A 51,429-nucleotide genomic window follows, 5' to 3' on the forward strand; every position below is an offset into this window, starting at 1 on the left:
CACCGACGCCGTGCCCGCCACACCCGCGACCGCGCCGGCCGCGAGCGGGATCGCGACCTGTCCCAAGCGGTTGCCGGTCAAGCGGACCGCGAGGGCCGAGGCGCGGTCCGACGCCGAGACCAGTTGCACCACCCAGGTCATGGTCAGGGGCTGGCCGACACCCCAGAACATGCCGCAGATCGCGAGGAGCGCGCCGATCACCCACGGGTTCGGGACGAGCGGGATCAGCGCGACGGGGACGATCGTCGCGGCGGTCGCGGAGATCAGCAGCGCCCGCCGCGGGAACCGGCGCAACGCCCACGGCAACAGCGCGCGCGACGCGATCGACGCGATCGTGCGGGCGGTGAGCAGAGCCGACACGAGCAGCACGCCGAACCCGAATTCGGCGCCGAGCAGCGGCAGGTACACGACCACCAGATCCACGGCCGCGAGCACCACGAGACTCGACAGCATCGCCGGTTTCATGCCGGGGGTGCGCAGCATCGACAGCACCGACTGCGGTGCGTCGTCGGCGCCGCGGCGGCCGGACTCGGGAGGTTCACGCAGTCCGACGACGAACGGCAGCGCCACCGCGGAGATCGCGGTCATCACCAGCAGCGCCGGGGTGGTGTTCACGGCCGTCGGATCGTCCCCGCCCGCCGCGGCGATCGCCCCGGCGAGAGGTACGCCGGCGGCCTGCCCGACCGACACCCCGAGGGTGAGCCAGGCGAAGCCGCGGTCGAGGCGGTCCGGTGGCGACAGGATCGACACGAAGGCCTGTCCCGACACGGTGACCAGCAGCTGGCCCAGCCCGAGCACGACGTTGCCGACGCCGAGCACCGGCAGATTCGGGCTCAGCGCGATCACCGCGACACCGGCCGTCGTCAGGACGACACCGGAACGCAGGATGCCCGCAGCGTGGTGCCGATCCACCGCCCGTCCGAACTGGACGGCGGCGACGAGCGGCACGATCGCGTACAGCGCGGTGATCGCGCCGATGGTGGTGGCGTCCCCGCCGAGCGCCAGCACCCGATAGGACACCAGCACGCGGACGGATTGGAACGCGGCGTGCAGCAGCGCGGTCGCGGTGCACAGGTAGATCAGCCAGTGGCGGGATACGTACGACACGGATCAACCGGCCGTCACGGTACGACCGGCGAGCGGTGCCTGCAGCGGCAGTTCGAGGACGCCGGTCACGGCGATCTGGATGCACATGCGGTCCGCGGCCTCCGGCAGCGTTCCGCCCTCCAGCGCGACCGCGACCGCGCTGTCGGTTTCGGTGACGGTCGCGTCGACGCCGTAGCACTCGGGCGTACCGGTCTCGAAGTGCACGGCGATGCCGTCGCCCGCCGGCGACCACGACGTGATCTCCACAGGATGCGGGTCGAGCAGGTCGGCGCGTGCGGTGAACACGGTCGCGCCGGCGGGGGTCGGCGCCTGCGGCAGCGGCGGCGCGTCGGCGTCGCCGGCAGCGCACGCGGCAAGCGTCAGGGCGCAGGCGAGGATCGACGGCAGACGCATGGACCCCACGTTATGCGCCGATCATGCGAGCAGGAGGGCGACGAGGCCGATGGCGGGGATCGATGCGAGGGTCGTCACGAGCGCTGCGTCGCGGGCCAGAACCATCCCGCGGCCGTAGCGGCTCGCGTAGACGAACACGTTCTGCGCGGTCGGCAGGGTCGCGACCACGACGATCGCGAACAACTCGTGACCTTCCAGACCGAGCAGGTAGCGCGCCATCAGATACGCGAGCACCGGCTGCACACCGATCTTGAGGACCGAGGCGAGCGCGACGTCGCGACGCGGGCTCTGCCCCTTCTCGAGGACCTTCACCCCCTGCAGCGACAACCCGAACGCGAGCAGCGCCCCCGGGACGGACGCGCCGCCGAGCAGGTGGAACGGTTGCTGCACGGCGGCCGGCAGCGTCACCCCGGTGACCGCGACGATCAGGCCCGCTGCGCCGGCCAGCACGATCGGATTCTTGAACGGCGCGGTCACGGTCTCCATGCGGGACGCACCGGCCCGCATCGTCGACAGGTCCAGGATCGTGAGCGCGATCGGGGAGAACAGCACGATCTGGAACAGCAGCAGTGGCGCGACGAACGACGCGTCGCCGAGGACGAACACCGCGATCGGAATGCCCAGATTCGCGGAGTTCACGTACGACGCGGCGAGCGCCCCGATGGTGAGCTCCGGCAACGGGCGCCGCAGCCACAGCTTCGCGATCACCAGGTACAGCGCGGCAATCGCGAACGCGGTGGCGGCGGCGACGTACAGCGTGGGGGAGAAGATGACCGAAAGGTCGGAGGTGGCGAGTGCGTCGAACAGCAGCGCCGGGGTCGCGACGAAGAACACCAGGCGGCTGAGCACCACTTGCCCCTCGGGACCGAGCGTTCCGGTGCGGCCGAGGACGAATCCGATCGCGATGATCACGAAGATGACACTGAACCCCGCAACCACGCCAGACACGACGGCCGAGTCTAGAGATCAGACCCCGATGACCCGGGTCACACCCGGTATCCGCGCGGGTTTCAGCCCTTCACGCACAGAACCGTACGCAGGTGGGTGACCACCTCGACGAGGTTGTCCTGCGCGGCGATCACCTCGTTCAGGTCCTTGTAGGCGCCCGGGATCTCGTCGACCACACCGGCATCCTTGCGGCATTCGACCCCGGCGGTCTGGGCGCGCAGATCGTCGACGGTGAAGGTGCGCTTCGCGGCACCCCTGCTCATCCGGCGGCCTGCCCCGTGCGACGCCGAGTACAGCGACCGCGGGTTGCCGAGGCCGCGCACCACGTACGAGCCGGTCCCCATCGATCCGGGGATCAGCGCCAGGTCGCCGGACCCGGCCCGGATCGCGCCCTTGCGGGTGACGACGTACTCGACACCGTCGACGGTCTCGCTCCCGACGTAGTTGTGGTGAACGTTGATCTCGTCGGTGAACCGGACCTGCGGGAACGCCTCGGTCACCACGTCGCGGAACAGCGCGACCATCACCGCGCGGGACAGGGCCGCGTAGTCCTGGGCCCAGCGCAGATCGAACAGGTACGCATCCATCTCGGGGGCCCCTGCGAGAAAGTAGGCCAGGTCGCGGTCGGGAAGGTCGCGGTTGTGCGGCAGGTGCTTGGCGACACTGATGTGGCGTTCGGCCAGTTCCTTGCCGATGTTGCGCGACCCGGAGTGCAGCGTCAGCCAGACCGCGTCGTCGGCGTCGAGGCACAACTCGATGAAGTGGTTGCCGCCGCCGAGGGTGCCGACCGCGCACGGTGCCTTGGCCAGTGCCCGCGCAACCGGGGCGTGCAGTTCCTTCGACCGCTCCCACAGCCGGGCGGACCGGCTCTCGATCGTCCCGCCGAGCCGTCGGGTCTTGACCGGGCTCTTGTGGAGGGAGAATCCGACGGGGATGGCCTTCTCGATCGCCGCTCGCAGGGGACCGAGATCGCCGGGCAGGTCCGCCGCGGTCAGCGATGTCTTCACCGCGGCGACTCCGCAGCCGATGTCCACTCCGACCGCCGCCGGCGCCACGGCGTCGTGCATGGCGATGACCGAGCCGACGGTGGCGCCCTTGCCGAGGTGCACGTCGGGCATGACCGCGACAATGCGCACCGGGTCGAGCCGCGCGATGTTGCGCAGCTGGGCCAGTGCCTGCGGTTCAATCTCGTGTTCGTGCGCCCACAGCCGGACGATGGGCTGACCGCTCAGTGAGAGCGGGAACTCGGACATGACTGCTGCTTCCTCCTCGGTCGTCGGTGTTCCGCGACGGACCGTAGACGGCGCCCACTCCTATTGTCGTCCGATTTTTCGTGCCCGAGCCGGGGGCGAGTGTGCACAAATGGTTGTCGGATGCCGGTTTTTACAGCAACTTGTGCCCACTCGCGGAGCTGTCCACAGATCCCGAATCCGGGCTTCCCCGCGCTTCGGGTTGCGGGCACTCTCGACCTCATGGGGGAATTCGACGAACCGTTCTGCGGTACGGACGCGCTGGCCCGGCAATGCCTGACCCGCACCGGCTGCGGGGGATGCGGCGGCTGCACCGCAATGTCTACATCCATCCCGACGCCGAGGTGACGGCGCTGCGTCGTGCTCGCGCGGCGTTGCTGTGGGCGTCCGGGGACGGGGTGCTGGCCGGCCGGTCGGCCGCTGCCGTGCACGGCAGCAGGTGGATCGACCCTCGCATGCCCGCCGAGCTCATCCGGACCGGCAGTCGTCGCGGGACCGACGGAATCCTGGTGCACGGCGACGCGCTGGCCGAGGACGAGATCTGCACCGTCGACGCAATGACGGTGACGACGCCGGACCGGACCGCGTTCGATCTCGCCCGGTGGCTGCGACCGGCGCAGGCCGTAGAGCAGCTCGACGCGCTGTGCCGGGCCACCGGTCTGGACCCTGCGTGCATCCTGCGGGTAGCGGAGCGGTACGTCGGCGCACGTGGGCTGGAGCAGGTGCGCGCCGTCGTCCCCCTGGTGGACCCGGGAGCAGAGTCGCTCCCGGAGACACGAGTGAGACTTCTGCTGGTGAGCAACGGGCTGCCCGCGCCGCAGACGCAGCTTCCGATTCTCGACGAGAATCGCATCGTCGGCTGGGCCGACATGGGTTGGCGGGAGTGGCGCACGGTCGTCGAGTACGACGGCATCCACCACTGGACCGACGAACGGCAACGGACGAAGGACATCGAACGGTACGACGCGTTCGTGTCGCTGGGATGGTCGGTGGTCCGGGTGAATTCGGAGCAGCTCCGGACCCGCCCGAGGTCGATCGTGGAACGGGTCCGCAGGTGCCTGCGTGCGGCGGGTGCTCCGGTGTGAGTGTGCAGTTCTTGTTGCGAAAGCGCCCGGATATCGACGACAACTGCACACTCGTGCCCGGGTACGACGACGCCGCCCCGTCCGGATGTGGACGGGGCGGCGTCGGAATGCTGTTCCTACTTGCTGCTGACGTAGGGGAGCAGTGCCATCTCGCGGGCGTTCTTCACCGCGACGGCAACCTGACGCTGCTGCTGCGGGGTCAGGCCCGTGACGCGACGGCTGCGGATCTTGCCGCGGTCGGAGATGAACGTGCGGAGCAGGTTCACATCCTTGTAGTCGACGTGCTCGATCTTCGCTGCGAAGAGCGGGTTCTTCTTGGGGCGGCGGCTCTCCTGCGCGCGTGCCTTCTTGGACGGTCCTCGCCTGACTGCCATTCGGTGCTCCTCACCAGCTCGACTTGTGGACGCCGGGTAATTCCCCGCGGTGGGCGAGCTCGCGCACACGCACGCGTGAGAGCCCGAACTTTCGCAGGTGGCCGCGCGGGCGGCCGTCCGCAGCGTCTCGATTGCGCAATCTTACCGGACTCGCGTCCCGGGGCAGTCTCTGCAGTGCGGCCTGCGCGGCGCGGCGTTCGTCGTCGGTGCTCGACGGCCGCCTGATGACGTCCTTCAGTTCGGCGCGGCGCTGCGCGTAGCGGGCGACGACGAGCTTGCGTTGCTCGTTGCGAGCGATCTTCGATTTCTTGGCCACGCGCTATTTCTCCTCGCGGAAGTCGACGTGCCGGCGCAGCACCGGGTCGTACTTGCGCAGGACGAGACGGTCGGGGTCGTTACGGCGGTTCTTGCGGGTGACGTAGGTGTATCCGGTGCCGCCGGTGGAGCGGAGTTTGACGATGGGGCGGATCTCGTTGCGGGCCATCAGAGCCGCACTCCCCGTGCTCGCAGCCGGGCGACGACTGCGTCGATGCCGTCGCGGTCGATGGTCTTGATGCCCTTCGCGGAGACGGTGAGGGTGACGCGCCGGCCTTCCGAGGGCACGAAGTACGTCTTGCGCTGGATGTTCGGGTTCCAGCGGCGGTTCGTTCGGACGTGGGAGTGGGAGACGGTCTTCCCGAAGCCGGGAGCGCGTCCGGTGACCTGGCAGTGCGCCGACACGATGTGTCCTTCCTCGCCGACACGCTGAGCGTAACGACAATCATTTTCGACAAATGGCGTGGCCGACTGTACGCTGCCGTCCAGCTAATGACAATCGTTATCGAAAGGTGGATTCGGTGGACACCAGGACACCGCTGATCGTCGTGTCCGGCCTGCGCGGTCCGACCCACCGCGCCGCACGAGCACTGCTGCGGCCCGGCACCGTCGTCGTGCACCACGACCTCGATCACCTCGACGAAGGCGTCCTGCGGCGCACCCTCACGACCGTCGACAGCGAACAACTCGACGTTCTCGAACTCGCCCACGGCTGTGTCTCCTGCACCCTGCGCGAAGATCTCCTGCCGCTGCTGCGCCGCCTCCACACCCGCAGCACCGTCGACAGGATCGTCCTGCACCTCGATCCGCAGCTCGAACCCGAGGCGTTGTGCTGGGCCGTCGAACACGTCGTGGTCGCCGGGGTGGTCGGGCAGATCGACGGGCCGGCCGCCCGCGACGTGCGCGTCGAGGCCGTCGTGACCTGTATCGACGGGCGGACCTGGCTCGACGACGCCACCGGCGACGTCGACCTGCGGCCCGGCACCGACGACGACCGCACGGTCGCGCAGGTCGTCGTGGGCCAGGTCGAGTTCGCCGACGCACTCGTCGTCGCACCCGGCGCAGACGACCGGCAGCAGGCCCGGCTGCACGCCGTGCTCGCCCGCCTCGCACCCGGTGCGCCCATCGCGTGGACGGACCGGCCCGACGTCGAAGCCCTGCTCGCACAGGTCCCGGCGACCGCGCGTCGCGGGGACGTGGACGACGCACACGCCCCACTGCTGCGCGGGCAACCGTCGCTCGGGGAGGAGTGGGGAGTGCGACTCCTCCACTTCACCGCGGCCCGGCCGTTCCATCCGCAGCGGCTACACGAGGCGATCGACGTGCTCCTCGACGGGGTCGTACGGGCGCGAGGTCGCGCATGGGTTGCCACCCAACCGGGCAACGCGCTGCTGCTCGAGTCCGCCGGTGGCGGCCTGCGGGTCGCGCATGCCGGGCCATGGCTCGTGTCGATGACCCCGGACCAGCAGGAACGCGTGCCCGCGACGCGACGGGCCATGGGCGCGCTGCGCTGGGACGACACCTACGGCGACCGCGACAGCTCGCTCGTCGTCCTCGTTCACGACGCGGACCCCGACGAGATTCTGGGTGCGCTGCATGCGGCACTGCTCACGGATGTCGAGTTCGCCGACCCCGCGAGCTGGACCACCTGGGAAGACCCGTTCGGCGACTACCACCGGGACCCCTGCGAGGAACTCGCGATCGAGTACAGCGAGGACCTCGCGATCGAACCGGCAGCACAAAGGAAAGAAGGACAGGCATGAAAACCGGCCTCCACCCCGACTACCACCCGGTTGTGTTCCAGGACGCGAACACCGGATCGACGTTCCTGACGCGTTCGACGCTCACCTCGGACCGGACCGTCGAATGGTCCGACGGCAACACCTACCCGCTGGTGGTCGTCGACGTCACGAGCGAGTCGCACCCGTTCTGGACGGGAACCGCGCGGGTGCTCGACGCCGCGGGACGGGTCGAGAAGTTCGAACGCAAGTACGGCAAGCGGCAGCGCCGCGCCTGAGACGGAGGAAGACATGGCAGTTCCGAAGCGCCGGATGTCCCGGTCCAATACCCGCACCCGGCGGTCCCGGTGGAGCGCGCAGGCACCCGAGCTGGTCCCGGTCACCGTCGGCGGGGTGACCCACCGCGTGCCCCGACGGCTGGTGCGTGTGGTGGCCCGCGGCCTCCTCGATCCGCGCGACCTCTGACCGACCCCCGCGCCCCGGGTGACGGAACCCGCGTCGACCTGATCCCGGAGGTGCGGGGGAACGCGGATGGCATGGTTACCGGGTGCTTCTGAAAATCCTCGAGCTCGTGGGCATCGTGGCGTTCGCGATGTCGGGTGCGCTCGTCGGCGTCGTCAAGCGGCTCGACCTGTTCGGGGTGTTCCTGGTCGGGGTCTTCACGGCGGTCGGCGGCGGTATCGTCCGCGACTTGCTGCTCGACATCCATCCGCCGTCGTCGCTGAGCAACTGGCGGTACCTGGGAAGTGCGTTCGCCGCCTCGATCCTCGTGTTCTATATGCACACGGTGGTGTCGAAGCTGAACCGGGAGATCCTCGTGCTCGACGCGCTGGGTATGGGCCTGTTCGCGACGACCGGCGCGACCATCGCCATCGAAGCCGGCGCGCAACCCCTCGCGGCCGCGCTCATCGGCGCGACCTCCGCGATCGGTGGCGGCATCCTGCGCGACGTCCTGGTCAACGAGGTGCCGCTGCTGTTGCAGCGCGACCTCTACGCGATCCCGGCGCTGCTCGGCTCCGCGGTTCTCGTCGCGGCCCACGAGCTGGGCGTCGGACAGAACGTCGCGCTGGTGCTGGGCACCGTGCTCGCGACCGGCCTGCGACTGCTCGCACTGTGGCGCGGCTGGAGCCTGCCGCAGGCGCGGATGCCACGCGAGGACTGACACCTCTCAGCGAGTTCTCAGCCGGTTCGGGCCACACTGGTGGGCATGCGCATTCTGGTGGTCGACGACGATCGGGCAGTGCGGGAATCACTGCGTCGATCCCTCAGTTTCAACGGCTACACCGTCGACCTGGCCACCGACGGGCAGGACGCCCTCGATCAGGTCATGGCGAGCCGGCCCGACGCGATGGTGCTTGACGTGATGATGCCGCGCGTCGACGGGCTCGAGGTGTGCCGGCGACTGCGCAGCACCGGCGACGACCTGCCGATCCTCGTGCTCACCGCCCGGGACTCGGTGTCCGAGCGGGTCGCCGGTCTCGACGCGGGTGCCGACGACTACCTGCCGAAACCGTTCGCGCTCGAGGAACTGCTCGCGCGCCTGCGTGCGCTGCTGCGGCGTGCGGGGCCCGATCCGAGCCGCACCGCCGAGGAGACGCTGAGCTTCGAGGACCTGACGCTGAACCCGGAGACCCGCGAGGTCACCCGCGGCAACCGTTCGATCAGCCTGACCCGTACCGAGTTCGCCCTGATGGAGATGCTCATGGCGAACCCGCGCCGGGTTCTCACCCGCAGCCGCATCCTCGAGGAGGTGTGGGGCTACGACTTCCCGACCTCCGGCAACGCCCTCGAGGTGTACGTCGGGTATCTGCGTCGCAAGACGGAGGCCGAGGGCGAGCCGCGTCTGATCCACACGGTTCGCGGGGTCGGCTACGTCCTGCGCGAGACGCCGCCGTGATCGGGCGCGACGCCACCGTGATCTGCGACGGGCGGACGCGGTGAAGCGACCCATGCGCCCTCCGATGCTGCTGACCAGCTCGGTGCCCCTGCGTGTCCGGGTGACACTGCTCGCCGCGGGCGCGGTCGCGCTCGCGGTGGCCGTGACGTCCATCGCCGCGTACGCGGTCGTCGCGCGGGCGCTGTATTCGGACGTGGACCAGCAGTTGCAGGCCCGCGCGTCCGCGCTCGTCGAGTCCAGCACCCTCATCACTTACGACCCCCGCTACATCGGCGGCGCCAAGCTCTACAGTTCTGTCATCAGCGTCGCGCTGATCTACCCGGATCTCGGTCGTTACGTGCCGCCGGGTTCGACGGTGCCGATCGGCGAACCCGAACTCGCCGTCGCGGAAGGCAAGGCCGAATCGTCGCTGCGGACGGTGTCGCAGCAGCGGGTGCTCGCGCAGCGCATCCCCGACGGCAGCACCGTCGTCATCGCGCAACGCCTCGAACCGACCGTGCAGATCCTCAATCGCCTGGCCAGCGTGCTGTTCGTCGTCGGCGGTTGCGGGGTCGTGCTGGCCGCCGCCGGCGGCGCGACCGTGGGCCGTACCGGCCTGAGACCGGTCGCGCGGCTCACGGCCGCCGCCGAACGCGTCGCCCGCACCGACGACCTGCGACCCATCCGGGTGACCGGCCACGACGAACTCGCCCGCCTGACGGAGAGCTTCAACACGATGCTGCGGGCGCTGGCCGAGTCCCGGGAACGGCAGAGCCGTCTCGTCGCCGACGCCGGGCACGAACTGAAGACTCCGTTGACGTCGCTGCGCACCAACATGGAACTGCTCATCGCGGCGAGCCGGCCCGGGGCGCCGCAGCTTCCGGCCGAGGACATGGCCGAACTGCGTGAGGACGTGATCGCGCAGATCGAGGAACTGTCGACGCTGGTCGGCGACCTGGTGGACCTGGCCCGCGAGGACGCCCCGGAGACGGTGTTCGAGCCCGTCGACATCGCCGACGTCGTCGAACGCAGCCTCGAGCGGGCCCGGCGTCGCCGCACCGAGATCGACTTCACCGCGACCACCGAACCGTGGTTCGTGTACGGCGATCATGCGACCCTGTCGCGCGCGGTCCTCAATGTCCTCGACAATGCCGCGAAGTGGAGCCCGTCGGGCGCCGAGGTGCTCGTGGGGATGCGTCAGATCGGCACGGGCCTGATGGAACTGACCGTCGACGACGCCGGCCCAGGCATCCCCGAGGAGGAACGCGAGCTCGTGTTCGAGCGGTTCTACCGGGCGACCACGGCGCGTTCGATGCCCGGCTCCGGGCTGGGTCTCGCGATCGTGCGGCAGGTGGTGATGAAACACGGTGGCACGATCGCGGTGGACCGGTCCTCGCGCGGTGGTGCGCTGATCCGCATCGTGTTGCCGGGAGCCCCCGAACTGTCGGACGAGGTTCCCGACAGCTATTCCGCAGGGAACTGACAGCCAATTCCTTTGCGTGTTCTAAGTGACTTCTCAGCGATCGGGTCCAATCTGGAATATGTAGGAATCCGGAAGTTGGATGAACGGGGACGAGATGAGCGACGACCAGAACCCTGGGCAGCCGTACCAGCCGCCGACCACCCCCTACCCGGGATACGGTCGGACCGAACCCCTCGGCGCAACCCCGCAGCACGGACCGCACCAGCAGGGCACGCCGCACCCCGGAGTTCCGCAGTCCGGGTTCACACACCAGCCTCCCCATCAGACGGGGCATCAGCAGACCTCGCGGCCCAGCCGGGGTGTACTGGCCGCGGGCGCGATCGCGTTGGCCCTGCTCAGTGGTGGTGTCGGCGGGGTGGTCGGTGCATTGGCGGTGGGCGGTAACGACGCACCGGCGGTCACCAACTCGCTCGACGCATCGAAACCGGAAACTACGACGATCGCGAACGCGCCGGCCGGATCGGTGCAGGCGGTCGCGCAGAAGGTCGTGCCCAGCGTCGTGCGGATCGGAATCGTCGGACGCACCTCGCAGGGGGAGGGCTCGGGCGTGATCCTGTCGTCCGACGGGCTCATCCTCACCAACAACCATGTCGCCGCCGGGGGCGGACCGGGCGCGCAGATGACCGTGTACTTCTCGGACGGAAGTTCCGCGCCCGCCACCGTCGTCGGCGCCGACCCGATCTCCGACCTCGCGGTCCTGCGCGCCGAGGGCCGCACCGACCTGACCCCGATCGAACTCGGCACGTCCGACGGGCTGCAGGTCGGCCAGGACGTCGTCGCGGTGGGTTCGCCGCTGGGGCTCGAGAGCACCGTGACCTCCGGCATCGTCTCCGCCCTGCACCGGCCCGTGTCGACGAGCGGCGAGGCGGGCAACCAGAACACCGTGATCGACGCGATCCAGACCGACGCCGCCATCAACCCCGGCAACTCCGGCGGTGCCCTCGTGAACATGGACGGTCAGCTGGTCGGCATCAACACGGCCATCGCCACGTCCGGAATGCAGTCCGGGTCCATCGGTCTCGGCTTCGCCATCCCCATCGATCAGGCTCGCCGTATCGCGCAGGAACTCATCGACAACGGCTCGGCGACCCACGCGATCATCGGTGTGCAGGTGCCGTCGCAGGACAACGCGCGCGGCGCGACCGTCATGGAGGTCACCGCCGGTGGCCCGGCGGAGAAGGCCGGTATCCCGCGCGGCTCGATCATCACGAAGGTCGGCGACCGGCTCGTCACCGACGGGGATTCGCTCATCGCGGCGATCCGGTCCCATGCGCCCGGCGAGACCGTCCGCATCACCTACACCGATGCCCAGGGCAGGAACGAGAAGAGCGTCGACGTGCAGCTCGTCGCCGCCGAGGAGCGCTGACTGTGAACGACAGGCCGTCGGCGACTGATACCGCTCTTCTCCTCGACATGGGAACTACCGTGGGATCCATGGAACTCGAAGCGCCCAGAACCGGCCGTGCACTCGTCGTGATCGTCGACGACCGTATTGCGCACGGAGACAGTCCCGATTCCGCAGGCCCGCTCGTGACGGAACTGCTGCAGGAAGGGGGCTTCGTCGTCGACGGCGTCGTGACGGTCGCGGCCGACGAGGTCGAGATCCGCAACGCGCTCAACACCGCGGTGATCGGTGGCGTCGACCTGGTGGTGTCGGTCGGCGGTACCGGAGTGTCGCCGCGCGACGTGACTCCCGACGCGACGGAGGAAGTCCTCGATCACGAACTGAAGGGCATCAGCGAGGCGTTGCGGTCGTCGGGACTGTCGGCCGGTGCCCTCGACGCCGGACTGTCGCGGGGGCTGGTCGGCGTGTCCGGCTCGACGCTCGTCGCGAATCTCGCCTCCTCGCGTGCTGCGATCCGCGACGGCATGGCGACCTTGACGCCGCTGGCCGCGCACGTCATCCAGGAACTGTCGCGGCTGGAGGAGTGACCGTTGTGGCCGACGAAGTAGAGGGCGCCGACACCGGTAAGGACACCACCCGGGGTGAAACGAAGGGTGAAACCCCAGGTAGGAAGGGTCGGATCGACCGGGCTCGGCTCGCGCGCATCTTCGGCGAAGTGCTGCCGGAGACGACGCGAGACGAGCGGGAGCCGGGCGAAGAGCGGTCGGAATCCGACGAATGGCTCCGCAGACAGGTCCCTCCACACCACGGCCAGGTGTGATCTCGGACACTCATCCATTTCCGTGTCGGGTCGGACTTCTACTCTGATTCGCCTTTGCGAAACCTTTCCGAAACATTCGCAAATGCCACATGGTGGGAATTCTGCGCGCGTACGCAAGGAGTGCGATCCCGCCGGGCTGCCACGTCCGGCCTCACCGGTCTTCTGCGGATGGGGTCCGACCAGCGCCTATGTCTGAATTGCCCCGACCGCGAAGGACCTGCGACCCGATTCTCTGTCGTGACGGATGTCATACCGTGACCTGATCGTTATGTTCACTTCTTCGAAACGTTGCTGGAATAGCCCCGCACCGCCTCCTGCCAGGGCATGTGAGGGTAGCCATTGCCCGCGTTTAGGTCACCGTCTAATCTCTGCACAGGTTCGATTGAGTAAAGACCCGGCCATAAAAACCGGGTCTTTTATCACGAATCGGTAACACAGCTACCGTGCGGATGATGTGCGCATCGGCATCGACGGGGGATCTGCCTCGGCGGCGCTCGGTGTGACATGCCTCGCGGGCGACACGACAACTTGTCGGACGCGGGTGCTGAACCCGGCACGCAGAGAATGGATGAGGCATTCATGAAGATTCAGACGCGACGCGGCCTGAAGGCTGCCCGCAACGCCGCGGTGGCCGGTGCCGCCGTGGCTGGTCTGGTCCTCGGATCGTCGGGTGTGGCCAGCGCCGACGTCGACGACCAGAACCGGATCGTGTCCGCCGGTAACGAGGTGATCGTTACCCAGAAGGACACATTCATTCAGGGTGTGCCTCCGATCGGCGGCAGCCCGCTGAGCCGTCAGTGGTTCCACAACGGTGTCGGCGTCGCCAACATTGTCGGCCCCGACGCTGCCGACTTCGAGGACTCCACCTTCCAGTTCGGCTACCAGTTCGCGTGGTCCGCCGCGATCGACGGCTCGATCGGTGTGAGCTGGAACTCGCCGGATCTCGCAGTGACCACGACCGGCAACTACGTCGCCGCCACGGATGCCAACGGAGACCCGATCTTCATCAGGGATGGCCTGGGCAACGAGGTGCTGGACGCGAACGGCGAGCGCATCCCTGCGTACACGTACGTGCCCAAGACACAGAAGAATGTGGTCGACAGCATCCTGCCGCAGGCGAACGCGGGCGTGGCGTTGACCGCGGCCCCGGGCATCGAGGAGCTCGTCGTTGCCGAGGGTGAATTCAACGGCGACTTCAAGGAAGTCCAGATCGCCAATGTGTCCGGTGCCGCCACCGGCGTCATCGGCCCGGTGCAGGTTCGTCCGTTCGTTCGTGTGATCACGGCTAACGGCGACAACGTCACCACCTACGGCAAGGTCTGGACCATCTAGTCCGGCATCAGCCACACCTCGCAGTACATCCCCACCACGAAATACGGAGTAATCATGGGAATCAAGTCGCGTGGCTTCAAGGCCGCCCGTAACGCCGCCGTGTCCGGTGCCGCCGTTCTCGGCCTCGTCCTGGGTGCGACCGGCACCGCGCAGGCCGACGTCGACGACCAGAACCGCATCGTCTCCGACGGCCTCGAGGTCGTCGTGACGCAGGAGGACACCAACATCACCGGTGTTCCCGCGCTCGGTGGCAGCCCGTTCAACCGCGAGTTCTTCCACAACGGCCGCGGCACCGCGAACCTGATCGGCGAGGGCGCTGCCGACGCCGAGGGCACCACCTTCCAGTTCGGCTACCAGTTCGCGTGGGCCGGCAGCATCGACGGCTCCATCGGTGTCAGCTACTCCACCCCGGGCCTCGAGGCAATCGTCGGTGCCGACGCAGACGGTCCGTACGCGGAGGCCGGAATCGACAGCATCCTGCCGCAGGCCAGCGCTGAGCTCTCCCTGAGCCCGGCTCCGGGTATCGAGGAACTCGTCGTCGCCGAGGGCGAGTTCGACGGTGATTACAAGACCGTCCAGTTCGCCAACGTTCACGGCGTGGCCTCCGGCGTCCTCGGCTCCGTCCAGGTCCGTCCGTTCGTCCGCGTGATCACCGCGAACGGCGACAACGTCACCACCTACGGCAAGGCTTGGACCGTCTAAGACGACAGTCCGGCAACCGCCGAACAAGGGCTGGGCCCCTCGGAATCTCCGAGGGGCTCAGCCCTTTTCGTGCCAGGACCACGGAATGAGGGGCATTACGACTTCGGGGCGTCCTTCGCGTGCGCGCCGGCCTGACCCGCCTGCGCCTCGAGAATGTCGCGGATCTGGATGAGCAGGTCCTCCGCGCTGGCCTTCTCGTCGGACTTCTCCGTCGCGAACCGCTTCTTGGCGGCATTCGCCGGAACGATGAGCACGAAGTACACGACCGCCGCGATGATGACGAAGTTGATCGCCGCGGAGATGACCGCGCCGATGTTCACGAACGTGGCCGGGTTGTTCGCAAGGATCTGGAAGCCCCAGCCCATGTCGTTGTCGCCGCCGATGGCGGCGATGAGCGGGTTGATGATGTATTCGGTGAAGGCCGTCACGATGGCCACGAACGCGGTGCCCACGACCACCGCGACGGCGAGGTCGAGGACGTTGCCTCTCAGCAGGAAATCCTTGAAGCCCTTCAGCATGGTCCGCTCTCCTCGTATATGTGGTGCCGATCACATGTAGCTTCGAGGGGAACCCTAAACCAACTCCACGGTTTGCACAGCGGCTCAGTGCAACCGGTTCGCGGAGCTCAGTGCATTCGGTTCGCGGAGCTCAGTGCCACCGTTCGCACGGCTCAGTGCAGAGTCACGGTTAGCGCGCTGACCAGCGACGCCGCCGCGACCGCCGTCGCCTGATCCGGTGCCAGAGCCAGCAGGACCACACGTTCACGCTGGTCACGAGCGCCTTCCGCGGAATGTGCGAGCACAACGGTCGCGCCCGTCGCCAGCACCTGCGCGTTGGGGGAGAGGTCTTCGGAACCTGGCGCGACCGTCAGCACGTCGACGAGGTCACCCTCGCGCAGCAGATCGCCGACACCCGCGTCGGCCAGCCGGATCGGAACCACGCGCGCATCCGGATTCCCGGTGGCCGCACTCGCCAGGCGCGGACCGAGCATGCGCACCGAGACGAGGATTTCGCCGGCGGGGACAGGGCCGGACAGGGTGTGGCCGACCGCGTCGGAGACCGCGGTGAGCGCGCCGGACGGCACAGACGCGGATTCGCGGTCGGTGAGTTCGACATCCTCGAGGGTGAGTGTGTGCCCGGGGCTCAGGTCGCGCACGGCGACGACGGCGGGGGAGCGGCCGCTCGAAGGCCCGTCTCGAAAAACAGCGACGAGGGCGATCAATGCCAGAAGCGCAGCGGCACCGCGCCGGGCCGCGACCGTGCGCGCCCAGCCCGGTCGCAGCAGTGTGCTCGCGCGATCGGCGAGCGTGGGCTGTAGGGAGGTCGTGGCCCGAGGCCCGCCGGAGGAACGGAGGCGAGATCGGGGCTGGAACGGAGAAAGACCGGCAAGCATGGCCGAACCCTATGAGTTCGGCCGTGCCTGTCGGTCTCGTGAAGCGCGAATTCGAGGCGATCTGTGGATGAACAGCCCGCCTGTGGACAACTCGCGATCAGCTCGCGGCGGCCGCCGGAGTCGAGCTGGACGAGCTGCTGCTCGAGGAGTCGGACTTGGCCGGCTCGCTCGCGGTGCTGCTGCCACCGCGCGAATCGGTGCGGTAGAAGCCGCTGCCCTTGAAGACGACGCCGACGGAGTTGAACAGCTTCCGCAGCTTGCCGGTGCACTCCGGGCACTCGGTGAGGGAGTCGTCGCTGAACGACTGCACGATGTCGAAACGGTTGTCGCAAGCCGTGCAGGCATATGAATAGGTGGGCACCGGTGAATCCTCCGCGCGTTCGAAAATAAATCGCAGCTTTAGCACTCTACAGCCGACAGTGCCAACGACGCCAGTGTGAGATCTATTCCACCAGCGCGGTCAGCCCGCCGCTCGGCGTCAGAGCGTGCGTCATCCGGATGTCGTGCGGATCCTCGGGCAGCTCGTCGACCAGCTCCTCGTCGCGCACCACGGCGATCAGCCGGGCCGACGGGTCGGCAAGGTGCAGGGTCCGGTCGTAGAACCCGGCGCCCCGGCCCAGGCGCACTCCGCGCCGGTCGACCGCGAGCGCCGGCACCAGCACGACCGACGCCTGTGCCACGGTTTCGGCGGCCAGCACGGGACCGCGAGGTTCGCGCAGACCGTAGTCCGCCGCCACGAGGTCGTCCTCGCCGGTGTACTCGGCCCACTCCAGGATGCTGTCCTTGCTGGTGAGTGGCACCAGCACCCGGATTCCGCCGTCCCGCAGGGCGTCGAGCAGCGCCAAGGACCCGGGTTCGGTACCCACCGGGATGTACGCGCAGACCGTCGCGCCGGATGCGGCCAGTGCGCGGACCGACGCGGTCAGAGCATCGTCCTCCACGCGACGCTGGGCGTCGCTGCGGTCGCGCCGGGCGGCGAGGACGGATGTCCGCCAGACGGCCTTGGATCGTGCCTGCACACCGGCCACCTTAAGATCGTGAGGGGCTACCGCGTGGTAGCGAACGTTAGGGTGGGAGTCTATGACGAACAATACGACCGACGGCGTCCGACATTTCCGGACGGCAGTCGTGCCGGCGGCAGGAATGGGTACCCGGTTTCTCCCGGCGACCAAGACCGTGCCGAAGGAACTCCTTCCGGTCGTGGACACCCCGGGCATCGAACTCGTGGCAGGGGAGGCCGCCGACTCCGGTGCCGAACGGTTGCTGATCGTCACTTCCCCCGGCAAGGACGGCGTGGTCGCGCACTTCGTCGAGGATCTCGTGCTCGAGTCGAAGCTCGAGGAGAAGGGCAAGTACGAACTGCTCGCCAAGGTCCGCAAGGCTCCGGGCCTGCTCGAGGTCCAGTCCGTCGTCCAGGAACAGCCGCTGGGCCTCGGTCACGCCGTTGCCTGCGCCGAGAAGGCCCTCGACCCCGACGAGGACGCGATCGCGGTGCTGCTGCCCGACGACCTCGTGCTGCCCGTCGGCGTCCTCGAAACGATGCAGCGGGTGCGCGCCAAGCGCGGCGGCTCGGTGCTGTGCGCGATCGACGTGCCCAAGGAACAGATCAGCGCGTACGGCGTGTTCGACGTCGAGGTCGTGCCCGACGCCACCAACCCCGACGTGCTCAAGGTTCTCGGCATGGTCGAGAAGCCGGCCGTGGAGGACGCGCCGTCGACGTTCGCCGCCGCCGGCCGCTACCTGCTCGATCGCGCGATCTTCGACGCCCTGCGCCGCATCACCCCCGGCACCGGCGGCGAACTTCAGCTGACCGACGCGATTGCCCTGCTCATCGAGGAAGGCCACCCCGTGCACGTCGTCGTGCACCGCGGCACTCGACACGATCTCGGAAATCCCGGGGGCTACCTGCGGGCTGCGGTTGACTCTGCGTTGAACACCGAGGAATACGGTCCGTCTCTGCGCCAGTGGCTCATCGAGCGCCTCGAGCGCTGACGGTCGACGGGTCGCGGCTGGAGGACGAGAGACGTTATGCGGTCGGTTGAGGAACAGCAGGCACGGGTCACGGCGGCAGCCGTCGCACCCAGGCCGGTTCGGGTGGCGATCTCCGAGGCGCAGGGTCTGCTCTGCGCCGAGGAAGTGGTCACCGAGCGGCCGCTGCCGGGCTTCGACCAGGCCGCGATCGACGGATACGCGGTGCGCAGCGTCGACGTGCAGGACGCCGGTGTCACCGCCGCCGACGACGAGGACGGTGAACAGGCCGAGCTGAGCTTGCCTGTCGTCGGCGAGGTCCGTGCCGGCTCGCGTCAGCCCATCCGCCTGCAACCCCGGCAGGCGGTGCGTGTCGACACCGGCGCGCCTCTGCCCACCCTCGCCGACGCGGTGCTCCCGCTCGAGTTCACCGACGGCGGCACCGCCCGCATCAAGGTTCACAAGGCGGTCCGCAGCGGCGACTACGTGCGCCGCACGGGCGACGACGTGCAACCCGGCGATGTCGCGGTCCGCGCCGGCACCATCATCGGGTCGGCGCAGGTCGGTCTGCTCGCCGCGGTCGGACGCGACAAGGTGCTGGTGCACCCGCGACCGCGGCTGTCGGTCATCTCCGTCGGCGGCGAACTGGTCGACGTGGACCGCACACCCGGACCGGGGCAGGTGTACGACGTGAACTCGTACGCGCTGGCCGCCGCCGCGCGGGACGCGGGCGCCGACGTCAACCGCGTCGGCATCGTCGGCACCGACCCGAAGACGCTGCGCGAGGTCGTCGAGGGACAGCTGATCCGCTCGGAGATCGTCGTGATCGCGGGGGCGGTCGGCGGCGGTGCCCTCGAGGACGTGCGCGAAGCGTTGTCCGAACTCGGTCCGCTCGAAGTGGACCGTGTCGCAATGCATCCCGGGTCCGTGCAGGGCTTCGGTCAGCTCGGCCGCGACGAGGTGCCCACATTCCTGTTGCCCGCCAACCCTGTCGGCGCGCTCGTCGTGTTCGAAGTGATGGTGCGGCCGCTGATCCGCATCGCGCTCGGCCGTCGGCACCCGATGCGGCGGGTCGTCCCGGCACGCACGGTCTCGCCGATCACCTCCATCCCGGGGCGCAAGGGATTCCTGCGCGGCCAGCTGATGCGCGACGAGGCGACCGGCGACTACCTGGTGCAGGCGCTCGGTGGGGCGGCGGGCGCGTCGTCCCATCTGCTCGCGACGCTTGCCGAAGCGAACTGCCTGGTGTTGATCGATCCCGATGTCTCCGAGGTTCGCACCGGCGACCCCGTCGACGTGGCCTTCCTCGGGCAGCGCGGTTGATCGGCGTTCATCCGGGCTGGCCGGCGGATCTGGGTCCGCTGCGGGTCCGCGGCGGCCTCGTGACGGTGCGGTCCGTGCGGTTGCGCGACGCCGCCGCGTGGAGTCGGCTGCGGATCGCCGACCGCAATCACCTCGAACCGTGGGAGCCGACGGGCGATGCGCCGTGGGATGCGCGGCACCACATCTCGGTATGGCCCGGGATGTACCGGAGTCTGCGTGCCGAGGCCCGCAAGGGGCACATGCTGCCGATGGCCATCGAACTCGACGGACAGTTCTGCGGGCAGCTCACCGTCGGCAACATCATCCGCGGCGCTCTGCGGTCCGCCTGGATCGGCTACTGGGTCAGCAAGGACGTCAACGGGATGGGCGTCGCGACCGCGGCGGTCGCGCTGGGGCTCGACCACTGCTTCGGCCCGGTGGGTCTTCACCGCGTGGAGGCGACCGTGCGTCCGGAGAACGCGGCGAGCCGTGCGGTGCTCAGCAACGTCGGATTCCGTGAGGAAGGGCTGCTGCGGCGCTATCTCGACGTGCACGGCGCCTTCCGCGACCACCTGCTGGTCGCGATGACCGTCGAGGAGGTGCCCGGCTCGGTGTCGGACCGGCTCGTCCGGAGCGGTCGGGCCAGCTGGGCGTGAATCGGCGGATCACTATATCCACCTGTAACGGAGATTACGGTCATACCGCGTAGTAATACCCATGCAGACATATATTCGTGTGACTAGAGTGAAGGAAGTGTCACATGATTCGGCGTGACTCGTGTTGCAGTAGTTGTCACATGAGTCCGGCGTTTCTGTCGGGGTGACCGAGCGGATGCCATTAGCCTGACTAGGTCAGTGGCGTCGAGAGGCTGGTAGGCGACAACTGGGAGGAGGGCCGCCGGTATGCCGAACTCGCTCCTGTGGATCGGACTCGTTGCCGTGTGGCTGTTCGTCCTGGTGCCGATGCTGGTCACGAAGCGCCCCCGTATCCGCCAGACGACCGACGCCGCGCTCGCTACGCGTGTACTGCACCGAGGTGACGACGACCCGATCACCCCGCGTGGTCCGGCCGCCGGTCACCGCAGCGACCCGAACTGGCGTCCCAGTCGCGACCGTCGCCGCGCACCGCTGGCGGCCGGTCGGGTGGACCGCCCCGCGGAGGACAGCATGGACACTCAGGAACTCGTCGATCTCGACGAGCGGCCACCCGAAGAAGCCGATCGAGCTCCCGCCCGCGAGTTCGTGCCCGCACGTCGCGGTCGCGGCGGCTTCGATCCGCACGCCGACGCGGTCGCCCGGGCGGCGCGGTACGAGTTCCGGCAGCGCGCCGTGCTCGGACTGCTGTTCGCGGCGATCATGACCGCGGCGCTCGCCCTCATCGTCTCGCCCGCCCTGTGGTGGCTGTGCGCGCTGGCGACGGCTGCGCTGATCGGCTACCTGTTCTACCTGCGCCGGCAGGTGCGGCTCGAGCAGGAGATCCGTCGTCGCCGCATGGCCCGTCTCGCGCGGTCGCGGCTCGGCGTCGAATCGCGCAGCGACGAGGAACTGCGCCTGATCCCGGCGCGGCTGCGGCGCCCCGGTGCCGTCGTGCTCGAGGTGGACGACGAGGATCCGGTCTTCGAACATCTCGACACCTACGCCGACGAGGTCGACAGCTACGAACCTCGCGAACCCCGCGGCCCCCGCGAGGAGCCGGACTACGAAGTGCGCCGCGCGTCCGGTCAGTGACCGTGCCGGCCCGTGACGACATGGGCCACCAGCGGTGCCGACACCGTTCCGTCTGCCTCCACATACCGGGCCAGTTCGGTCCGCACGTCGCGCCGGATGGCGTCGCGGGTCGCAGGTTCGATCCGCTCAGCGAGCGGGCTCCCGTTGATCTCCGTGTCCACGAACGTCTCCGGTGACGAGAAGCGGGCGGTGCCGGTGTGTGTCGTGCACCGGTCGACGGTCGCGCCCGCCTCGCCGACCAGCGCGGTCAGTTCGTCGCGGTCACCGCAACTCCAGTAGGTGTTCAGCAACGACACCGCCTCGGGACCGGCGTGCCGCGCCGCTACCTCGACGAGCAATCGGTAGGCGGGCTGATCCGGTAGGGCCGCCGGCACGCACACGGTGAATCCGCGTGCGACGCGGTTCATCTCGGCCAGCGCTTGCCGGCGGTTGGGGAAGAACATCAGCGCCATCTGGCACAGCGCGGCGTCGAACGTGTCGTCGGGAAACGGCAGCGCGCCGGCATCGCCGAGGCACCACGCGAGATCGGGACGGATGCGCCGGGCCACCGCGAGCATGCCCGGGTTCAGATCGAGGCCGACGACCCGGCCGTGCGGGCCGACCCGCTCGGCGGCGGTCCGGGCCACCACCCCCGTCCCGCAGGCCACATCGAGGATCCGCTGACCCTCGGTGACCGCGGCCTGTTCGACGACGAGCGGAGTCCACTGGGCGAACAGCGCCGGCACGAATCTGGATTCGTAGACTTCGGCGGCATCGGATGAGACCTGGAACGTTTCACGCCTGGTCATGTCCTTCATCTTTGCCCCTGCTACTGCATTTGACCAGGCGATTTCGTGCATGGGCAATCGGTTTGCTAAAGTTTGCGAGCGGTTCCGAGAGGGACCGATGGGGCTGTGGCGCAGTTGGTAGCGCGCTTCGTTCGCATCGAAGAGGTCAGGGGTTCGATTCCCCTCAGCTCCACCATCTCGACGAGGTTTCAACCCTGCACCCGATACGGGCGCAGGGTTTCTTCGTATTCGCACCGGGTTCGTGCCGGGCCGGAGTCGTGCGATGAACTGCCGGGACGGCAGATATCGTGCGCCGCTGCCTCGACCGGGGTGTACTGGGTGGCACCCACTATCCCGATCGAGGAGGGTGCGTCGTGAGGCCGATAACCGTTGTCGTCTCCGTGCCGGTCACCGACCTGACACGCACGCTGCGGTTCTATCGCGACGGGCTGGGGTTGGAGACGTCGGGCATCGACGAGGGGATCATCCCGATCGAGTTGCCGAACCTCTCCCTGTTCCTGATCGAACGGCAGGAGTACGCGCGGTACGCCGAGCGCGGAGGCGTCGCGGACGGGGGATACCCGGTGCCGGGTACCTGCATCTTCTCCTGCGCGATCGCCGACAAGGAGGAAGTGGACCGAACCATCGAGCGGGCGCGACAGGCCGGCGGATCGGTGCCCGGCCCCGCAGAGGAGCAGGACGGCTCGTACACCGGATACGTCGCCGACCCCGACGGCCACCTGTGGGAACTCGTCTGGAACGAGCAAACCGAAGCCGCTGCCGCCGAGTAGTTCCGGCCTCGCGCTCGGGCGTCCGGTCCGTGGCAGCCGGCGGACCGTTACCGCAACGGCATCCGATCCGGTGGCAGGTCACAACGAAATTGGGAAGACTGGGTGACATGGAACACAGGATGAGTGACGACGAACTTCGGCGTGCGATTCGAGTGCTCCGCGAGCGAGCCGAGACAGCACGGCACGAGAACCGAACCGACGACGCCGAGCAGATCGAGGAAACGATCCGCCAGTATCAGGAGGAGATGGCGCAGCGTCTCTGAGAGCCGGCCATCCATCTCACCGGATGTCCACGTGCTCCGGGCGGAAGCGGTGGTCGTAGTACCACAGGAAGGTGTTGCGGTACCCCCACGCCGCGATGCGGCGGCACGACCCGTAGACGACCGCACCGCGGCGTTTACCGTATTGCGAGGTCAGCGTGCGCACCCTGCCGTGCAGGGCCTTGTCCTCGTGCTCGTCCTCGATACGGGTGCGCGGGAAACCCCCGGCGGCCTCGTACAGCTCCGCGGTGATCGCCATGTTGCAGCCCGGGGTGAGGATGTACGGCCCGTGGAACTGCGGCCCGCGGAAGTCGGGGTTCAGCTTGCCGAGGTAGGTGCCGAGAAAGAACATCGTGCGCATCCCGAGCATCTGTGACCACGACAGCCCCTCGTCGGTGCGGGGACGCATCCGGCCGGCGATCATCCGCAGTCCCGCATCGAAACCCGCGGTGAGTTCCGCGGTCCAGTTCGGATCGGGGAGGCAGTCGGCGTCGGTCCGCGCGAGGCGGGTCGCGCCGCGCGCCGCCGCGAAGCGCATCCCGGTGTCGGCAGCCGCCCCGGTGCCCTTCTCCGGCTCCTCGACGATGTCGACGGTCATGACGGGGTGCGCAGCGGCGAACTCCCGTACCCGCTGCACCGTGCGGTCGGTGGACATGTTGTCCACGACGACGACGTCGAAGTCCCGGTACCGTTGCGCGGCCAGCGCGCTCAGCGTCTGCCCTATGCGGGCTTCCTCGTCGAGGGCCGGGATCACCACGCACAGATCGGCCACGCCGCTTCCCGAACGGTTACCCGCCATCGGATGTCCCCCTCATCGGATGTCCCCCTGTTATCGGATATCCACCGTCTCCGGCCGGAAACGATGCTCGGCGTACCAGCGCAGCGTGTTGCGGATTCCCCAGGCGGAGAACCGCCGCGTGGACATGCGGACGCGGACCGAGCGGCGCAGACCGTAGTCGGTGGTCAGGGTGCGCACCCGGTTGTGCAGGTACCGGTCCTCGTGCTCGTCCTGGATCCGGGTGCGCGGAAAGCCCCCTGCGGCCTCGTACAGCTCCGCGGTGATCGCCATGTTGCAGCCGGGGGTGAGCACGTAGGTTCCCAGGAACTGCGGGCCGCGATTGATCCCCCGGACCTTGGCTACGAGCGATCCGATCTCGATGACGATGCGCATGAGCACCAGCCGGGCAGGGGACAGGCCCTCGTCGGTGCGGGGCAGCAGTTGTCCCGCGATGCTGCGCAGCCCGTCGTCGAAGGCCACACCGATCTGCTCGGTCCAGTCGGGTTCGGGCACGCAGTCCGCGTCGGTCCGTGCCAGCCGCACGGCCCCCGACTCGATGGCGTAGCGCATACCGGTGTCCGCGGCGGCCCCGGTGCCCTTCTGTGATTCGTGAATCAGTGTGAGGTCCAGGTCCGGGTGCGCGGAGGCGAATTCGTCGACGATCTCGACGGTGGAGTCGGTCGAGCCGTTGTCGACGACGACCACGCGGAAATCGCGACTGCGCTGGTGCCGGAGTGCGGTAAGGGTGGCTGTGATGCCGGGGGCCTCGTTGTAGGCCGGGATCACAACCCACAGGTCTGACGCCATGGGGCCGTCCTCGGATGGCAGGGGCGAAGGTGGGCTCAGGCTACCGGCGCCGGGGGTGAATTCAGGACGGAATGGCGGAATGCGCCTCTCTGCTCGGGGAAAGCGGCGTACCGTCCTCGAGAGTCGAGTCCGGACTTACAGGGGGGAAGGGGCTCCGATGGTCGCACTGACCATGGAATCGACCGGTCTGCCGCACCCACAGTGGCGGGTGCCGATACTGGGGGACGTGCTCGGGGTGTCACCGCACCGAGCCATCCAGGATTCCTGGACGATGAGTCGCCGGCTCGGGCCGATCTTCGAGCGACGCGCCCTCGGGCACCGGTTCGTCCTGGTGTCGGGAGCCGACCTGGTCGCCGAACTGTCCGACGAGACACGATTCGCCAAGCACGTCGCGCCGGGTGTGGAGGCACTACGCGGAATCGGTGGCGACGCACTGTTCACCGCCTACAACCACGAAAAGAACTGGGCCCGGGCCCATGCGCTGCTGACACCGGCGTTCACCCGGTCGGCGATGCGCAGCTATCACGCGGTGATGTGCGATGTCGCCTCCGACCTCGTCGGGCACTGGAACCGGAGCGCCGGTCGGCCGGTCGACGTGGTGGAGGACATGATCAAGGTCGCGTTCGAGACCGTGGCGCGGGCAGGATTCGGGCACTCGTTCGGCTCGTTCGACCGTGCCAGTGCACATCCCGCACGCGCGGCGATGGCCCGGAGCCTCGTTCATGCTCAGCGCCGGACGCTCCGGAACGTCCCGGGGCTGCGCCGCATCGCCTACGGGTTCGCGGATCGCAGGAACGCCGCCGATCTGGCGTTCCTGCACGACTCGATCGAGGAAATCATTCGCGCGCGCATCGGGTCCGGTCCTGCGCCGGACACCGATCTGCTGGAGATCATGCTCGACGCGGCCCGCCGGGACGACCCGAACCGCCTGGACCGCGACAACATCCGCTACCAGGCGCTGACGTTCCTGCTGGCCGGGCACGAGACCACCGCCGCTCTGCTCGCGTTCGCGTTGCACTACCTCTCTCAGGATCCGGTGTTGTATGCCTCGGCCCGCGCCGAGGTCGATGCGGTGTGGGGCAGCGGGACCCCCGAGTTCGAGCAGGTGCCCAAACTGAGGCTGGTCCGCCGGATCGTGGACGAGACACTGCGGTTGTGGCCCCCGGTTCCGGCGTTCGCCCGCGAGGCTCGCACCGACACCGTGCTCGGCGGCCGGCACAGCATGCAGGCCGGCGACTGGGTCGTGGTGCTCGTGCTTGCGCTGCACCGTGATCCGGTGTGGGGTGACGACCCCGACCGATTCGACCCGGACCGGTTTCTTCCCGATCGGATCCGGCTGCGCCCACCGCACGTCTACAAGCCGTTCGGCACCGGTGCCCGGGCCTGCATCGGACGGCAATTCGCAGTGCACGAAGCAGTTCTCGTGCTCGGCACGATCCTGCGCGAGTACGATCTCGTGCCCGATCCCGGCTATCGGCTGCAGATCCACGAACGGCTCAGTCTTTCGCCCGCGGGGCTCACGCTGACGCCGCGCCCGCGGCGTCCGAGCGGTCCTGCGTAGCGCTCGGGGGTCACGTAGGCTGGCGACTCCGCACCTTCGTGACTGAGGAGACGAGTTGGGGATCAAGTCGTTCAAGGGGGCACTGACCGTCGTCACCGGTGCTGCGAGCGGTATCGGCAGGGCGGTCGCAATCGCCGCCGCGGACGAGGGCGCTCGTCTGTTGCTCACCGACATCGACGAGGCGGGCCTCGACGACGTGGTGGCTCTCATCGGTTCCCGCGGCGGAGAAGTCCTGCACCACAGCGCCTTCGACATCACGGATTTCGAGGCCGTGCGGGCCTTCGCCGACGAGGTTCATCAGCGCTTCGGCAGCGTCGACGTCGTGATGAACGTAGCCGGCACGTCGGTGTGGGGCACCGTCGAAAACCTCGAGCACCGGCACTGGAAGACGATGGTCGACGTCAATCTGATGGGGCCCATCCACGTCATCGAGTGCTTCGTCCCGCCGATGATCGAGGCGGGCCGCGGCGGGCAGCTGGTCAACGTGTCCTCCGCGGCCGGACTGCTGGCTCTTCCGTGGCACGCCGCGTACAGCGCCGCGAAGTTCGGGGTGCGCGGTGTCTCCGAAGTGCTGCGCCACGACCTGAAACGGCACCGGATCGGCGTGAGCCTCGTGGTACCCGGTGCGGTGCGCACGCCCCTCGTCGACGCCGCCGAGATCGCCGGGTTCGACCGCAAGGATCCGCGCATCCAGGCGTTCACCCGCAGGTTCTCGGCGCACGGGATCTCCCCGGAGCTGGCGGCGAAGCGGATCCTCGCCGGTGTCAAACGCAACCGATTCCTGGTCTACACGTCGTTCGACATCCGGTTCGGCTACTGGTGGGCTCGCAAGTTCGCGCCCCCGTACGAGTACACGATGCAGAAGGCCAACGACTACTTCAGCAAGGTGCTGCTACCGCCGACGTGAGCGGCCGGGCGCTTCGCGCCCCGTGTCTCTTTGTGGCGCCTCCAACCGCCACAACGACGCACCGGGCCTAGCTCGCAGCGTCGCGCGTGAGTCGTGCGTGCAGGTGATGGGTCAGCGGTGTCGAGTCGTGCGCCATCCACAGGTCGTAGGTGAGGGTGTCGCCGTCGAGGACGAACCGGCGGCGCAGCTCGTGCACGGGCTTCGCATCCGGTGACCGATCGAGATGCACGGCGGTGAAATCGAGGACGCCGTGCGTGAGCCGCGATCGCTGGATCTCGACGAACCCGGTGGGCTGTGACACCAGCAGTTCCACGTCGTGACCACTGCGGCGCAGGTAGCCGTTCTCGGTGTGCAGCGGTCGCCCGTCGTCGCGGGCCCGGGTGCGGCTGACGTACATCAGGAACGGTTTCCCGGGAATCGACGTGAACTCGATCGTCTCGTCGTAGGCGAAGTCGTCGATGGTGGGGTAGTGGCCGTCTCCGCCGCCGACCCATCGGCCGGCGAACGGGGCAAGTTCGCCGAGCGGGTCCGAATTCGTCACGTGTGGTGCTCCTCGCTCGCGTATGGGCACGTCGATCCTCCCACCCGCCGGGCACCGGCACTACCGTTGACGCATGAGCGCGCAGTTGTGTGTCGATTCCGAGGTCGGGGCCCTCACGACGGTCATGCTGCACCGGCCCGGTGCGGAACTCGAGCGGCTGACGCCCCGCAACAACGACCAGTTGCTCTTCGACGCGTTGCCGTGGGTGGCGCGCGCCCAGGAGGAACACGACGCCTTCGCCGAGTTGCTGCGCAGTCGCGGGGTCGAAGTGTTGCTGCTCGCCGATCTGCTCTGCGAAACCCTCGAGGTCAGCGGCGCCGCGCGCATCCAGGGGATTTCCTCGGCCGTCGACCCGCGCAGGCTCGGGCACGCGCTCGCGCAGGACCTGGCCGCGCACCTGCGAACGCTGCCGGCTCCCGAACTGACCCGGATCCTGGTCGCGGGAATGACGTTCGACGAACTGCCCGAAACCGGCACGGCGGGCCCGCCGTCGCTGGTGCGGCTCATGCACCACGGCGGCGACTTCGTGATCGATCCCCTGCCCAACCTCCTGTTCACCCGCGACTCGTCGTTCTGGATCGGACCGCGAGTCGCGATCCCGACGCTCGCGCTGCCCGCCCGTCGGCGCGAGGCCTCGCTCACCGACCTCATCTACGCGTTCCACCCGCGGTTCCTCGGGGTGCGCCGCGCCTACGAATCGCACACCGCACCCGTCGAAGGCGGTGACGTGCTGCTGCTCGCGCCGGGGGTCATCGCCGTCGGCGTGGGGGAGCGCACCTCACCGGCCGGCGCGGAAGCGTTGGCGCGCAGTGTGTTCGAGGACGGTCTGGCGCACACGGTGCTGGCGGTGCCGATCGCGCAGCAGCGGGCGTCGATGCATCTGGACACCGTGTGCACGATGGTCGACACCGATGCGGTCGTCATGTATCCGGCGATCCGGGACACGCTCGAGGCCTTCACGATCCGCCGGGACGACGGCGACGCCCGCATCGGCGGGCCGCGACCGTTCCTCGAGGCCGCGGCCGAGGCGATGGGTATCGACAAGCTCCGCGTCATCGACACCGGCCTGGACTCGGTCGTCGCCGAACGGGAACAGTGGGACGACGGCAACAACACCCTCGCGGTCGCGCCGGGAGTGGTCGTCGCCTACGAGCGGAACGTCGAGACGAACACGCGGCTCGAGGCAGCGGGTATCGAGGTACTGCGGATCGCCGGGTCGGAACTGGGATCGGGCCGGGGCGGGCCCCGGTGCATGTCGTGCCCCCTCGCGCGGGCCGCGCTCTGATCCCTCGCCCTCGTTTCTTCCGAGCGAATGTACCGCTCGTCTCCTTCGACCGACTGAGCGATACATTCGCTCGGAAAAAGGGGGGCGGGCGCTCGGGAACAGGGGAGGGTGATTGAAACCGCGTCGGGTGGGTATCTGGGTGGGATGAAACAGCTCGACGCGGTCCTCGAGGCACCGTTCGCGGCGGCCTCTGCGGTTCGGCACGCGCGCATCTTCCATCCGCACGGCGTTCTCGCTCGCGGGCACGCCGAGCTGGTGTCGAGCTGGTGGCCGACGCAGGGACAAGTACCGGCCACGGTCCGGTTGTCCCGCGGAATCGGTCTTCCCGCAATGGTTCCCGATTTCCTCGGAGTGGCGGTGCGGCTGCATCTGACAGAGGGGCCGTGGGACATCCTGTTGGTCACCGCACACGGGCGTGTGCCCGTGCTGTTGTCGCCGGCGCGGAGCTGGTCGGGCGCGCACTACAGCAGTGTCACCGCGTTCCGCACGCGTGAGCACCGGGATCTGCGATGGGTGGTGGCGGAACCGGAGGCCGGGCTCCCGGCGTCGGCGGATGCGGGCGCACTCGCCGACAGCGGCACGTTGCGCTTCGGCTTGTCACTGAAATCCGCGGGAGGCGACGTGACACCTGCCGGGCGGCTCGTCGTGGAGACACTGCCGGGTGACGGTGAACGACCCGCGTTCGATCCGGTGCTCAACTGCCCGGCCGGGGTGGACATGTGGCCGCAGTGGATCGCTGCGGCGCGCCGTGCCGCGTACCGGGGCAGCCGGGCGGGCCGGCGCGCGCAGTCCGAGTAGAACCACACGCAGCCCAGCGGAACGCCCACGTCTCCGGCCCGGAGACGTGGGCGCGTGCCGTCAGAGGATCTCGCGAACCTTGTCGACCGGTCGCGCGAGGACGGTGCCCTTGTCCGTGACGACGATCGGCCGCTCGATGAGGATCGGGTTGTCGACCATCGCATCGATCAGTTCGTCCTCGGACGCGTCGGCGAGGTTCAGTTCGGTGAACAGCGCTTCCTTCCGGCGGATCGCCTCGCTGGGCTTCAGGCCCGCATCGTCGAGCAGCTTGCGCAGACCGTCGCGGGACGGCGGGGTCTCGAGGTACTTGACGATGGTCGGCTCGAGGCCGGCCTCCTGGAGGACCTTCAAGGTGTTGCGGGACGTGCTGCAGCGCGGGTTGTGGTAGATCGTCGCGGTCTTGGCCATGGCCGTTATTGTGCCGTGCGCCGCATCGGGCGTCCCCGCAATGCCGCCGTGTCCGCCGCCGACCGGGATATGTCCCGTTTGAAGGTTGCCCGCCCGCCCCCTACGATTTCCCGCCGTCAATACATGCGTAATGCCGATTGGGAGGAGCCGGGTACATGCTCAAGGGGTTCAGGGATTTCCTGCTGCGTGGGAACGTGGTGGAACTGGCGGTCGCCGTCGTTGTCGGTGCCGCGTTCACCGCGATCGTCACCGCGTTCACCAACAACATCGTCAACCCGCTCGTCTCGGCGGTCGGCGGTGCCAACGAGTACGGCTGGGGATTCCAGATTACTTCCAGCCCTGAGACTTTCATCAACATCGGTGCGGTCGTCACCGCGGTGATCAACTTCGTGATCATCGCCGCGGTCGTGTACTTCGTGCTCATCGTCCCGGTCAACGCCGCGAAGAACCGTTTCGCTCCTCCGAAGGAGTCCGAGGACAAGCCGCTGAGCGAGACGGACCTGCTCATCCAGATCCGCGACCTGCTCGAGAAGGGCACGTACGCGAAGGGTTCGGACGACGACGATCTCGACAAGGCGCGTGTCTGATCGGTCACACTCCATACGCACTTCCCACCGGCCCCGGGCAGCAATGCCCGGGGCCGGTGCGTTGTGCGCTGGTACCCTGCTCGCGTGCTCGACATCGCCATCGACCAGAGCTCTCCAACCCCACCGTTCGAACAGTTGCGCCGTCGCATCGTCGAACTGGTCCGCCGCGACGAACTGATCGCCGGTACCAAACTCCCGACCGTGCGCGGTCTCGCCGAGCATCTCAGTATCGCGCCGAACACCGTCGCGAAGACCTACCGGGAACTCGAACAGGCCGGGGTCCTCGAGACACGAGGGCGCGCGGGCACGTTCGTCGCCACTGCCGCGTCGGGTGATCCGACGCTCACCCTCGCCCAGCGAGCGACCACCGCCTACGTCGCGGAGTTGCGCGCCCTCGGCATGTCGGACGACGAGATCCTCGAGTACGTAGTCGCCGCGGTCCGTGGAGCCTGACACCTCCCGACTGCCCGATTTGTTCCCCAAGTCCGAAAGGACCGGTTCGGTAGGGCGTTTCCTGGCCGCAGGTGCTTGCGCCGCACCCCGTTGAGGGCGAGCGTTGATCCATGGCCGTGCCTGCGGATCGAACCCGTTCGACTGCTGCGCCCGGGACGCCCCGGCCGCAGACACCACCCGGCGCCGGCCCACCCGGTCCGGCGTCCCCTGCGGCGGACCGGGACCGGCGGCCGTCGACGGACCGCATCGTGTTCGGTGTCGCCGCGGCCCTGGTCGTCGCGATCGTGGTGTGGGGCCTGATCGCCCCCGAGAACCTGAACACGGTGACCGGCCGGGTACTGGACCTGCTCGTCGTGGATCTCGGCTGGTTGTTCGTCCTCACCGCCAGCGGATTCGTGATCTTTGCGCTGTGGCTCGCGATGAGCAGGTACGGGACGATCCCGCTCGGCAAGGACGGCGAGAAGCCCGAGTTCCGCACGGTGAGCTGGATCGCGATGATGTTCAGCGCCGGGATGGGCATCGGCCTGATGTTCTACGGGGTCGCCGAACCGCTCTCTCACTTCGTGACGCCGCCGCCCCGCAGCGCAGGTGGGGCCGGACCGGCGATGGCCACGACCATGTTCCACTGGAGCCTGCACCCGTGGTCGATCTACGCGGTGGTGGGTCTGTCGATCGCGTACGGCACCTACCGCAAAGGCCGGAAGCAGCTGATCAGCTCGGCGTTCGTGCCGCTGCTCGGCCGTCGCGCGGAGGGCCCGCTCGGCAAGGTCATCGACATTCTCGCGCTGTACGCGACGCTGTTCGGCACCGCCGCCTCGCTCGGGCTCGGAGCTCTGCAGATCGGTTCCGGATTCGAGGTCACGGGGTGGATGGAGGAGACCGGCGTCCTGCTGCTCGTCACGATCGTCGCGATCCTGACGCTCGCGTTCATCGCATCGGCGGTGTCCGGCGTCGCCAAAGGCATCCAGTGGCTGTCGAACATCAACATGGTGCTGGCGCTGACCCTCGCGCTGTTCGTGTTCGTGCTGGGGCCGACGGTGCTGATCCTCAACCTGATCCCGACGACCCTCGGCGCCTACGCCTCGGACCTGGCCCGCATGTCCGCCCGCACCGCCGCGTCGAGCGCCGAAGCGGGCGAGTGGCTTTCGTCGTGGACGATCTTCTACTGGGCGTGGTGGATCTCGTGGACGCCGTTCGTCGGCATGTTCCTGGCCCGCATCAGCCGGGGCCGGACCGTCCGCCAGTTCGTCGTCGGTGTCATCATCGTGCCCAGCATCGTGAGCCTGTTGTGGTTCGCGGTGTTCGGCGGGGCGGCCATCGGCCAGGAGCAGGACGGCCACGACATCGCCGGCGTCGGCAGCCTCGAGGGACAGCTGTTCGGGATGCTCGGCAACCTGCCGCTGGTCGGGGTGTCGACGTTCGTCGTGATGCTGCTGGTCGCGATCTTCTTCGTCTCGGGTGCCGATGCCGCGTCGATGGTGATGGGCACCCTCACTCAACGCGGGACGCTCTCGCCCGGCCGATGGATCGTCGTGTTCTGGGGCGCGCTCACCGGCGGGGTGGCCGCGCTCCTGCTGTGGACCGGCGGGTCGGAAGCACTCGGTGCTCTCCAGACCATGACGATCCTCGCCGCGGCACCGTTCGTGGTCGTCATGGTCGGGTTGTGCATCTCCCTCTACCGCGACCTGTCGCGGGATCCGCTCCTCGGCGGGCCACGGACGACGCTGCGGCGCACCGGATGACCGGCGTCCCGGACCGCATCGCGTTCGCGGTCGAGGCGATGGCCCCGCGTCCCGGCATGCGGGTGCTCGAGATCGGATGCGGGGGAGGAGTGGCCGTGTCACTGGTGCGCGAGCGCATCGGCCCCCACGGCACCATCCTCGGGGTGGACCGTTCGGCGACGCAGATCGACCGCGCTCGTCGCCGGAACCAGGCGGGGCACGGTGTCGAGTTGCGGGTGGCCCGCTTCCCGGACGTCGACGGCGGTCCGTTCGATCTGATCTTCGCGATCGATGTGCCGGCTTTCCGTTCCGGCGACCCGGCCGTGCCCGCCGCGGCGGCCGCGCTGCTGCGCCCCGGGGGCGAACTGTGGGTGTTCGACGAACCCCCGCCCGGCACCGCGACCGGACCGATCTCGATGCGGATCAGCGCCCTGCTGTCGGAGGCGGGATTCGCGATCGTCGACATGGTCGAGCGGGGCCGGACCGTCGGGATCCTGGCCGCGCCGCCGGAGTCGGTCGAGAAAGGTTGATCGTTCAGCGTGCACCGCCGCGACCGGTGCGCGACAGTGATGATCATGAAGTCGGCTGCATCCCGGCTCTTGTCGGCCTTCGAAGCCCTGATCGGTGTCGACCTTCCCGTCCGTGTCCGCTGCTGGGACGGGTCCGAGGCCGGCCCGCCCGACGCGGCCGCGCGCGTCGTCGTGAACCGCCGCCGCGCCCTGCGCCGCATGCTGTGGGCACCCAACGAACTCGGCCTCACCCGCGCCTACATCTCCGGTGATCTCGACGTCGACGATCTGTTCCCCCTGCTCGGCATCCCGGAAGTGGTCGACCGGATCGGGGATCATCGGCTCGCCGGCCTGCGCCCCCGCACCCTCGCGCATGCCGCCGCCACCCTCGTGCGGCTCGGCGCCGTCGGACCGCCGCCGCGACCACCCGCCGTCGAGATCCGCCGCCGCCGGGGGATCCGGCACAGCCGGGACCGCGACTCGGTCGTCGTGTCGCACCACTACGACGTCGGCAACGACTTCTACCGGTTGTTCCTCGGCTCGACCATGGTCTATTCGTGCGGCTACTGGGTGGACGACGACGCCCGGCTGGACACCGCACAGCGCGACAAGTGCGACCTGGTGTGCCGCAAGCTGGGACTCGCACCGGGGATGCGTCTGCTCGACGTCGGCTGCGGCTGGGGTTCGCTGGCAATGCACGCCGCCCGCGACTACGGGGTCGACGTGGTCGGGGTGACGCTCAGCCGCGAACAGCGCGACCTGGCGAGGAAACGGGTCGCGGAGGCCGGATTGTCCGACCGGATCGAGATCCGGTTGCAGGATTACCGCGACATTCAGGACGGTCCCTTCGACGCGATCGCGAGCGTCGGCATGTCCGAGCACGTGGGGCTGGTGAATCTGCCGCTGTACGCGGCGGAGCTGCGCGCCCTGCTCCGGCCCGGCGGCCGGTTGCTCAACCACGCGATCGCGCGGGTGCGGTCGTTGCCGGACAGGCCCGGTCGGGCCCCGTCGTTCATCGACCACTACATCTTCCCGGACGGCGAGGTGCTGCCGCTCAGCAAGACGATCGACGCCTTCGAACGAGCCGGACTCGAGGTGCGCGACAGTGAATCGCTGCGCGAACACTACGCGCTGACCCTGCGCGCCTGGGTGTCGAACCTGCTCGGATCGTGGGACGACGCGGTGCGGCTGGCCGGTGAGGAACGGGCCCGCACCTGGCTGCTGTACCTGACGGCGAGCGCCCTCGGGTTCGAAGCACCGAACCGGCTCACCGTCCATCAGGTCCTCGCGGTGCGTCCCACCGCGGACGGTGCCAGCGGGATGCCTCGTACCCGAGATCGGTGGCTCCACGGCACGCGCGCCGCCACCTGATTGTCGGACCCTCGCAGTAGCGTGACGCTGCCCGCGGTTTCACTGCGAGAGGAGATGTTCGTGAACGACATCGGCCACTTCGACGAATCGGTCGAGCTCGCCTGGGCCAGGTTCCGGAACCAGATGGCACGCAGCATCGGTGAGCTACCCGGCGGCGACGCCCTCGAACTGCGCGCGGACACGGCGTTGACCCCGGTTGCGGGGGTGCGGATCGAGAACCGCCCCGGCCTCGGGGTCTGCGCCCGCATCCTCGCCCCGCCGTGGGAGTACGGGCCGTCCGCGCCGCCGCAGAGCCCGCCCGACACGCCGTCGACGACCGGCGACCCCGACGCCGTCGCCTCCTGGGTGGTGGGCGTGCTGCGCGACCGGTGGGACGTCGTCGAGCCGGCGTTCGTGCAGGTCGGTCCGTATCCGACCGTCGACGGTGCGCAGTGGTACGACGAGCTGCGCGGCCGCGTCGGCGACGCGCTCGCACACGTGCTGGGCCGGCCCGCCAGCATCGACGCCGACGGCGACTTCGTGCTGGTTCTCGACTCGCAGGTGATCTTCGTGATCGTCGACCGCACCGTTCCCGCGGTGCGGGTGTGGATCCCGCTGCTGCACCGGATCGCCGATCGGACCGGGGCCGCGCACTGGGTCGACGGATTGCGCGGCGGGCCGGGCGTGCGCGCGCTGGTCGTCGAGGACCGGCTGGTCGGGACCGGGGAGATCCCGGCGGCGCCGTTCGACCCGGCCCACCTGGAGGAGCGGATCGATGCGATGCGCCGGCTCATGCCTGCGGTGGCTCGGCGGGTCGCCACGAACTTCGGGGGCATCCATTACACCGAGGACGATCGCCGGCCCGGCACACCGGACACGGCCTTGTTCGACGACTGGTACTGACCGGACCGGTATCGGACGGACCCGTACCGGGCGGGTCAGCGCCAGCTCGGCAGCCACAGCTGGTCGTGCCACTCGGCGACCGTGATCGGCAGCGCCGTCAGGATCGGCCACAACCACACGAAGTTCGCGACCACCAGACCCACGTACAGGCACACGACGAGCAGGCCCGTCGAGCGTCTTTCCCGCGACGCGCGGGCCGGGCCGAGCACGTCCCCGAGCACGAGCGCCACGCCCATCACCAGGAACGGCGCCAACGGCACGGCATAGAAGTAGTACATCTGCCGGTCGAGGGTCGCGAACCAGGGCAGCAGCGCCGCGCCGTAGCCGGTGAGCACGGCCGCCCACCGCCAGTCGCGCCGCACCACGATCTGCCACAGACCCCACGCGACCATCGCCAGCGACACCCACCACAAGGCGGGCGTGCCGATCAGCATGACCGCCTTGACGCACTGCTCCTCGCCGCACCCGCGGATGCGGTCGCCCTCGGCGAAGTAGTACAGCATCGGACGCAGACCCATCGGCCACGTCCACGGCTTCGACTCCCACGGATGGTGGTTGCCCGCCGAGTTGGTCAATCCGGAGTGGAACTCGAGCACGTTCGCGCTGTAGTACCACAGAGACCGCAGCGAATCCGGCACGAACGAGAACGGCCCGTCGGTGCCGATCTTCGTGCCCACCGCGTGCCGGTCCACCCCGGTTTCGCTGGCGAACCACGCCCAATAGCTCGCCAGATACACACCGAGCGGGATCAGCACCAGCGCGTACAGCGCCGCGCCGATATCGCGCAGCGCGGTGCCCACCCACGGCCGGCGCACCCCGTAGGCGCGGCGCGCGGCGACGTCGAACGCCACCGACATCAACCCGAAGAACGCGATGAAATAGACCCCGGACCACTTGGTGCCGACGGCCAGGCCCAGCAGCACACCCGCGCCGAACCGCCACCAGCGGACCCCGAGCCGCGGACCCCAGGCGCTGACGCCGATGCGGTCCTCCGCGACCACCCGCGCCATGCGGGCGCGCACGTCGTCGCGGTCCACGATCAGGCAACCGAACGCACCGACGACGAACATCGCCTGGAAGACGTCGAGCATCCCCATCCGGGACGAGACGAACGTGACCCCGTCGACGATGAGCAACACCCCGGCGAGGCCGCCGAGCAGCGTCGACCGGGTCAGCCGCCGCACGATGCGTACCACCAGCAGCACCAGGATCGTGCCGGCGACCGCCGACGAGAACCGCCAGCCCCACCCGTTGTAACCGAACAGGGCCTCGCCGAGCGCGATGAGCTGTTTACCGACCGGCGGATGCACCACCAGCCCGTAGCCGGGGTTGTCCTCGATCCAGCCGCCGGTGAGCACCTGCCAGCCCTGCGGCACATAGTGCTTCTCGTCGAACACCGGCGTCTTCGCGTCGGTGGGGTAGTGGAGCATCGCGAAGCGGGTGATCGCGGCGAGCGCGGTGACGAACAGGGTCACCACCCAGCCGCGGGCACGGTCGGTGGGACCCGGATCGACCGGGGGCACCAGCGGCCCGGGACTCAGGAGGCGACGGTCCGGGGCCTCGGCAGGGCGCTCGTCCGTCACGGTCACGGTCCGATCGTAGGCTGATACGCATGCAGGCAGAGAACCCGGGACAAGGACGGCTCGTGCTGGCGGCCACGCCGATGGGCGACATCGGCGACGCCTCGAGCCGGCTCCGCGAAGCCCTCGCGACGGCCGACGTCGTCGCCGCCGAGGACACCCGCCGCACCCGGTCGCTCGCTGCCGCCCTCGGCGTGACCATCACCGGTCGCGTCGTCAGCTTCTACGACCAGGTGGAAGTCACCCGCGCCCCGGCGCTGATCGCGGACATCGAATCGGGACTGACCGTGCTGCTGGTCACCGACGCGGGCATGCCGTCGGTGAGCGACCCCGGCTACCGGCTGGTGTCCGCGTGCGTCGCCGCGGATCTGCCGGTCACATGCCTGCCCGGCCCGTCCGCGGTGACCACGGCGCTCGCGCTGTCGGGGTTGCCCGTCGAACGGTTCTGCTTCGACGGTTTCCCGCCCCGCAAGTCCGGCCCGCGCCGCGCCTGGCTGCAGACGCTCGTGACGGAACCGCGCGCGGTGGTGTTCTTCGAAGCCCCGCACCGGCTGGCGGCGTGCCTGGCCGACGCGGTCGCGGTGCTGGGCGGCGAACGCCGCGCCGCGGTGTGCCGGGAGCTGACCAAGACCTACGAGGAGGTGCGGCGCGGCACGCTCGCCGAGCTCGCGGACTGGGCCGTCGACGGCGCGCGCGGCGAGATCACCGTGGTCCTCGAGGGGGCATCGCAGCAGGTCGCCGACCCCGCCGATCTCGTCGAGGAGGTCGAACGGCTCGTCGCGAGCGGGATGCGTCTGAAGGACGCGTGCGGGCAGGCCGCAACCGCCGGTGTCTCGAAGCGGGAGCTGTACGACGCGGTACTCGCCGCACGGCAGGAATGACCACGTCCGTAGACTCGTCGCAGTGAGTGCTCCACCCGAACCCGTGTCCACGACCGACGAACCGCATCTTTCGCGTCAGCTGTCCAACCGGCACATCCAGCTCATCGCGATCGGTGGTGCCATCGGAACCGGACTGTTCATGGGGTCGGGTAAGACGATCTCCCTGGCCGGTCCGTCGGTGATCTTCGTGTACATGATCATCGGGTTCATGCTGTTCTTCGTCATGCGGGCGATGGGCGAGCTGCTGCTGTCGAACCTGCACTACAAGTCGTTCGCGGACTTCGCGGCCGACCTGCTGGGGCCGTGGGCCGGGTTCTTCACGGGCTGGACGTACTGGTTCTGCTGGATCGTCACCGGCATCGCCGACATCATCGCGATCTCCGGTTACGTGCGTTATTGGTGGTCGGACGTGCCGCTGTGGATTCCCGCCCTGGCGGCGATCCTGGCGTTGCTGCTGCTGAACCTGCCGACCGTGCGGGCGTTCGGCGAGACCGAGTTCTGGTTCGCCCTCATCAAGATCGTCGCGATCGTCAGTCTCATCGTGGTCGGCCTGGTCATGATCATCGGCGGCTTCACGGCCCCCAACGGCGCGACCGCCGGTTTCGACAACCTGTGGAACGACGGCGGGTTCTTCCCGACCGGCCCGATGGGATTCGTCGCGGGTTTCCAGATCGCGGTGTTCGCGTTCGTCGGGATCGAGCTGGTCGGTACCACCGCCGCCGAGGCCAAGGACCCGGAGAAGAACCTGCCGAAGGCGATCAACTCGATCCCGATCCGCGTGCTGCTGTTCTACGTCGCCGCGCTGGTCGTCATCATGGCGGTGACGCCGTGGCGGGAGATCGAGGCCGGTCGCAGCCCGTTCGTGGCGATGTTCACCCTCGCCGGCCTCGGTATCGCCGCGTCGGTCATCAACTTCGTCGTGCTCACCTCGGCGGCGTCGTCCGCGAACTCGGGCATCTACTCGACCTCGCGGATGGTGTACGGGCTCGCGCAGGAGGGCGATGCGCCGGCGGCGCTGGGCAGACTCAACCGGCGCCGGGTCCCGGCGAACGCGCTGATGTTCTCGTGCATGTTCCTGCTGTCCGCGATCGTGCTGCTGTTCGCCGGTGACTCGGTCATCGAGGCGTTCACGCTCGTCACGACGATCTCGGCGCTGCTGTTCATGTTCGTGTGGTCGATCATCCTGGCGAGCTACCTGCGGTACCGGAAGCGCCGTCCGGACCTGCACGAGGCGTCGACGTTCAAGATGCCCGGCGGTGTGCCGATGGTGTGGGTCGTCTACGCATTCTTCGCGTTCATCGTCTGGGCGCTCACCCAGGAGACGGACACCCTCGAGGCGCTGCTGGTGACTCCGATCTGGTTCGCGGTGCTGGGGGTTGCGTGGGCCGTGATCCGTCGCAGCCCGGAGCATCGGGCCAGGTACGCCGCGTTCCGCAAGGACCTGGAGGACGAGGCCGCGGCCGAACAAGCGGCGCGCGACTGAGCGGCGCCGCCGCATCGTCGAGCGGGGCCGCGCACCCCTTCCGCTCGGGCTCACCGGGGTGTGGAATTGAATTACCACACAACGGACTCCGGAGGCGTCTATGGGTGTTCTGCTTCTTTCGCGATCCTCCTGATCGCTGAGCAATCTTCCCCGTCCAACGACCGATTCGGCGCAGAAGGCCGTGGTCTTGTGCGCCGGCCAGGGAGATGAGAACGATGTCGACATCTGCACACGATGCGATGCGCACCCACCCGGACATTCTCGAATTGCGCGCGCGCTACGACATGGCGGCCGAACAGCCCCCGGCGCAGGTGGCCGACGGACTGCTGATGATCGCCGGTCTCTACGCGGCGTGCTCCGCCTGGATCGTCGGCTTCAGCGGCGAGATGAACCTGACGATGAGCAACCTGTTCACCGGCCTCGCGGTCGCCCTGCTGGCAGTCGCGTTCGGCTCGGCGCTCGGCCGCACCCACGGGATGACGTTCGTGGCACCGTTGCTCGGGGTCTGGTTGATCGTCTCCCCGTGGGTGGTCGCCGGAGTGACCACAACTACCGGGATGATCTGGTCCAACGTCGTCTGCGGCATCGTGGTCTGCCTGCTGGGTCTCGCGACCGCCGCGATGGGTACCGACCTCATGGGGCGCTCGCGTCGCATGACACCGACGCGCTGACCCGGACGCTCGGGTCTGGGTAAGGAGCCCGAACCGGCTCCGAGACCCTCGTGTGTCCGAAACCCTCGTGTGCACCCCGCCCGGCAACGGGCGGGGTGGCGCAGTCTTGCGCACCTAGGCGAGCGCGAGTATCAGCACCACCGACGCAGCGACCGTACCTGCTACGACGAACGACGGGGGCACCCAGCCGGAAATCCGGTCGACGATTCTGATCATGGTCACCCTCAGGACCCGAGCCACCGCTTCCCCACGCCGACAGGAACTACCCCTCGAACTTCAATTCCCACCGGCGTGGGGCCACGCTGGTAGCGAGACTGTTCTCGCTTCGGTGACGACTCTTCCGCCGAAAAGCGACCCGACCAACTACCGGACCCTGCGGAACGGATATCATCCCAGGTCACAGTAGGTGAGGAAATTTTCCGCAGCGGAGTTTTCCTCGAATCCCAGGGCAATCTCCGACGAACCGGAAGGTGCGGAAGCGGATGGCAGAGGACGACGGCCGCGCGGAACCCGACCCTCGGCAGTTCTTCGCGGACCAGTTGCGCATGCTCTTCGCCGCCGCGGGCCGGCCGCCCCTGAAGAAGGTCGAAACGGAATCCGCGACCCTCGCCCGTGCCATGGGCAGCGACCGCACGGTGTCCGTGCAGCGGCTCAGCGACTGGCGTTCCGGGAAGCGTCTGCCCGCCAGCTTCGAGACCGTGCGTCCCGTGCTCGTCGCACTCGTCCGGGCGGCCCGCGCCCTGAACCCCGAACCGCCCACCCCGGGTCTGTACTCGCTGAAGCAGTGGCAGAGCTGGTGGGACCGTGCCCGCGGATCGTCGTCGGGACCGGGCCGGACGGCCGAACCACCCGAGGCTGCGCCGGTGCCCCAGGCCGGAGTGCGCCCGTACCGGGGGCTGTCCGCGTACCGGGAGAAGGATGCGTGGCTGTTCTTCGGCCGCGCCGAGAGCGTGCGCACAACCGCCGACATCACCGTCGCGGCGCACGGGCACGGACCGGTGGTCGTGACCGGGGCTTCCGGCGTCGGCAAGTCGTCGCTCGTGCAGGCGGGGCTGATCCCGGAACTGTGCGGGGACGGCGACCAGCGGCCCGTCGTGCTCACCCCGGGGCGGCACCCGCTCGACCGTCTCGCCGAGGCGATCCCCGAACTCGCCGACCCCGCCGCACAGCGCGCCGACGCCGTCGCCGTCCAGCAGGCGATCCGTGCGGCGGCCGCCCGGATGGGGTGTTCGTCGCTGCTGATCGTCGTCGACCAGATCGAGGAACTGTTCACCCAGTGTGACGACCGCGACGAACGCTCCCAGTTTCTCGGGGTCCTCGAACGGGCCTCGACCACCGTCGACCACGAGGACGCCCCGGCGACCGTCGTCGCGACGATGCGCTCGGACTTCTACGAGCAGGCGGTGTCCTATCCCGTTCTGGCCCGCGCGCTCGAACGCCGCACCAAGACGGTGCGACCGATGCGCCGCGAAAACCTCGAGGAAGTGATCACCGAACCGGCCAAGCTCGTCGGCGTCAAACTCGAATCCGGTCTGGCCGATCTCATCCTCAACGACCTCGGAGTGCTCACCGGGGGTGAGCTCAGCGGCACGGAGCTGCCGTTGTTGTCGCACCTGCTCGACACCATGTGGGATCGCCGCCGGGGCGGGAACCTCACCGTCGCCGGATACCGCGCCACCGGAGGGGTGCGCGGTTCGATCGCCGCGAGCGCCGAACGAGCCTGGGAGGAACTCGACGATCGAGGCCGGCAGCTGGCCCGGGAGATGCTGGTGCACCTGGTGTACGTCACCAACACCGGCACCGACGTGAAGATCGCCCGCCCGCTCACCCAGCTGCTCGCGCTCGGCGACCGCGCCACTGCGACACGTGTCCTCGACCATTTCGTGTCCGCCCGCGTGGTCGTCGTCGATGCGGGACATGCCGAGCTGATCCACGACGCCGTGATCGAGGCGTGGCCGCGTCTGAAGTCCTGGATTCAGGAGGACCGCTCGTCGGCGGCGCTTCGTCAGCAGCTCGAGGCGGACGCCGCGAACTGGGTGGCGACCGGCCGCAACAAGAGCATGCTCTACCAGCGCGGACGCATGGATCTGGTCCGCGAACAGGACGCACGGCTGACCCGGGTCGGCAGCGGACGAGGAGAGGTGGGCTCGGCGTTGAGTCCCACCGCCGTCGATTTCCTCGCCGCGTCCCGGCGGGAGATCGAACGGGCCGCGCGGTGGCGGCGGATGGTTCTCGCCGGCCTCGCGATCTCGACGATCGTCTCGTTCGTGACGGGCACGCTGGCGTGGACCGCGAAGAACCGCGCCGAAGAGGAACGCAGCGCCGCCGAGTTCCAGCAGATCATCGCGCTCGCCGACGCCATGCGCGACGACGATCCGACGACGTCGGCGGACCTGTCGCTGGTTGCGGCCCAGCTGCAGCCCGACAGCGATATCGCCTACTCCCGGCTCGTCGCCACCCAGGGGACTCCGCTCGCGCGGACCCTGGACGGGCACACCGGACCCGTATACGGGGTGGCGGTCTCACCGGACGGAGCCACCCTCGCGTCGGCCAGCGACGACGGCGCCGTCCGGTTGTGGGACCTGTCCGACCGCGCCGACCCGAAACCGATCGGGGAACCGCTGACCGCGCTGCCCGACTACATGGCGTCGGTGTCGTTCAGTCCCGACGGTCGGCGCCTCGCCGCCGGAGGTGGCGACGGCAGCGTCTGGATCTGGGATGTCACCGACCGCGCCCATCCGGTCCTGCTGCTCGAACACCACGTCACCGAGGGAATCGCCGTGCACAACGTGCGGTATTCCCCGACCGGCCGGCTGGTGGCGGTGCCGTACGACGACGGCACCGTCGCGCTCATCGACACGACAACCCCGGATTTCCCGGTGACCGTGCTGAACGCCCACGAGGGCGCCGTGCGCACCGCGGTCTTCCGGACCGACGGCTCGGTCCTCGCCACCACCAGCGACGACCGCAGCGTGCGGCTGTGGGACGTCAGCGACCCGACCGACCCCACTCTGATCGGAGCGCCGCTCACCGGGTTCGGCGACGTCGCGCACTCGGCGGACTTCGACCCCACCGGCACGAGACTCGTCGTGAGCAGCGACGACGGCATGCTCCACCTGTTCGACACCACCGTCGTCGCGGCACCGAGACCGCTGGGCGCCCCAACCGACGCGCACAGCGGGGGCGTGTGGAGGGTGACGTTCCTGCCCGACGGGCGCACGGTCGCGTCCGCGTCGTGGGACGGCACCGCGAAGCTGTGGTCCGTCGACCCGGTCGCCGGGATCGTCGACGAACTGAAACCGGGACTGACCGGCAACGGCGGCGGACTGCCCGTGTTGACCGTGACACCCGACGGCCGGACCGTCGTCACCGGCGGGCAGGATTCCAAGATCCGGATGTGGACGTTGCCGCGCGAACGCGTCGGTGTCGCCGATGCCGCCCTGACCCTGCCGTCCGTCGACCGGTCCGGCAGGCTCGCCGCGACCGGAGGTTACGACTCGGTGGTGAACCTGTGGCGCATCGACGACGGCGGCCGCTGGAGCCAGGTCACGGCGATCGACCTGCCGCGTCCGCTCGGCGGCGCGAACGTCGTCGCGTTGTCGCCGGCCGGGACGATCCTGGCGACCGCCCCCACCTCCGGTGGCAGTGTCCGCCTGTGGGACGTGGCCGACCCGGAACACCCGCGCCCGCTCGGTGAACCCCTCCGGCTCGGCACCCGGTTCACCTCGGAGTTGGCGTTCACCCCGGACGGCAGGACGCTGGTGACCGGCGCGGACGACCAGTCGGTGACCCTGTGGAATGTGACCGATCCGGTGCGTCCGGTGCCGCGCGGCGCACCGTTGACCGGTCCCACGAACCTGGTGCGCAGCGCCACCGTGAGCCCGGACGGCCGCAGCCTCGTCGTCGCGAGCGCGGACGGAGAGATCTACGCGTGGGACATCGCGGACCCGGACCGGCCGGTCGCGGTGCCGGTGACCGGTGGGCACACGGCCGGTGTCAACGGCTTGTCGTTCGGTGCGGACGGTTCGGTGCTGGCGACCGGCGGCGACGACCACACGGTGATCGTCTGGGATCGCGGCGACGACGGCGGATTCACCGCGCGGAGCACGCCGCTGCGGGGACACACCGGGACGGTCTATTCGGTGTCGGTGGCGCCCGGCGGTGGCGTGGTGGCCAGCGGCAGCGACGACGGCACCGTCCGGTTGTGGGACGTGGCGTCCCCGCAGGCGATGCACGCGATGGGCGGACCGATCACCGACACCGGCGTCGGCCGCTGGCAGGTGCGGTTCCTGCCGAACGGCACGGTCGCCGCGGCGGGTGGCGACGGCGTGATCCGGACGTGGGGTCTCGACCCGGAGGAGATCACAGAGCGCATCTGTTCGTCGACCACCGGAGAGATCAGCGCGGTGCTCCTGCAGTTCGAGCTGCCCGGGGGACTGGACGTGTGCGGGGACTGAGCTGCAGGATGCTCGCGGCCTTGTCGAGGCATTCCTGCCATTCGGCGTCCGGATCGGAATCGATGGTGATGCCGCCCCCGACGCCGAGTGCGCACTCGTTCCCGGCGAATTCGACGGTGCGGATGGCGACGTTCAGTTCGAGCCCGGCGACGGGACTCGCCATGCCGACGGTGCCGCAGTACACGCCGCGGGGCAACTCTTCCCAGTCCTGCAGCAGGTCGCGCGCCCGGAGTTTGGGGCACCCGGTGACCGACGCGGGCGGGAACGCGGCGTCGAGCAGCGCGTCGGCGGTGACGTCCGGCCCGAGAGTCGCGGCGACCGTCGACACCAGATGCCACACGCCGGGCGCCGGATGCACGCCGAGCAGATCGGTGACGGTGACGGTGCCGGTCTCGGCGACCCGGCCGAGGTCGTTGCGCACCAGATCGACGATCATCACGTTCTCGGCGACGTCCTTGACGGAGGCTCGCAGGTCGGCGGGGTCGCGGTGCAACGGGAGCGTGCCCTTGATGGGGGAGGACTCGACGCGGTCGCGGTGGCAGGCCAGGAACAGTTCGGGTGACAGGGACGCCACCGCGCCCCAGGGTCCCTGCAGGTAGGCGGCCCGGTTCGGGCGGGTGGTCTCGACCGCGTCGGCGAAGAACGCGAGCGGGTCCCCGGACCAGGTGCCGGTGAAGCGGGTGCACACGCACGCCTGGTACACCTCCCCGGCCCGGATCGCGTCGAGGCACTGTTCGACGCCGTGCCGGTGCGTCGCCCGGTCCGGTGGGGTCCAGTCGATCCGCCAGTCCGGCACCGCGGGATCCGGGTCGTGCACGGCGGCAGCCAGATCCGGTGGGCACGGCTCGTCCGTCAGCGTCTCGTACCACCAGCAGCCGGTGTCGTCGAGTCGCAGCACGACGTCGGTCCACCCGCCCGCCGCGACCGGCAGTGCCGGGGTCGTCGGGACCCGGTCCGGATACGCGAGATAACCGATCCATCCGCCCCCGATCAACGGCCGGTCCTCGTCGGTGATCCGACCGGTCGTCCGGGTGAAGGTGCCCCGGACCGGGGCGGGGGAGGTGGCCAGGCTGGGGGCGATCACGGCGGCGGCGCCGAACCACGTGCCGGTCAGCGCGGCGGGTGGGGCGATTCCGAGGTCGCGGGCGCGAACGCCGAGCGCCCGGAGCACTTGTGCGGGGCTTCCTCCGTCGCCCAGTCGCTCCATCCGCATGGTCCCAGCTTTCCACGGGCACGCACCACTGCCGAAACCGCGGGACTCGGTAGGGTCTTGATCCGTGTCTGCTGAATTGGGGGTGGCCGACCTTGTGACCGGCGCCGGCAAGGTGCTGCGGGCGTACGGCCGCAACGCACTCGCCGACCGTGCCGAACGCAAGTTGTCGGGCGAAGGGCGTACGCGATCGGTCGTCGTGGTCGGCGAGATCAAACGGGGAAAGAGCATGCTGGTCAACGCGTTGATCGGCCGTGACGGCATCACGGTGGACGACGTGGAGAACGCCACCGCCGTGTCCATCCGGTTCGTGCCGGCCGACGCCGAGAACCCGGAGGGCACAGCGGAACTGGTGTTCCCGGACGGCAACCGCCGGATCCCGCACGCCGAACTCGCCGACTGGACGACCACCGGCGGGCGGTACGTCACCGATCCGGCGGTCGAGGCGCTGCCGGTCGCCGCGGTGGTGCCCGTCGCGTCGCGGCGGCTCGAGACCGCCACCATCGTCGACACGCCCGGCGTCGGTGGCCTCGACCCCCGGCATGCGGGACTGGCTCGCCAGTCCGCCGACCAGGCCGCCGTGCTCGTGATGGTGTGCGACGCCTCGACCCCCATCACGGAACCGGAGATGCAGTTTCTGCGCGAGAGCGCCGCCGGCGTCGAGAACGTCGTGGTCGCCGTCACCAAGACGGACAAGGCCACCACTCGCTGGGCGGACATCGTCGCCGAGAACCGGCGCTCGATCGCGAAGCACGTCGGCCGCGACATCCCGGTCGTGCCCGTCTCGAGCGTCCGCGCGCTCGCCGCGCAGGACGCCGGACTCCCCGACGCACTGCGCGACCGCGCGGTGACGTTCTCCGGGATTCCCGCGCTGTGGTCGGCCATCGAGAAGAGCCTCACTGCCGCGGAACAGTCACCCGCGACCGACGCCCTGCGCATCTGCCTCGAAGGACTGCGGGAGGTCGAACGCACCATCGAGGACGAGCTCGCCGTCGTCAAGGCCGGGGAGGCCGCGATCCCGGACCTGAGCGCCGAACTGGAACGGCTCCGCAACCTCAAGGACGAGGCGCAGCACTGGGAGCAACACCTGCAGCGCGATCTCACGCTGGCCCGGCAACAGGCCGCGACCCGCCTCGACGAACACCTCACCAGGGTCCGCGAGGACTGGACCACTCGCATCAACAAGTCGTCGATGGAGGTGCTGCGCAAGTCGCCGCAGGTGTTCACCGCCCGCATCCAGACCGACCTGCTCGAGGCGATGGCCATGACCGCCGAAGGGTTCCTCGCCGACCTCGAGCGGATCACCACCGAACTGTTCGACAGCACCGAGGAGTGGGAACGCATCCGCGAGATCGCGGTCGCGTCGATGCGCACCGACCCGCTCGTCACCAACGAGGTCACCTCGAAACGACAGGGTCTGCTCGATCCGAGCGTCCTGTCGATGGGCATGATCGGCACCACCATGCTCGGCGCGGTGATCGGCGTCGGGGCGGTCGCCGGTGTGGTGTGGGTGGCCGTCAACCTCGGATTCCGCGCGATGCGGGCCGGCAAGACGAACCTGCTCACCTGGCTGCGGGAGACGATCGCGACCGCCCGGACCGCCACGACCCGCATGCTCGACGCGACGCTCGCCACGACCCGCCCGGAGATCGTGCTCGGCCGTCGCCGCAACCTCCAGGAGCGCATCACCGTGCTGCAGAAGCAGATCGAGGAGGCGAAGCGGTCCGCGCAGGCCGACGCCGCCGCGCGCGAGGCGAACGTCACCCGGCTGGAGAAGAACCTGCGTATCACCCGCGGGAAGATCACGCCCATCGAGGCTGCGCTCGGTGCCCCGGCGACCACGGCGGTCCCGGCATGAACGCGCCGGTCACCGACGCCACCGACCCGATCCACCACCGCATCGACGCCGCGCTGCACCGGCTCGCGCAGTTCGGCGGCGATCTCGTCGGACACGCCAACCGGATCGGCGGGATCCTGTGGTCGCCGCCGCGCATCGTCGTCGTGGGCCGGCTCAAGGCCGGCAAGTCCACGCTGGTCAACGCGTTGATCGGGGCTCCGGTCGCCGAGACCGCGGCGCTCGAGGCCACCAGCGTCGTCACCGTGTACGAGAACGGTGCGCCCTCCCGGGCGGAGGTCGTGAAGCTCGACGGTTCCCGCCGCGCGGTGCCGTTGACCTTCGGCGCGACCGCCGACCTCGGCGTGCCCGAGACCGAGGTCGCGTACGTGCACCGGCACCTGCCGTCGCAGGCGCTGACGCGGATCACGCTCGTCGACACCCCGGGCCTGGCGACGCTGACCGTCGCGAACGCCGCGGCGACCGAACGCGCCCTCATCGACGGCTTCGAACAGACCCGCTCGGCGTCCGTCGACGCCGACGCGGCAGTGTTCCTGTTCGATTCGATGCCCCGCGCCGACGAGATCTCGTTCCTGCAGCGGCTCGGATTCACCCCGTTGAACACGCTCGGGGTGCTGTCCCGCGCCGACGGCTTCGGTCGTGGTGTGCTCGGCCGCCGCGACCCGATCGGGCATGCCGTCGAGCACGCCGGGGTGTTGTCCCGACGACTCGCGGACGTGGTCGGCGCGGTGGTTCCGGTGGCCGGCCTGCTCGCCCAGACCTCGCACACCGGTGCGTTCACCGAGAACGACGCCCGGGACCTGGCCGCCCTGGCTCCGTTCGCGCCGCTGGAGCTGTTCGATCTGCTCGACGTCGGCGACGGTGCGCTTCCCGTACCCCGGGACCGCGTGTTCCGGCTCATCGACATGGTCGGGGAGTACGGGCTCGTGCACGGCCGCGGTCCGGCGCGCGGCGGCGCCCATCAGGTCAACCAGTGGCTGACCTCGGCCTCCGGCATCGATCCGCTGCGCGCCGTGCTCGACCGGTCCCTGCGGCGTTTCGCGGTCCTGCACCGTGCCGGGCGGATCGTCGCCGAACTCGACGCGCTGGCGTACACCCATCCGGCCCGGGACGGTATCCGGCAGATCGTCTCCGAGCTGAAGTCCGATCCGGCGCTGGTCCAGGTGGGTCTGCTGCGGTCGTTGCGGTCCCTGCTGGAGACCGATCCGTCCGCGCCCGCGGTGACGGAGCTGACGCAGCTGCTGCGCGGCGCCACCGTCGCCGAGGCACTCGGGGCCGATCCGTCGGCCCCGCCGGAGCAGCTGTGTGCGATCGCGCAGGAACGCCTCGTGTCGGTGCAGACGCAGAGCCTGAGCACCCGATCGGCGGCGGAGGACGCGGCGCTGGTGTCGCTCACCCAGGCCTACACGTCGATCGTCCGGTCCTGGACCTGACGGTGTGAACGGGCGACCCGGCGCTCAGGCGAGGTCCGGGTCGCCGGGGTGGCCCGGCTCGGGGTGGGCGTAGGGCTCGTCGGCGTCGTCGAACGCAGCGTCGTCGAACGCAGGGGAGTCGAAGGCCGATTCGTGGTCTCCCTGCAGGTCGGGCACATCCTCGTCGGCGCCGAGGTCGATGTCGACCACCGGATCGACGTCGAGATCGTCGGGATCGTCGGCCGGGATCAGATCGGCGCCGACGGGCGGGGTGTCCGGGTCGGTCGCGATCCGCACGGCTCGATCCCAAGCGTCGTCGGGCAGCGGGGAGACGGTGGCCTGCGGATCGAGGCCGAGGAGGTCCCACAGCGACGGCTCCCGGTCGTTCGTCATCGTCACCACGTCCTCCGATTCCCGACTCGCCCGTGTGTGCAGGTGCACGTACACCGACGACGTTAGCGCGCGCCGAGCCCGGGCGGCGTGCACCTGCCGAACCCGGCGCCGCCGCGCGCGTCGTCGGAGTCGATGCGCCGGGCGACTGCCGGGCAGCGGCTCAGGGCTCGAGTGCGTCCGCGTCGAGCATCGACGGCGCCAGCTTCTCGACGAGTTGCGCCCGCGCCCGGTTGATCCGGCTCTTGACGGTCTGGACCGGGATGCCCTGATGCTCCGCGATCTCCGCGTAGCTCATGTCGGCGTACTCGCGCAGCACGATGGCGACGCGGAACTGCTCGGGCAGCGCTGCCAGCGCCTGCCGGACCATGTCCGTATCGGCGATGCTGTCGGCGACGGATCGTCCCGTGTGCTCGCCGTTGTCGATCTCGTCCTCGGGGGTTTCGCGGCGTTTGCGCACGATCGCCAGCGATGCGTTGGTGGCGATGCGGTACAGCCACGTTCCGAAACGGGCGGTGCCCCGGAACGACGCGAGGTTCTGCCATGCCGCGGTCAGGGTGTCCTGCAGGGCGTCCTCGGCATCGTGCCGGTGACCGGTGATCTGCAGGCACACCGCCCAGGTCTGGTCGCGTGACCGTGCGACGAGTTCGGCGAAGGCAGCCTGGTCCCCTGCCCGGCTCCGCTCGATCAATTCCGCTTCACTCATGACGGCCCCCTCCGTAACTTTCCGGGTGTAACTTACTGGACGGTTCGCGTCTTGTGCGGGGCCAGGTGCGCGGATTGCGCGGATCTCGCGCCCGATCGGCCCGAATTCTGTGAGTTGCGACACAGTTCCGGCCGGATTTCCTGCGCTGACCTGGGGTTTCATCGTGTGGTCCACGCCGCGGGAAATTTTCGGTGAACCGCCCGGAACTTTCCGTCCCGCCGGCTGCTCCTATCCCCGACACCCGACGAGCGAAAGGCAGCACCGACATGGCAAACCGCGGATCCTTCTCCGACAGCAGCAGCTCGAGCAACGCGAACCGCCAGGACTCGCAGTCCACCGCCGGCACCAGCTCGGATTCCTCGTACGGCAACAACTCGTCCTACGACAACGACTCGTCCTACGGCTCGTCCTCGGCGGCTCAGGAAGGCTCGACCAGCTACGAGTCCTACGAGCGCTACGAGCGGTACGAGACCTCCGGCTCGTCCGACTCGGACTCGTCCTACGGTTCCTCGGCGGCCTCGGGCTCGGATTCGTCCTACGGCAGCAACTCGTCCGCCTCCGATTCCTCCGACAGCGCGTCGTCGGCCTCCGCCTCGAACAGCAACGCGGTCAGCACGGGCTCCACCTCGACCGACGCTCTCGGTGCCGGTGAGAGCACCGCGGGTCCGGGCGGCGGCTCCTCGGCGGGTTCGGCCGGACCGGTTGTCCTCGACGAGGTGGTCAACGAGGACGGCAGCAGCGTGCAGGTCCTCGACACCGACGGAGACGGGGTCGCCGACGCGGAGGTCATCGACCTCGACGGTGACGGCACCGTCGACGTGATCACCGCGGACACCGACGGCGACGGCGTCATCGACGCCGCCGCGATCGACGGCGACGGCGACGGCACCTTCGACGAGGCGATCTTCGATCTCGACGGCGACGGCGGAATCGATGCGACCGTGGACCTCGGCACCGGTGCCGTCGACTACGACGGCGACGGCATCGCCGACGACTACATCGACACCAGCGCGTTCGATTCCGGTGCGTCCTCGGACGCGGACTACTCCGACCTGGCCTGACCGGCCAGATCGGGCTGTCGTTTCCGGCGCCGCCGGCACCTGCGGGCCCCGCGGGTACCGGCGGCGCCGCGTCCAATAGGCTGCCGCACGATTACGGCCTCCGGCCCGAACCGGACATTTCCGAGGGGGAAAGCACAC

The 51,429-nt window shown here is 69.2% G+C and carries 55 protein-coding genes and 1 tRNA gene; 35 read left to right on the top strand and 21 right to left on the bottom strand.

Going from position 1 to position 51,429, the window contains the following annotated elements; translation table 11 throughout:
- The 4 genes from ACN675_RS10705 to ACN675_RS10720 form a co-directional block, all read right to left on the bottom strand.
- On the bottom strand, window positions 1-1,107 hold a 1,107-nt coding region (locus ACN675_RS10705), incomplete at its 3' end, for an MFS transporter (protein ID WP_420750848.1).
- A 3-nt stretch (window positions 1,108-1,110) separates the two neighbouring features.
- The gene (locus ACN675_RS10710; protein ID WP_420750849.1) at window positions 1,111-1,500 is read right to left on the bottom strand and encodes a hypothetical protein; all 390 of its coding nucleotides are present in this window, start codon (window positions 1,498-1,500) and stop codon (window positions 1,111-1,113) included.
- 21 nt (window positions 1,501-1,521) lie between these two features.
- Entirely contained in the window at window positions 1,522-2,448 is a 927-nt protein-coding gene (locus ACN675_RS10715) for an AEC family transporter (RefSeq protein WP_420750850.1), read from the bottom strand.
- A 62-nt stretch (window positions 2,449-2,510) separates the two neighbouring features.
- Entirely contained in the window at window positions 2,511-3,701 is a 1,191-nt protein-coding gene (locus ACN675_RS10720) for an RtcB family protein (RefSeq protein WP_420750851.1), read from the bottom strand.
- A gap of 269 nt (window positions 3,702-3,970) precedes the next feature.
- Here ACN675_RS10720 and ACN675_RS10725 point away from each other — a divergent pair, with 269 nt between their 5' ends.
- Window positions 3,971-4,783 (top strand): DUF559 domain-containing protein, encoded by an 813-nt coding sequence (locus ACN675_RS10725; RefSeq protein WP_420750852.1) that lies wholly within the window; start codon window positions 3,971-3,973, stop codon window positions 4,781-4,783.
- Window positions 4,784-4,899: 116 nt separating this feature from the next.
- Here the strand turns inward: ACN675_RS10725 and rpsR are convergent, their stop codons facing one another.
- From rpsR to rpmB, 4 genes are read right to left on the bottom strand one after another with little or no spacing between them, the layout of a single operon-like run.
- The gene (gene rpsR, locus ACN675_RS10730) at window positions 4,900-5,157 is read right to left on the bottom strand and encodes a 30S ribosomal protein S18 (RefSeq protein ID WP_420750853.1); all 258 of its coding nucleotides are present in this window, start codon (window positions 5,155-5,157) and stop codon (window positions 4,900-4,902) included.
- A gap of 10 nt (window positions 5,158-5,167) precedes the next feature.
- Entirely contained in the window at window positions 5,168-5,473 is a 306-nt protein-coding gene (rpsN, locus tag ACN675_RS10735) for a 30S ribosomal protein S14 (RefSeq protein WP_420750854.1), read from the bottom strand.
- 3 nt (window positions 5,474-5,476) lie between these two features.
- Entirely contained in the window at window positions 5,477-5,641 is a 165-nt protein-coding gene (gene rpmG / locus ACN675_RS10740; protein ID WP_197252461.1) for a 50S ribosomal protein L33, read from the bottom strand.
- Window positions 5,641-5,877, bottom strand: a complete 237-nt coding sequence (gene rpmB, locus ACN675_RS10745; RefSeq protein WP_197252460.1) for a 50S ribosomal protein L28 — start codon at window positions 5,875-5,877, stop codon at window positions 5,641-5,643. The genes rpmG and rpmB overlap by 1 nt, the downstream gene beginning before the upstream one ends.
- 116 nt (window positions 5,878-5,993) lie before the next feature.
- Between rpmB and mrf the strand changes: the two genes are divergently transcribed.
- The 10 genes from mrf (at window position 5,994) to ACN675_RS10795 (ending at window position 14,769) form a co-directional block, all read left to right on the top strand.
- Window positions 5,994-7,235, top strand: a complete 1,242-nt coding sequence (mrf, locus tag ACN675_RS10750; RefSeq protein WP_420750855.1) for a ribosome hibernation factor-recruiting GTPase MRF — start codon at window positions 5,994-5,996, stop codon at window positions 7,233-7,235.
- On the top strand, window positions 7,232-7,489 hold the full coding sequence (locus ACN675_RS10755) for a type B 50S ribosomal protein L31 (RefSeq protein WP_197252458.1): 258 nt from the start codon (window positions 7,232-7,234) through the stop codon (window positions 7,487-7,489). Before mrf ends, ACN675_RS10755 begins: the two co-directional genes overlap by 4 nt.
- Window positions 7,490-7,502: 13 nt before the next feature.
- Complete coding sequence (rpmF, locus tag ACN675_RS10760) at window positions 7,503-7,676, top strand: 50S ribosomal protein L32 (protein ID WP_420750856.1); 174 nt, start codon at window positions 7,503-7,505, stop codon at window positions 7,674-7,676.
- An 82-nt stretch (window positions 7,677-7,758) separates the two neighbouring features.
- Entirely contained in the window at window positions 7,759-8,373 is a 615-nt protein-coding gene (locus tag ACN675_RS10765; protein WP_420750857.1) for a trimeric intracellular cation channel family protein, read from the top strand.
- Window positions 8,374-8,418: 45 nt separating this feature from the next.
- Window positions 8,419-9,108 (top strand): response regulator transcription factor, encoded by a 690-nt coding sequence (locus ACN675_RS10770; protein ID WP_420750858.1) that lies wholly within the window; start codon window positions 8,419-8,421, stop codon window positions 9,106-9,108.
- A 52-nt stretch (window positions 9,109-9,160) separates the two neighbouring features.
- The gene (locus ACN675_RS10775) at window positions 9,161-10,570 is read left to right on the top strand and encodes an ATP-binding protein (RefSeq protein ID WP_420750859.1); all 1,410 of its coding nucleotides are present in this window, start codon (window positions 9,161-9,163) and stop codon (window positions 10,568-10,570) included.
- Between the two features lie 79 nt (window positions 10,571-10,649).
- On the top strand, window positions 10,650-11,936 hold the full coding sequence (locus ACN675_RS10780; RefSeq protein ID WP_420750860.1) for a S1C family serine protease: 1,287 nt from the start codon (window positions 10,650-10,652) through the stop codon (window positions 11,934-11,936).
- A gap of 68 nt (window positions 11,937-12,004) precedes the next feature.
- Window positions 12,005-12,502, top strand: a complete 498-nt coding sequence (locus ACN675_RS10785; RefSeq protein ID WP_420750861.1) for a MogA/MoaB family molybdenum cofactor biosynthesis protein — start codon at window positions 12,005-12,007, stop codon at window positions 12,500-12,502.
- A gap of 812 nt (window positions 12,503-13,314) precedes the next feature.
- Window positions 13,315-14,067, top strand: coding sequence for an MspA family porin (locus ACN675_RS10790; RefSeq protein WP_420750896.1), 753 nt, complete (start codon window positions 13,315-13,317; stop codon window positions 14,065-14,067).
- A 54-nt stretch (window positions 14,068-14,121) separates the two neighbouring features.
- Window positions 14,122-14,769 (top strand): MspA family porin, encoded by a 648-nt coding sequence (locus ACN675_RS10795; RefSeq protein WP_420750862.1) that lies wholly within the window; start codon window positions 14,122-14,124, stop codon window positions 14,767-14,769.
- A gap of 95 nt (window positions 14,770-14,864) precedes the next feature.
- Here the strand turns inward: ACN675_RS10795 and mscL (ACN675_RS10800) are convergent, their stop codons facing one another.
- The 4 genes from mscL (ACN675_RS10800) to ACN675_RS10815 all read right to left on the bottom strand — a co-directional run bounded on the left by mscL (ACN675_RS10800) (window position 14,865) and on the right by ACN675_RS10815 (window position 17,181).
- Window positions 14,865-15,287, bottom strand: coding sequence for a large conductance mechanosensitive channel protein MscL (mscL, locus tag ACN675_RS10800; RefSeq protein ID WP_420750863.1), 423 nt, complete (start codon window positions 15,285-15,287; stop codon window positions 14,865-14,867).
- 152 nt (window positions 15,288-15,439) lie between these two features.
- Window positions 15,440-16,162: an RcpC/CpaB family pilus assembly protein gene (locus ACN675_RS10805; RefSeq protein ID WP_420750864.1), complete on the bottom strand. Its 723-nt coding sequence runs from the start codon at window positions 16,160-16,162 to the stop codon at window positions 15,440-15,442.
- Window positions 16,163-16,259: 97 nt separating this feature from the next.
- Window positions 16,260-16,523, bottom strand: coding sequence for an FmdB family zinc ribbon protein (locus ACN675_RS10810; RefSeq protein WP_197252449.1), 264 nt, complete (start codon window positions 16,521-16,523; stop codon window positions 16,260-16,262).
- An 82-nt stretch (window positions 16,524-16,605) separates the two neighbouring features.
- Window positions 16,606-17,181 (bottom strand): 5-formyltetrahydrofolate cyclo-ligase, encoded by a 576-nt coding sequence (locus tag ACN675_RS10815; protein ID WP_420750865.1) that lies wholly within the window; start codon window positions 17,179-17,181, stop codon window positions 16,606-16,608.
- A gap of 61 nt (window positions 17,182-17,242) precedes the next feature.
- Between ACN675_RS10815 and ACN675_RS10820 the strand changes: the two genes are divergently transcribed.
- The 4 genes from ACN675_RS10820 (at window position 17,243) to glpR (ending at window position 21,159) form a co-directional block, all read left to right on the top strand.
- Complete coding sequence (locus ACN675_RS10820) at window positions 17,243-18,154, top strand: UTP--glucose-1-phosphate uridylyltransferase (RefSeq protein WP_420750866.1); 912 nt, start codon at window positions 17,243-17,245, stop codon at window positions 18,152-18,154.
- Window positions 18,155-18,190: 36 nt separating this feature from the next.
- Window positions 18,191-19,453, top strand: a complete 1,263-nt coding sequence (glp, locus tag ACN675_RS10825; RefSeq protein ID WP_420750867.1) for a gephyrin-like molybdotransferase Glp — start codon at window positions 18,191-18,193, stop codon at window positions 19,451-19,453.
- The gene (locus tag ACN675_RS10830; protein ID WP_420750897.1) at window positions 19,453-20,088 is read left to right on the top strand and encodes a GNAT family N-acetyltransferase; all 636 of its coding nucleotides are present in this window, start codon (window positions 19,453-19,455) and stop codon (window positions 20,086-20,088) included. Before glp ends, ACN675_RS10830 begins: the two co-directional genes overlap by 1 nt.
- Before the next feature lie 246 nt (window positions 20,089-20,334).
- A complete protein-coding gene (gene glpR, locus ACN675_RS10835; RefSeq protein ID WP_420750868.1) occupies window positions 20,335-21,159 on the top strand; it encodes a gephyrin-like molybdotransferase receptor GlpR in 825 nt (274 codons plus the stop codon).
- Here the strand turns inward: glpR and ACN675_RS10840 are convergent.
- Window positions 21,153-21,947 carry a methyltransferase domain-containing protein gene (locus ACN675_RS10840; RefSeq protein WP_420750869.1) on the bottom strand — a complete coding sequence of 265 codons (795 nt, stop codon included), beginning with the start codon at window positions 21,945-21,947 and terminating at the stop codon, window positions 21,153-21,155. The genes glpR and ACN675_RS10840 overlap by 7 nt on opposite strands.
- A 99-nt stretch (window positions 21,948-22,046) precedes the next feature.
- Between ACN675_RS10840 and ACN675_RS10845 the strand changes: the two genes are divergently transcribed.
- From ACN675_RS10845 to ACN675_RS10855, 3 genes are all read left to right on the top strand, one after another.
- Window positions 22,047-22,122 (top strand) — tRNA-Ala (locus tag ACN675_RS10845).
- 178 nt (window positions 22,123-22,300) lie between these two features.
- The gene (locus tag ACN675_RS10850; RefSeq protein ID WP_420750870.1) at window positions 22,301-22,717 is read left to right on the top strand and encodes a VOC family protein; all 417 of its coding nucleotides are present in this window, start codon (window positions 22,301-22,303) and stop codon (window positions 22,715-22,717) included.
- A gap of 119 nt (window positions 22,718-22,836) precedes the next feature.
- Window positions 22,837-22,980 carry a hypothetical protein gene (locus ACN675_RS10855; protein WP_197252478.1) on the top strand — a complete coding sequence of 48 codons (144 nt, stop codon included), beginning with the start codon at window positions 22,837-22,839 and terminating at the stop codon, window positions 22,978-22,980.
- 16 nt (window positions 22,981-22,996) lie between these two features.
- On the opposite strand, the gene ACN675_RS10860 is transcribed toward ACN675_RS10855, so the two are convergent.
- The gene (locus tag ACN675_RS10860; protein ID WP_420750871.1) at window positions 22,997-23,749 is read right to left on the bottom strand and encodes a glycosyltransferase; all 753 of its coding nucleotides are present in this window, start codon (window positions 23,747-23,749) and stop codon (window positions 22,997-22,999) included.
- A gap of 57 nt (window positions 23,750-23,806) precedes the next feature.
- A complete protein-coding gene (locus ACN675_RS10865) occupies window positions 23,807-24,562 on the bottom strand; it encodes a glycosyltransferase (RefSeq protein WP_420750872.1) in 756 nt (251 codons plus the stop codon).
- 157 nt (window positions 24,563-24,719) lie between these two features.
- Between ACN675_RS10865 and ACN675_RS10870 the strand changes: the two genes are divergently transcribed.
- Entirely contained in the window at window positions 24,720-26,123 is a 1,404-nt protein-coding gene (locus ACN675_RS10870) for a cytochrome P450 (RefSeq protein WP_420750873.1), read from the top strand.
- Window positions 26,124-26,178: 55 nt separating this feature from the next.
- A complete protein-coding gene (locus ACN675_RS10875) occupies window positions 26,179-27,030 on the top strand; it encodes an SDR family oxidoreductase (protein ID WP_420750874.1) in 852 nt (283 codons plus the stop codon).
- A 67-nt stretch (window positions 27,031-27,097) separates the two neighbouring features.
- Here the strand turns inward: ACN675_RS10875 and ACN675_RS10880 are convergent, their stop codons facing one another.
- Window positions 27,098-27,571, bottom strand: a complete 474-nt coding sequence (locus tag ACN675_RS10880; protein WP_420750875.1) for an FABP family protein — start codon at window positions 27,569-27,571, stop codon at window positions 27,098-27,100.
- A gap of 73 nt (window positions 27,572-27,644) precedes the next feature.
- On the opposite strand from ACN675_RS10880, the gene arcA reads away from it, so the two are divergent.
- Together arcA and ACN675_RS10890 are read left to right on the top strand one after the other, a co-directional pair.
- Complete coding sequence (gene arcA / locus ACN675_RS10885) at window positions 27,645-28,856, top strand: arginine deiminase (protein ID WP_420750876.1); 1,212 nt, start codon at window positions 27,645-27,647, stop codon at window positions 28,854-28,856.
- Between the two features lie 144 nt (window positions 28,857-29,000).
- Window positions 29,001-29,654, top strand: coding sequence for a phosphodiesterase (locus ACN675_RS10890; RefSeq protein ID WP_420750877.1), 654 nt, complete (start codon window positions 29,001-29,003; stop codon window positions 29,652-29,654).
- Between the two features lie 60 nt (window positions 29,655-29,714).
- On the opposite strand, the gene arsC is transcribed toward ACN675_RS10890, so the two are convergent.
- Window positions 29,715-30,062: an arsenate reductase (glutaredoxin) gene (gene arsC / locus ACN675_RS10895; RefSeq protein ID WP_420750878.1), complete on the bottom strand. Its 348-nt coding sequence runs from the start codon at window positions 30,060-30,062 to the stop codon at window positions 29,715-29,717.
- A 155-nt stretch (window positions 30,063-30,217) separates the two neighbouring features.
- On the opposite strand from arsC, the gene mscL (ACN675_RS10900) reads away from it, so the two are divergent.
- The 6 genes from mscL (ACN675_RS10900) (at window position 30,218) to ACN675_RS10925 (ending at window position 35,585) form a co-directional block, all read left to right on the top strand.
- The gene (mscL, locus tag ACN675_RS10900) at window positions 30,218-30,649 is read left to right on the top strand and encodes a large conductance mechanosensitive channel protein MscL (protein WP_420750879.1); all 432 of its coding nucleotides are present in this window, start codon (window positions 30,218-30,220) and stop codon (window positions 30,647-30,649) included.
- 84 nt (window positions 30,650-30,733) lie between these two features.
- Window positions 30,734-31,102 carry a GntR family transcriptional regulator gene (locus tag ACN675_RS10905; RefSeq protein ID WP_420750880.1) on the top strand — a complete coding sequence of 123 codons (369 nt, stop codon included), beginning with the start codon at window positions 30,734-30,736 and terminating at the stop codon, window positions 31,100-31,102.
- A gap of 110 nt (window positions 31,103-31,212) precedes the next feature.
- Window positions 31,213-32,844: a BCCT family transporter gene (locus tag ACN675_RS10910; protein ID WP_420750881.1), complete on the top strand. Its 1,632-nt coding sequence runs from the start codon at window positions 31,213-31,215 to the stop codon at window positions 32,842-32,844.
- Window positions 32,841-33,353: a class I SAM-dependent methyltransferase gene (locus ACN675_RS10915; RefSeq protein WP_420750882.1), complete on the top strand. Its 513-nt coding sequence runs from the start codon at window positions 32,841-32,843 to the stop codon at window positions 33,351-33,353. Before ACN675_RS10910 ends, ACN675_RS10915 begins: the two co-directional genes overlap by 4 nt.
- Before the next feature lie 45 nt (window positions 33,354-33,398).
- Window positions 33,399-34,703, top strand: coding sequence for a class I SAM-dependent methyltransferase (locus tag ACN675_RS10920; protein ID WP_420750883.1), 1,305 nt, complete (start codon window positions 33,399-33,401; stop codon window positions 34,701-34,703).
- Between the two features lie 60 nt (window positions 34,704-34,763).
- Entirely contained in the window at window positions 34,764-35,585 is an 822-nt protein-coding gene (locus ACN675_RS10925) for a T3SS (YopN, CesT) and YbjN peptide-binding chaperone 1 (RefSeq protein ID WP_420750884.1), read from the top strand.
- A gap of 35 nt (window positions 35,586-35,620) precedes the next feature.
- Here the strand turns inward: ACN675_RS10925 and ACN675_RS10930 are convergent, their stop codons facing one another.
- Window positions 35,621-37,174, bottom strand: coding sequence for a dolichyl-phosphate-mannose--protein mannosyltransferase (locus ACN675_RS10930; protein WP_420750885.1), 1,554 nt, complete (start codon window positions 37,172-37,174; stop codon window positions 35,621-35,623).
- 23 nt (window positions 37,175-37,197) lie between these two features.
- Here ACN675_RS10930 and rsmI point away from each other — a divergent pair, with 23 nt between their 5' ends.
- From rsmI to ACN675_RS10950, 4 genes are all read left to right on the top strand, one after another.
- Complete coding sequence (gene rsmI, locus ACN675_RS10935) at window positions 37,198-38,046, top strand: 16S rRNA (cytidine(1402)-2'-O)-methyltransferase (protein ID WP_420750886.1); 849 nt, start codon at window positions 37,198-37,200, stop codon at window positions 38,044-38,046.
- A gap of 22 nt (window positions 38,047-38,068) precedes the next feature.
- Window positions 38,069-39,529, top strand: a complete 1,461-nt coding sequence (cycA, locus tag ACN675_RS10940; RefSeq protein ID WP_420750887.1) for a D-serine/D-alanine/glycine transporter — start codon at window positions 38,069-38,071, stop codon at window positions 39,527-39,529.
- Window positions 39,530-39,744: 215 nt separating this feature from the next.
- Complete coding sequence (locus ACN675_RS10945; RefSeq protein ID WP_420750888.1) at window positions 39,745-40,200, top strand: SPW repeat protein; 456 nt, start codon at window positions 39,745-39,747, stop codon at window positions 40,198-40,200.
- Between the two features lie 482 nt (window positions 40,201-40,682).
- On the top strand, window positions 40,683-44,657 hold the full coding sequence (locus ACN675_RS10950) for a WD40 repeat domain-containing protein (RefSeq protein ID WP_420750889.1): 3,975 nt from the start codon (window positions 40,683-40,685) through the stop codon (window positions 44,655-44,657).
- On the opposite strand, the gene ACN675_RS10955 is transcribed toward ACN675_RS10950, so the two are convergent.
- The gene (locus ACN675_RS10955; RefSeq protein WP_420750890.1) at window positions 44,599-45,870 is read right to left on the bottom strand and encodes an aminodeoxychorismate synthase component I; all 1,272 of its coding nucleotides are present in this window, start codon (window positions 45,868-45,870) and stop codon (window positions 44,599-44,601) included. The genes ACN675_RS10950 and ACN675_RS10955 overlap by 59 nt on opposite strands.
- Before the next feature lie 64 nt (window positions 45,871-45,934).
- Between ACN675_RS10955 and ACN675_RS10960 the strand changes: the two genes are divergently transcribed.
- Window positions 45,935-47,725, top strand: coding sequence for a dynamin family protein (locus tag ACN675_RS10960; protein ID WP_420750891.1), 1,791 nt, complete (start codon window positions 45,935-45,937; stop codon window positions 47,723-47,725).
- Entirely contained in the window at window positions 47,722-49,155 is a 1,434-nt protein-coding gene (locus ACN675_RS10965; RefSeq protein ID WP_420750892.1) for a GTPase, read from the top strand. Before ACN675_RS10960 ends, ACN675_RS10965 begins: the two co-directional genes overlap by 4 nt.
- A gap of 24 nt (window positions 49,156-49,179) precedes the next feature.
- Here the strand turns inward: ACN675_RS10965 and ACN675_RS10970 are convergent, their stop codons facing one another.
- Both ACN675_RS10970 and ACN675_RS10975 read right to left on the bottom strand, forming a co-directional pair.
- The gene (locus ACN675_RS10970; RefSeq protein WP_420750893.1) at window positions 49,180-49,527 is read right to left on the bottom strand and encodes a hypothetical protein; all 348 of its coding nucleotides are present in this window, start codon (window positions 49,525-49,527) and stop codon (window positions 49,180-49,182) included.
- Window positions 49,528-49,687: 160 nt separating this feature from the next.
- A complete protein-coding gene (locus ACN675_RS10975; RefSeq protein ID WP_420750894.1) occupies window positions 49,688-50,230 on the bottom strand; it encodes an RNA polymerase sigma factor in 543 nt (180 codons plus the stop codon).
- A 266-nt stretch (window positions 50,231-50,496) separates the two neighbouring features.
- On the opposite strand from ACN675_RS10975, the gene ACN675_RS10980 reads away from it, so the two are divergent.
- Window positions 50,497-51,291, top strand: a complete 795-nt coding sequence (locus ACN675_RS10980; protein ID WP_420750895.1) for a hypothetical protein — start codon at window positions 50,497-50,499, stop codon at window positions 51,289-51,291.
- The last annotated feature ends 138 nt before the right edge of the window (window positions 51,292-51,429 follow it).

It is taken from the genome of Rhodococcus sp. O3, assembly GCF_048897285.1.
In the GTDB taxonomy this organism is placed as follows: domain Bacteria; phylum Actinomycetota; class Actinomycetes; order Mycobacteriales; family Mycobacteriaceae; genus Rhodococcus.

Coding starts and splice junctions, on each gene's coding strand:
- ACN675_RS10710 (WP_420750849.1), bottom strand. CDS start 1,500: ATGCGTCTGCCGTCGATCCTCGCCTGCGCCCTGACGCTTGCCGCGTGC.
- ACN675_RS10720 (WP_420750851.1), bottom strand. CDS start 3,701: ATGTCCGAGTTCCCGCTCTCACTGAGCGGTCAGCCCATCGTCCGGCTG.
- ACN675_RS10725 (WP_420750852.1), top strand. CDS start 3,971: ATGCCTGACCCGCACCGGCTGCGGGGGATGCGGCGGCTGCACCGCAAT.
- rpsR (WP_420750853.1), bottom strand. CDS start 5,157: ATGGCAGTCAGGCGAGGACCGTCCAAGAAGGCACGCGCGCAGGAGAGC.
- rpmG (WP_197252461.1), bottom strand. CDS start 5,641: ATGGCCCGCAACGAGATCCGCCCCATCGTCAAACTCCGCTCCACCGGC.
- ACN675_RS10755 (WP_197252458.1), top strand. CDS start 7,232: ATGAAAACCGGCCTCCACCCCGACTACCACCCGGTTGTGTTCCAGGAC.
- rpmF (WP_420750856.1), top strand. CDS start 7,503: ATGGCAGTTCCGAAGCGCCGGATGTCCCGGTCCAATACCCGCACCCGG.
- ACN675_RS10770 (WP_420750858.1), top strand. CDS start 8,419: ATGCGCATTCTGGTGGTCGACGACGATCGGGCAGTGCGGGAATCACTG.
- ACN675_RS10775 (WP_420750859.1), top strand. CDS start 9,161: ATGCGCCCTCCGATGCTGCTGACCAGCTCGGTGCCCCTGCGTGTCCGG.
- ACN675_RS10780 (WP_420750860.1), top strand. CDS start 10,650: ATGAACGGGGACGAGATGAGCGACGACCAGAACCCTGGGCAGCCGTAC.
- ACN675_RS10785 (WP_420750861.1), top strand. CDS start 12,005: ATGGAACTCGAAGCGCCCAGAACCGGCCGTGCACTCGTCGTGATCGTC.
- ACN675_RS10790 (WP_420750896.1), top strand. CDS start 13,315: ATGAAGATTCAGACGCGACGCGGCCTGAAGGCTGCCCGCAACGCCGCG.
- ACN675_RS10795 (WP_420750862.1), top strand. CDS start 14,122: ATGGGAATCAAGTCGCGTGGCTTCAAGGCCGCCCGTAACGCCGCCGTG.
- mscL (WP_420750863.1), bottom strand. CDS start 15,287: ATGCTGAAGGGCTTCAAGGATTTCCTGCTGAGAGGCAACGTCCTCGAC.
- ACN675_RS10805 (WP_420750864.1), bottom strand. CDS start 16,162: ATGCTTGCCGGTCTTTCTCCGTTCCAGCCCCGATCTCGCCTCCGTTCC.
- ACN675_RS10820 (WP_420750866.1), top strand. CDS start 17,243: ATGACGAACAATACGACCGACGGCGTCCGACATTTCCGGACGGCAGTC.
- glp (WP_420750867.1), top strand. CDS start 18,191: ATGCGGTCGGTTGAGGAACAGCAGGCACGGGTCACGGCGGCAGCCGTC.
- glpR (WP_420750868.1), top strand. CDS start 20,335: ATGCCGAACTCGCTCCTGTGGATCGGACTCGTTGCCGTGTGGCTGTTC.
- ACN675_RS10840 (WP_420750869.1), bottom strand. CDS start 21,947: ATGACCAGGCGTGAAACGTTCCAGGTCTCATCCGATGCCGCCGAAGTC.
- ACN675_RS10855 (WP_197252478.1), top strand. CDS start 22,837: ATGAGTGACGACGAACTTCGGCGTGCGATTCGAGTGCTCCGCGAGCGA.
- ACN675_RS10865 (WP_420750872.1), bottom strand. CDS start 24,562: ATGGCGTCAGACCTGTGGGTTGTGATCCCGGCCTACAACGAGGCCCCC.
- ACN675_RS10870 (WP_420750873.1), top strand. CDS start 24,720: ATGGTCGCACTGACCATGGAATCGACCGGTCTGCCGCACCCACAGTGG.
- arcA (WP_420750876.1), top strand. CDS start 27,645: ATGAGCGCGCAGTTGTGTGTCGATTCCGAGGTCGGGGCCCTCACGACG.
- ACN675_RS10890 (WP_420750877.1), top strand. CDS start 29,001: ATGAAACAGCTCGACGCGGTCCTCGAGGCACCGTTCGCGGCGGCCTCT.
- arsC (WP_420750878.1), bottom strand. CDS start 30,062: ATGGCCAAGACCGCGACGATCTACCACAACCCGCGCTGCAGCACGTCC.
- mscL (WP_420750879.1), top strand. CDS start 30,218: ATGCTCAAGGGGTTCAGGGATTTCCTGCTGCGTGGGAACGTGGTGGAA.
- ACN675_RS10910 (WP_420750881.1), top strand. CDS start 31,213: ATGGCCGTGCCTGCGGATCGAACCCGTTCGACTGCTGCGCCCGGGACG.
- ACN675_RS10915 (WP_420750882.1), top strand. CDS start 32,841: ATGACCGGCGTCCCGGACCGCATCGCGTTCGCGGTCGAGGCGATGGCC.
- ACN675_RS10920 (WP_420750883.1), top strand. CDS start 33,399: ATGAAGTCGGCTGCATCCCGGCTCTTGTCGGCCTTCGAAGCCCTGATC.
- rsmI (WP_420750886.1), top strand. CDS start 37,198: ATGCAGGCAGAGAACCCGGGACAAGGACGGCTCGTGCTGGCGGCCACG.
- ACN675_RS10945 (WP_420750888.1), top strand. CDS start 39,745: ATGTCGACATCTGCACACGATGCGATGCGCACCCACCCGGACATTCTC.
- ACN675_RS10950 (WP_420750889.1), top strand. CDS start 40,683: ATGGCAGAGGACGACGGCCGCGCGGAACCCGACCCTCGGCAGTTCTTC.
- ACN675_RS10955 (WP_420750890.1), bottom strand. CDS start 45,870: ATGCGGATGGAGCGACTGGGCGACGGAGGAAGCCCCGCACAAGTGCTC.
- ACN675_RS10965 (WP_420750892.1), top strand. CDS start 47,722: ATGAACGCGCCGGTCACCGACGCCACCGACCCGATCCACCACCGCATC.
- ACN675_RS10970 (WP_420750893.1), bottom strand. CDS start 49,527: ATGACGAACGACCGGGAGCCGTCGCTGTGGGACCTCCTCGGCCTCGAT.
- ACN675_RS10975 (WP_420750894.1), bottom strand. CDS start 50,230: ATGAGTGAAGCGGAATTGATCGAGCGGAGCCGGGCAGGGGACCAGGCT.
- ACN675_RS10980 (WP_420750895.1), top strand. CDS start 50,497: ATGGCAAACCGCGGATCCTTCTCCGACAGCAGCAGCTCGAGCAACGCG.